Source organism: Ralstonia sp. GX3-BWBA (assembly GCF_003290055.1).
Taxonomy (GTDB): Bacteria; Pseudomonadota; Gammaproteobacteria; order Burkholderiales; family Burkholderiaceae; genus Ralstonia; species Ralstonia holmesii.
The window spans coordinates 57,672-114,905 of record NZ_QMKS01000006.1 but is presented as its reverse complement, the minus strand read 5'-3'; the positions used below and the strand labels follow the sequence as shown (position 1 = coordinate 114,905).

The following is a 57,234-nucleotide window of genomic DNA, read 5'->3' as shown; positions in this document are numbered from 1 at the left end:
TTGGGTCTCATAGCGTCAGGCAGATCGCGTTGGTTCACTTCTGACCCTCGCTCTTCTGCAGGCGCAGAAGCAGCAACTTGGACGCGGCCAGCACGATGAACGTGATGACGAACAGGATCAAGCCCAGCTCCATGAGCGCCGCGGTATGCAGGCCCTGCCCCGCTTCCGCAAACTCATTGGCCAGCGCCGACGTGATGCTGTTACCCGGCGAGAACAACGACGGATCGGACAGCAGGTTGGTGTTGCCGATCACGAACGTCACGGCCATGGTCTCGCCGATGGCGCGCCCCAGGCCCAGCATCACACCGCCGATCACACCCGCCTTGGTGTAAGGCAGCACCACGTTCCACATGACTTCCCACGTCGTGCAGCCCACGCCGTAGGCGGATTCCTTAAGCAGCGTCGGCGTGATTTCGAACACATCGCGCATCACCGCCGAGATGTACGGAATGATCATGATCGCCAGGATCACCCCGGCGCAGAGCAGGCCGATGCCGATCGGCGCACCCTGGAACAGCGCCCCGATGACCGGAATCTTGCCGACGGTCGCCGCCAGCGGTTTTTGAAAGTATTCGCCGAAGATCGGGGCAAACACGAGCAGGCCCCACATGCCGTACACGATGGACGGCACTGCAGCAAGCAGCTCGATGGCGGTACCCAGCGGTCGGCGCAGCCAGGCCGGCGACAGCTCGGTCAAGAACAGGGCAATGCCGAAGCTCACAGGCACGGCAATGATGAGCGCGATCAGCGACGTGACCAGGGTGCCGTAGACGGGCACCAGCGCGCCATAGATGTCGGAGGGCGGATCCCATTCCGAATTCCACAGGAACGACAGGCCAAATTTCTGAATCGTGGGCCAGGAGCTGATGATGAGCGAGATGATGATGCCGCCCAGCAATAACAGCGTAACGATTGCGGCAAGGCGGGTCAGACCGCCGAACACCAGGTCGCCAAAGCGGCTGGGTGCTCGCACACGGGAAGCGCCAGAGGAATCAGAGAGCGTGGCCATGAGGGAAACCGGTCAGCCGTGAAAGAAGCATTTGAAATGGTGCGGGCGGCCGATTCTTACCGCCCCCCGCACCTTGTGCTGCACCTACTTACAAGCCCTTATGCAGCAGGCAACCATCAGTGGTTGTACACAACCTTGCCCGATGCATCCTTCACGCTCGACTTCCACGTTGCGCGGATCTGGTTCTTCACAGCGTCCGGCAGCGGCACGTAGTCCAGGCCTTTGGCGGCATCGTCACCACCCTTGTAGGCCCAGTCGAAGAACTTCATGACTTCAGCGCCCTGCTCCGGCTTCGCTTGCGTCTTGTGCAGCAGAATGAACGTTGCACCGGCGATCGGCCATGCGTCCTTGCCCGGCTCGTCCGTCAGGATCTGGTAGTACGACTTGCTCCACTCGGCGCCGGCAGCCGCGGCCTTGAAGGCTTCAGCGGTCGGTTGCACGGTGGCGCCCGACTTGTTCTGCAGGTTCACGTACGTCATCTTGTTCTGCTTGGCGTAGGCATACTCAACGTAGCCAACCGCACCACCCAGACGCTGCACGAAAGCGGCCACGCCTTCGTTGCCCTTGCCACCCGTACCAGTCGGCCAGTTCACGGTCGTGCCTTCGCCCACCTTGCTCTTCCACTCGGTGTTCACCTTCGACAGGTAGTTCGTGAAGATGAACGAGGTGCCCGAACCGTCAGCACGGCGCACCACCAGGATGTCTTGGTCCGGCAGCTTGGCCTTCGGATTCAGCTTGGCGATGGCCGGATCATTCCACTTCTTGATCTTGCCCAGATAGATGTCACCCAGCAATTGGCCGTTCAGCGTCAGCTCGCCCGGCTTCACGCCCGGCAGGTTGATCACGGGCACCACGCCACCAATCACGGTCGGGAACTGGATCAGGCCATCCTTGTTCAACTCCTCGTCCTTCAGCGGCATGTCCGATGCACCGAAGTCGACAGTCTTGGCGGTGATCTGCTTGATGCCGCCCGACGAGCCGATACCTTGGTAGTTCACCTTGGTTTGGGTCGCCTTGTTGTAGTCGGCCGCCCACTTGTTGTAGACGGGTGCCGGGAACGTTGCGCCTGCGCCAGTGATGTCAACAGCAAATGCGGCACCAGCGAAAGCCAATGCAGCCACGCCAGCGATTGCGGATTTGACCAGTTTCATGAGTTCTCCAGAGGAGCGGTTGAGCAATGACAGATTTTTGACATCCGAACTTTAGGCGGCTTGAATGACAGTTATGTGACAACACGAAAACTTCTCATAACTGACCTGCAAGGCATGAAAGTCGACTCACGCGCATAAAAAAAGCGGCCCGGAGGCCGCTTTTTGACATATTTACTTGGTCTGGCAGCAACTTACTGCAACGTTGCAGCAAGACGCTCCGCATGTTGGTTGGCCAGCTCTGCATCCTGCGCTTCCACCATCACGCGGACGACCGGCTCCGTACCCGACGGGCGGATCAGCACACGTCCCTTGCCATCAAGCTCGGCCTCGCTGGTCTTCAGCGCGGCCTGCAGGCCCGCGTGCGATTTCCAGTCGAAGCCCTTTTCGACCCGCACGTTGATGAGCTTTTGCGGGAACAGGCGCACGCCATCCAGCATTTGATCCAGCGTCTGGCCACTGCGACGCAATGCCGCAAGCACCTGGAGCGCCGAGATGATGCCGTCGCCCGTGCTGTGCTTGTCCAGGCAGAGCAAGTGGCCCGACCCTTCGCCGCCCAGCAGCCAACCATTCTTCTTCAGCTCTTCCAGCACGTAGCGGTCGCCCACCTTGGCGCGCACGAACTCGACGCCCTGCGCCTTGAGCGCCAGCTCCACGGCGAGATTGGTCATAAGTGTGCCGACCGCACCCGGCACCGTCTGGCCCGCCGCACGGCGCGCCTGCACCATCACATAGAGCAGTTCGTCGCCGTTGTAGAGGCGGCCATTGCGGTCCACCACCTGCAAGCGGTCAGCATCGCCGTCGAAGGCCAGGCCAATGTCGGCCCCGTGCTCGCGCGTGGCTTCGACCAACTTGCCCGGTGCCGTCGCGCCGTAGCCGTCGTTGATGTTGCGGCCATTCGGCTGGTTGCCGATCGACACGACATCCGCACCCAATTCATGGAAGACGTGCGGAGCGATGTGATAAGCCGCGCCATGCGCGCTGTCCAGCACGACTTTCATGCCAAACAGGTTCAGGTCGCTCGGGAACGTGCTCTTGCAGAACTCGATGTAGCGGCCAGCGGCATCCTCGATACGACGGGCACGGCCCAGCGCGTCTGAGGCCGCGCACACCATCGGCTTTTCCAGCTCCGCCTCGATTTGCAGCTCGGTTTCGTCTGGCAGCTTGTCGCCGGTGGCGGAAAAAAACTTAATGCCGTTGTCGTAATACGGATTATGTGATGCAGAAATCACCACTCCCGCCGACAGCCGCAGCGCACGCGTGAGATACGCCACGCCAGGCGTAGGCAGCGGCCCGCTCATCAAGACATCAACGCCGGCTGCGGTAAAGCCGGCTTCCAGCGCGGCTTCCAGCATGTAGCCCGACAGGCGCGTGTCCTTGCCGATCAGCACAGTGGGACGGCCGTGGCCATGTGCTTCGCTGCCAAGGGCCAGCACACGGCCCGCCGCGTAGCCAAGGCGCAGCACAAAATCCGGCGTGATCGGGCTTTCACCGACACGTCCACGGATGCCGTCGGTGCCGAAATACTTCCTGGACATTGGGATCTCTCCTGGAGAATTCTTTCTTTGTTTGTAAGGCGCCGGCCGTCACCGGGCAATCCTCTGTTCGCTTGATCCCCAGCCGCGCGAGGCTGGGCGGCTGTCAGGCCAGTGGCGGATTTACGCGTTCATGACGCATGGCCCACCAGAGCTGAATCGATTCCACCGTTGGTTGTACGTCGTGCACACGCACGATGAACGCGCCCCGCTCTGCGGCCAGCAGCGCCGCCGCCACGCTGGCGGTCACGCGCTCGGCCGGCGGTTTGCCGCCCAGCACAGCGCCAAGCGTCGATTTGCGCGATAAACCGACGAACAGCGGCAAACCGATCCGATTGAACTCCCCCAAGCGATTGAGCATGGTGAGATTGTGATCCGGCGTTTTGCCAAAACCAAATCCCGGATCGAGCGAAATACGCTCGGCCGCCACGCCAGCAGCCATGAGCGCCTCCGTTTGCGAACGCAGGAAGGCCTCAACCTCGCCCATCAGGTCCGCATAGCTGGGCGCTTCCTGCATCGTTTCGGGATCACGCTGCATGTGCATGACGCACAGGCCCCCGTTGCCCTTGGCCACTGCCTCAATCGCGCCAGGCCGGCGAAAGCCCCAGATGTCGTTGATCAGATCGGCACCTGCATCCAGCGTGGCTCGCATCACCTCGGGCTTGTAAGTATCGATGGACAACGGCTTGCCACATTCGCGCAGCGCCTCGACGATGGGCATCACGCGGTCCAGCTCGGCCTGCAGGCTCAGCGGCTCGGCACCCGGACGGCTCGATTCGCCACCGATGTCGATCATGTCCACGCCTTCGGCGATCAGTTTCTCTGCATGGCGCAAAGCTGCATCGCGCGTGGCGTGCTGCCCGCCATCGGAGAACGAATCGGGCGTGACATTGAGAATGCCCATGACCAGCGGACGCCGATCGCGTGCATAACGGAAACGTCCGCACTGGAAGTGCGTTGTGGTGGGAATGGAAGCGGACAAGATAGATTGATGGAAATGCTGCGCAGGACCGGAATGCTACGCCAGGCACGCCAGAAAGCGCCAACAAAAAAAAAGCCGGTGCGCTTGCACCGGCTCTTCTGCGTCGCTGCCAGAGCGACAAATCAACACGTCATCATCAGGCCGTGGCAGGCACGTTGCCCGGGGTTACACCAGCCGGCGTGCCACCACCCGGCGGGGTGCTGCCACCACCGGTCGAGCCGTAGCGCGGCGGGCGCGGCGGCTTGCCGTCCATGATGTCGTTGACCTGATCAGCGTCGATGGTTTCCCACTCGAGCAGCGCGGCGGTCATGGCTTCAACTTTCTCGCGATTCGCTTCCAGCAGCCCCTTGGCCAGGGCGTACTGTTCGTCCACGATACGGCGAATTTCCGAATCCACCTTCTGCTGCGTCGCCTCGGACACCGTCTTCGACGCCATGCGGCCGAAGAAGCCATCCTGTTCCGTATCGACGTAGACCATGGTGCCAAGCGCGTCGCTCATACCATAGCGCGTCACCATATCGCGGGCCATCTTAGTGGCACGCTCAAAGTCGTTCGAAGCGCCGGTGCTCATCGCACCCAGGAACACCTCTTCTGCAGCACGGCCACCGAACAGAATCGCGACCTCTTCGAGCATCGTATCTTTGTAGGCGTAGTGCTTGTCGTGCTCCGGCAGTTGCCACGTCAGACCGCCAGCCCAGCCGCGCGGCATGATCGTCACCTTGTGCACCGGATCAGCCTTCGGCAGCAGCTTGGCCACCACTGCATGGCCCGACTCGTGGTACGCCGTAGCGCGGCGCTCCTCTTCGCGGATCACAGCCGACTTGCGCTCCGGACCCATGTAGATCTTGTCCTTCGCATCTTCGAAGTCCTGCATGTCCACCACGCGCTTGTTACGGCGCGCAGCAAACAGCGCAGCTTCGTTAACCAGGTTGGCCAGATCAGCGCCAGAGAAGCCCGGCGTGCCACGTGCCAGCACCGATGCATCAACGTCGTTGCCGATCGGCACCTTTCGCATGTGCACCTTGAGAATCTGCTCGCGGCCGCGGATGTCGGGCAGCCCCACGTAGACCTGGCGGTCGAAACGGCCCGGGCGCAACAGCGCCTTGTCGAGCACGTCGGCACGGTTGGTCGCCGCGATCACGATGACGCCCGAGTTGGCCTCGAAGCCGTCCATCTCGACCAGCATCTGGTTCAGGGTCTGCTCGCGCTCGTCGTTGCCGCCGCCCATGCCGGCGCCACGATGACGGCCGACCGCATCGATTTCATCGATGAACACGATGCAGGGTGCCTGCTTTTTGGCGTTTTCGAACATGTCGCGCACGCGAGCTGCGCCCACGCCGACGAACATTTCAACGAAGTCCGAACCGGAGATGCTGAAGAACGGCACCTTGGCTTCGCCGGCAATGGCGCGAGCCAGCAGCGTCTTACCGGTACCCGGAGGGCCCACCAGCAGTACGCCACGCGGGATGCGCCCGCCCAACTTTTGGAATTTCTGCGGGTCTTTCAGGAAGTCGACCAGCTCGACGACTTCCTCCTTCGACTCGTCACAGCCTGCCACGTCAGCAAACGTGACGCTGTTGTTGTTCTCATCGATCAGTCGCGCCCGCGACTTGCCGAACGAGAAGGCGCCGCCTTTCCCGCCGCCCTGCATCTGCCGCATCATGTAGAACCAGAACACGATAATCAGCAACGTCGGGCCGAGGTAGTAAAGCGCGGTGAGAAGCACACCTTGCTCTTCTTCCGCCTTGCCGGTCACCTGCACGCCGTACTTCATCAGGTCGCCCACCATCCAGATGTCGCCCGGCGAGATGATGGAATACTTGTTGCCCTCGTTGGGCGTGACCAACAATGTACGGCCCTGGACCTCGACACGCTTGACTTTGCCGGCCTTCGCGTCGTCCATGAATTGCGAGTACGTCACACCCTCTTGGGTGCGCGGCTTGTCGAACTGCTTGAAGACGGTGAACAGCACCAAGGCAATCACCAGCCAGATGGCCGCCTTCTGAAACCAGTTGTTATTCAAGGCGAGACTCCTTTAGAAATGCCTTGACGGGATGCTTGGCATTGTAATGCACGGACACCGCCGCGGGTTGATTGCCCGCAAGACCGACGGCCCACCGTGCCAGCCGGGGGCCCCTTCCTGAGTATCGTCCGTCAGCCGGGATGCTTGAGTTGGCGGCCCAACAAGAATGTTTCGGACGATTTGTCGCGGGAGGCTTTAGGCTTGCGCGGCGCCACGATCTTGAAATGGCGCTTGAACATCTCGACGATCTGACTATAGCCGCTGCCGTGAAAACATTTGATCAGCAGCGCGCCCTCAGGTTTCAGGTGCGCCATGGCAAATTCCACAGCCAGCTCGGCGATGTGCTCCATGCGCGCGGCGTCTGCCGACGCCACACCTGAGAGATTGGGGGCCATATCGGACAAAACAAGGTCCACTTTGCCCCCGCCGGTGGCTTCCAGCACGATTTCCTCCAGTTGCCGGAAAACTCCATCCTCGCGGAAGTCGCCCTGGATGAAGGTGACGTCGGCGATGGCTTCCATCGGCAGGATGTCGATCGCGACGATTGCCCCATCGATACGGCCGTCCTTGGCGCGCGGTGAGGCGGCCAGCTTGTTGCGCACGTACTGACTCCAACTGCCCGGCGCGGCGCCCAGGTCAACGATGACCTGGCCCGGCTTGATCAGCTTGTCTTGCTCGTCGATCTCTTTGAGCTTGTAGGCGGCACGTGCGCGATAGCCTTCGCGCTGCGCCAGCTTTACGTACGGATCGTTGATATGGTCGTGCAGCCACGACTGGTTGAACTTGTTCTTTGCCATCGAATTGGTTGCAATTTCGCCCGAATGTAGCGCCAAACATGGCAGCCGGGACTGGTTTTGGCGGATAATACGCGCCGTTTGTCTCTTTGCGCGATCCCGCCCTTATTTATGCCCGCCCTTATCCTCACCCCTGCCCAACGATCGGAACTGCGCTCCGAAGCGCACGCGTTGAACCCGGTCGTCATCATCGGTGCGGAGGGCCTGACCAAGCCCGTTCTGGCCGAAATCGACCGCTCGCTGGCGGCCCACGGGCTGATCAAGATTCGTGTCTTCGGCGATGACCGCGAAGCACGCATTGAGCTTTATGACACCATCTGCGCCCGCCTTCAGGCCGCCCCGGTACAGCACATCGGCAAGCTGCTGGTGATCTGGCGCGAAGGCCCGGCTTACCTGAAGGAAAACCAGCCGCGCGACCTCAAGCCGCCACGCAAGACTACCGTTGGTGCCGGTCCGCGCTCGGTCACCGTGCGCAAGCCGAACCCGAACAGCGCACGCCGCCCGAAGCCCGTCCGCCTGAGCGTGCTCGGCAACGAGCGCGTCACGGCCGGTGGCAACGTCAAGCGCGCCAAGCCGCGTCAAACCAGCCAGAAAAAGAAGGCGCTGTCCTGATCCAATTCGGGGCTGCACACAAAACGACCGGCTTCTCAGCCGGTCTTTTTTTGGCCTTCAGGCGGCTTGCCGAACATCGGCTGCCTTCCAGATCAGCGCCAACCCCAACAGGCTCTGCAGCAGATAGAACACGCTCGATACACCGTGCAGCATGCCGAACTGTGCTCGGTAAGGCGAATCTCCCACCGCCATGCCGAGCGCATCGGCCTGTTCGCGAAGTGAAGCCATGAACGGCTGGAGCCCGAAATAGCCCACCAGCACGCACAGCAGCATCGCCAGCACAAGCCAGCGCAGCCGGCGATACGCGGCCTGACCGCGACGCACCAGCGCCGTGGCAGCGAGCAAAAGCAGACACCCTGTCGCCAGGCCGATCCACGCCTCCGCATGAAACAACCGGCCGGCAATCGAGCCGGCCAACTGGCGATCGTCAAGCATCGCAAACAGCGTCGGAGCGACGATGTAACCGATGGTCCAGAGCGAACCGCACCATACCGTGGCAAGCAACTGGAAGAAGCGCTGCGGCATGGCGTTGCCTCGGATCGGGTTAGAGGTACTTGACGGCCAGGACTTCGTACTCGCGTTCGCCGCCCGGGGCAACCACGGTGGCGACGTCGCCTTCGAACTTGCCGATCAACGCACGGGCGATCGGCGAGCTGATCGAGATCTTGCCGGTTTCCAGATCGGCTTCGTCATCGCCGACGATCTGGTACGTGACGGGCTTGCCCGAATCCAAATCTTCCAGGTCAATGGTTGCGCCAAAAACGATGCGACCGTCGGCATCCAGCGAAGCCGGATCGATGATCTGCGCGGCGGACAGCTTGCCTTCGATTTCCTGGATACGGCCTTCGATGAAGCCCTGGCGCTCCTTGGCGGCATCATAGTCGGCGTTTTCGGACAGATCGCCCTGGGCACGCGCCTCGGCGATAGCGTTGACGACGGCCGGACGCTCCTTGGTCTTCAGACGTTGGAGTTCGTCTTTCAGCATCTCGGCACCGCGCTTGGTAATCGGAATGGTGCTCATCGTAAGTATTTCGGAATCACAAAAAAATCAGCCGCTGCGAAGCGGGAGGGCGCGTAGCGCACACCCGCCTGACGGCGGCTGTCGTTGTTTTGACACGGACGCTCTAGTTTAGGCGAACCGTCCGGAGGCGGCAACTGCCCCCTCTCCGTGCGGTCGCCGCGACGCTATGCCGCGTCGCGGGCCCTGACGATGGGCTTACTTACAGGGTCGCGTGCAGGCCCTGCAGGTCATACACGTCGAGGTGCTGCATGTGCTTCAGACCTTCCACCGCGGCACGAGCACCGGCAATGGTCGTGTAGTAGGTCACACGCTGAGCCAATGCTGCCTGGCGGATGGAACGCGAGTCAGCAATCGCAGCGCGCGTCTCGTCGACGGTCGTGAAGACGAGTGCGATCTCGCTGTTCTTGATCATGTCGACAATGTGCGGACGGCCGTCCTTCACCTTGTTCACCACGCGCACCGGAATGCCGGCGGCCTCAATGGCCGAGGCCGTACCGCGCGTTGCCACGATCGGGTAGCCCAGCGTATGCAGCGCACGGGCCACTTCCACGGCTTGCGGCTTGTCGCTGTCCTTGACCGTCATCAGCACGGTGCCCTTCTCGGGCAGGCGCGAACCGGCGGCCAGCTGGCTCTTGAAGAGCGCCTCGCCAAAGGTCTTGCCAACGCCCATCACTTCGCCGGTGGAGCGCATTTCCGGTCCAAGCACCGGGTCGACCCCCGGGAACTTGTTGAACGGGAACACAGCCTCCTTGACGCTGTAGTACGCCGGCACGACTTCCTTCTCGATGCCTTGCGAATCCAGCGACTGACCTGCCATGCAGCGAGCCGCAACCTTGGCCAACGAGACACCGGTCGCCTTCGAAACATACGGCACCGTACGCGAAGCGCGCGGGTTCACTTCCAGCACGTAGACGATGTCCTCGCCGTCCCTCTGCTGGATCGCGAACTGCACGTTCATCAGACCAACCACGTTCAGCGCCTTGGCCATCGCAGCAGTCTGGCGCTTGAGTTCATCAACGGTGGCTTGCGACAGCGAATACGGCGGCAGAGAGCAAGCCGAGTCGCCCGAGTGCACGCCGGCCTGCTCGATGTGCTCCATCACGCCGCCGATGAACACGCGCTTGCCGTCAGACAGACAATCCACGTCGCATTCGATGGCGTCGTTCAGGAAGCGATCGAGCAGCACGGGGCTGTCGTTCGATACCTTCACAGCCTCGCGCATGTAGCGCTCGAGGTCGCGCGGCTCATGCACGATTTCCATCGCGCGACCGCCCAGCACGTACGACGGACGCACCACCAGCGGGTAGCCGATTTCTTCGGCCAGCTTCAGTGCTTCGTCTTCCGCACGTGCGGTGCGGTTGGGCGGCTGACGCAGACCCAGCTCGTGCAGCAGCTTCTGGAAGCGCTCACGGTCTTCGGCCGCATCGATCATGTCCGGGGACGTGCCGATGATGGGCACGCCATTGGCTTCCAGATCCAGCGCGAGCTTCAGCGGCGTCTGTCCGCCGTATTGCACGATCACGCCGACCGGCTTCTCCTTGTCGACGATCTCGAGCACGTCTTCCAGCGTGACCGGCTCGAAGTACAGGCGGTCGGAGGTGTCGTAATCGGTCGATACGGTTTCCGGGTTGCAGTTGACCATGATGGTCTCGTACCCGTCTTCGCGCAGCGCCAGCGCAGCGTGCACGCAGCAGTAGTCGAACTCGATGCCTTGGCCGATCCGGTTCGGGCCACCGCCCAGAACCATGATCTTCTTGTTGCTGGTCGGCTCGGCTTCGCACTCGCCGTGCTCGGCCTCATAGGTCGAGTACAGATACGCGGTGTTGGTGGCGAATTCGGCAGCGCAGGTGTCCACGCGCTTGTAGACCGGACGGACCTTCTCGGCGATACGCTTCTCACGCACGGCCTTGGAAGTCGTCTTCATCAGCTTGGCAAGGCGGCGGTCGGAGAAGCCCTTCTGCTTGAGCAGACGCAGCTCGGCAGCCGACAGGCTATCCAGCGTGCGGGCCTTGACCAGCGCTTCGGTCTTGACGATGTCTTCGATCTGCGCGAGGAACCACGGGTCAACGGCGGTCTCGGAGTAGACCTCGTCGATCGACAGGCCCAGGCGGAATGCATCGCCCAGGTACCAGATGCGGTCCGGACCGGCTTCGCCGATCTCTTCGATGATCTCGTCGCGGTCGGTGGACTTTTCGTCCAGGCCATCCACGCCGACTTCCAGGCCGCGCAGCGCCTTCTGGAACGATTCCTGGAAGGTACGGCCCATGGCCATCACCTCGCCCACGGACTTCATCTGCGTGGTCAGGTGGCTGTCGGCCTGCGGGAATTTCTCGAACGCGAAACGCGGCACCTTGGTGACCACGTAGTCGATCGACGGCTCGAACGACGCCGGGGTCGCGCCACCGGTAATCTCGTTCTTCAACTCGTCCAGCGTGTAACCCACGGCCAGCTTGGCAGCAACCTTGGCGATCGGGAAACCGGTCGCCTTCGAAGCCAGCGCCGACGAACGCGACACACGCGGGTTCATCTCGATCACGATCATCCGACCGTCCTGCGGATTGATCGAGAACTGCACGTTCGAGCCGCCGGTATCCACGCCGATCTCGCGCAGCACGGCCAGCGAGGCGTTACGCAGGATCTGGTATTCCTTATCCGTCAGCGTCTGTGCCGGGGCCACGGTGATGGAGTCACCGGTGTGGATGCCCATCGGGTCCAGGTTTTCGATCGAGCAGACGATGATGCAGTTGTCGGCCTTGTCGCGCACGACTTCCATCTCGTATTCCTTCCAGCCGAGCAGCGATTCTTCGATCAGCAGCTCGTTGGTCGGCGAGAGGTCGAGACCGCGCTTGCAGATCTCTTCGAATTCTTCGCGGTTGTAGGCGATGCCGCCGCCCGTGCCGCCCAGCGTGAACGACGGACGGATCACGATCGGGTAGCCGCTCGTGCCGGTTTCCTTGGCGATTTGCGACTGCACGGCCACGGCTTCATCCATCGAATGCGCAATGCCCGACTTGGCCGAGCCCAGACCGATCTTGGTCATCGCGTCTTTGAACTTCTGACGGTCTTCAGCCTTGTCGATCGCCTCGGGCGATGCGCCGATCAGCTCGACGTTGTACTTCTTCAGCACGCCATGGCGATGCAGGTCCAGCGCGCAGTTCAGCGCGGTCTGGCCGCCCATGGTCGGCAGGATCGCATCCGGACGCTCCTTGGCAATGATGCGCTCGACCACTTCCCAGGTGATCGGCTCGATGTAGGTCACATCGGCCGTGTTCGGGTCGGTCATGATCGTGGCCGGGTTGCTGTTGACCAGGACCACCTTGAAGCCTTCTTCACGGAGCGCCTTGCAAGCCTGCGCGCCGGAGTAATCGAATTCACACGCCTGGCCGATGATGATCGGACCCGCGCCGATGATCAGGATGGTTTTGATATCTGTACGTTTTGGCATAACCCGCTCGATTCGATTAATTCAGTGTGGCCGTCGCCAGCTTGGCGGAAAAGCCGATAAACATGGCGCCGACGCCGCTGCTCATACCCGCAGACAAACGTCGTCGCGCGCGGAACGCCGCGGCCAGCCGCGCGCCCACGAAGATGATGGTGGTCAGGTACAGGAAGCTGCAGATCTGGCAGACCAGCCCAAGCACGACGAACGACACCACCGGCAGCGCGTAATGCGGATCGACGAACTGGATGAAGAACGAGATGAAGAACAAGATCGCCTTCGGGTTCAGCAGGCTGATGACCAGCGCTTTCTTGAACGGATGCGATTCGTCGGCCGGAGCCGCGCTTTGTTCGACAGACCCGCCGGCCTTGCGCGCGCGCCAATTGCGCACCGCGCCACGCAGCATCTGCAGGCCGATCCACGCCAGATACGCCGCACCAACGTACTTCACGACGTAGAACAGCGCCGGACTCGCCTTCAACAGCGAAGCCACGCCTGCTGCCGACAACACCATCAGGATGGCATCGCCCAGAAACACGCCACACGCGCCCTGGTAGCCCGCGCGCACACCGCGGCGGGCCGCCACCGACAGCACGTACATCGAGTTCGGCCCCGGCAGCAGCACGATGAAGATCGTGCCGAGCAGGAAGGTCCAGAACTCGGTGATGCCGAAGTGGGCGAGCATGAAAGCGTTCATGGCGATGCGATCTCGTTTGCTTTACTGCTTGGCTGCGTCCATCGCCGCGGTGAAGCGGTCAAACAGATACGCGATGTCGTGCGGACCGGGCGACGCTTCCGGGTGACCTTGGAAGCAGAACGCCGGACGGTCGGTCAGCTCGAAGCCCTGCAGCGTGCCGTCGAACAGCGAAACGTGCGTCACGCGCGCGTTGGCTGGCAGCGACTCCGGGTCCACTGCAAAGCCGTGGTTCTGCGAGGTGATGACCACGCGGCCATCCTGCAGATCCTTGACGGGGTGATTGGCGCCGTGGTGGCCGGTCTTCATCTTGAGCGTCTTGGCGCCCACGGCCAGACCCATGATCTGGTGACCCAGACAGATGCCGAAAGTCGGGAGGCGACGCTCCAGGAACTCCTTGGCGGCAGCGATAGCGTAGTCGCACGGCTCCGGATCGCCCGGGCCGTTGGAGAGGAACACGCCGTCCGGGTTATGCGCCAGCACGTCGGCCGCGCTGGTTTGCGCAGGCACCACCGTCACGCGGCAGCCGCGCTCGGCCAGCATGCGCAGGATGTTGAACTTGACACCGAAGTCATACGCGACCACGTGATACTTCGGGGCTTCCTGCTTGCCGTAGCCGCTGCCCAGCGCCCATTCGGTCTGGGTCCACTCGTACGGCTCGGTCACGGACACGACCTTCGCCAGATCCATGCCCGACAGGCCCGGGAACGAACGCGCGAGGTCGATGGCCTTCTGCACGTTGTCTTCGCCGGCGAGAATGCAACCATTCTGGGCGCCCTTCTCGCGCAGGATCCGGGTCAACTTGCGGGTATCGATTCCGGCAATGGCGACGACCTTCTCACCCTTGAGGTAATGCGAGAGCGAGTGCTCCTTGCGGAAGTTGGATGCGAGGATCGGCAGATCCTTGATGATGAGGCCGGCGGCATGGACTTTCGTAGCTTCGACGTCCTCACGGTTCACGCCAACGTTACCGATATGCGGATACGTGAGCGTGACGATCTGGCGCGAGTAGCTCGGATCGGTAAGGATTTCCTGATAGCCGGTGATGGCGGTGTTGAACACCACTTCGCCGATCGTATGACCGGCCGCACCGATGGAATAGCCACGAAAGACCGTGCCGTCTGCAAGCGCGAGGATGGCGGGCGGGAAAGACGGCAACACGGGTAGCTCCTGCTGGATTCACCCTGTGCCGACCTGATCACCTTGGCGCCGAAGCGGAATTCCGGCTGGGCGGAATCCGGGCCGTTTGCGCGCCGAGAATCGGAAACTGGGCAGAACTCACCAGAAATCACCGAGAAACGAGGCAGACGGGGCGGTAGGCGGGAGGTAGGAAGCGGTTGGCGCTAGGGTGATGGGTTTCTGAACTCAAACCCAACAAGTATACCCGGGCGCCGCAAAAAACTCAATGAAAGGAAGGACTTAACGTCGAGTGCCGCCCGAATTGTGACCTCCCGCCATGCCCTTACACCCAGCTCCACACTGGCGAGAACGTCACGTTCGGAGTGCCCTACTCACCTCGCATGGCAGCCTGCACCTGAGCCAGTGCCGTGGGGTCTTCGATGGTGGTCAGATCGCCGGGGTCCCGCCCTTCCGCTACGGCCTGCATCGCGCGGCGCAGCAGTTTTCCGGAGCGCGTTTTCGGCAGCGCCCCGACAAAGAACACGCGCGAGGGCCGTGCCACCGCACCGAGTTGCACCTCGACCGTACGCATCAACTCGCCCTCCAGAGCCAAGCGCCCTGCCGGCTCGGCAATGCGCGAAGCATCGCGCACGATGGCAAACCCCATCGCCACCTGCCCTTTGAGTTGATCGGCCACGCCCACTACCGCCACTTCGGCGATAGCGGGATGCGACGAGAGGCTCTCTTCGATCTCGCGTGTGCCGAGGCGGTGGCCCGCCACGTTGATGACATCGTCGGTGCGGCCCAGGATGGTCACGTAGCCCTCCTCGTCACGCACGCCCCAGTCGAAGCTCGAATAGATGTGCCGGCCAGGAAAGGCGGACCAGTAGGTCTGCAGGAAACGGGCATCGTCGCCCCAGACGGTGGTCATGCAGCCCGGCGGCAGCGGCGCGGCGACGGCGAGAAGCCCTTTCTCGCCCGGTGCGCATGGCTCTCCGGTCGCCTCATCCAAAATGTCGAGCTTGTAGCCGTAGACCGGGAAGCCCGGCGAGCCGAGCTTTTGCTCGGAAGGCTCGACCCCTTGCGGAATGGCCAACATCGGCCAGCCGGTCTCGGTCTGCCAGTAGTTGTCGACGATGGGCTTGTGCAACGCCTCGCCGATCCAGCTGGCGGTGGGCTCGTCCAGCGGCTCGCCAGCAAGGAACAGGCGCCGCAGACTCGACAGATCATGTCGCTGCAGTAGCGCCGGATCCTGCTTCTTGAGCACGCGAATGGCAGTGGGCGCGGTGAACATCACATTCACGCGGTATTGCTCGACGATGCGCCACCAGACCGCGCCGTCGGGGCGGATTGGCGTGCCTTCGTACATGACCGTCGTCAGGCCCGCGAGCAGCGGCGCATAAACGATGTAGCTGTGTCCCACCACCCAGCCGACATCCGATGCTGTAAACATCGTGTCGCCGGGCTGCGTACCAAAAATGAGCGGCATCGACGCCGCCAGTGCCACCGCATAGCCGCCGGTGTCGCGCTGGACGCCTTTCGGTTTGCCAGTCGTACCCGAGGTGTAGAGGATGTACGAGGGCTCGCTCGACTCCATCCATTCGCACGGCACATCGGCATTCGCGTGCTCTGCCGCGAGCGTTGCGTAATCAGCGTCGCGCGGGTTGTGCCGCATGGGCGCGAGTTTGCGATCGACGAGCAACACGCGCTCAGGCTTGTGCGCGGCCAAGTCAATCGCCGCGTCAAGCAACGGTTTGTATTCGACCACCTTGCCCGCTCGCGAGCCTGCATCCGCACTGACGATCACGCGCGGCGTGGCGTCGTCGATGCGCGTGGCGAGACTGTTGGATGCGAAGCCACCGAACACCACCGAATGGATCGCGCCGATGCGCGCACAGGCCAGCATGGCAAACGCGGCTTCGGGAATCATCGGCAGGTAAATCAGCACGCGATCGCCACGTTTGACACCCAGCGCCTGCAGGCTCGCCGCCATGCGGTTGACTTCGCGATGGAGCTGGCGATACGTGTACGTGGTCTCCAGGCCGGTTTCGGTGGAGATATACACCAGCGCCGCTTGCTCGCCACGCGTGGCGAGATGCCGGTCGACGGCGTTGTGGCAGAGGTTGGTGCGTCCGCCCACGAACCACTTGGCGAACGGCAAGCGCGAATCGTCGAGGACTGCCGAATACGGCGTTTGCCACTCGATGCGCTGGGCCTGCTCGCCCCAAAAGCCAGCGGGGTCGTCAATGGAGCGCTGATACAGCGCGCGATACGCGGCGGACATGGGCATGACGTTGTCTCCTGGCCATCGTGTGCGATGGCTCGATCTTGATTGTGCTCGGATGCACCTACTTTGCGGTCGCCAACTTACGCAGGTCTTACCGCCGCCCCAAAACAAAACGGCGCCCCGCAGGACGCCGTTTCTCTCGCCAGACTCAGCGCTTCTTGCGCTTGGCCGAACTCGATGAGCTTGCCACCGGTTTAGCCTTGACCACCGGCTTGCCGGCCACCTTCGCAGTCGGCACGCGCGTGGTTGCCGCCGTGGCGCGCGATGTCGTAGCCGAGACGCGCATCACGCGCACGTGGCCGCCGCGACTGCCACCGCGCGCTTGCGGCAGCATCAGCACGACGCTGTGACCCTTGGGGATGGCGTCGCCAGGCAACTGGTTCCACGCACGAATCTGGGCAACAGACACGCCGTAGCGCCGCGACAGACCCGCAACCGTGTCGCGCTTGCCCGCGCGCACCACCACCTTTCTGAGATCCGGCATGTCGGGTTCGACCGCCATGGTGGCGTTCTCAGCCAATTCGGGGCTGATGTCGGGTGCGTTTTCCTGGGCGCCGTCGGCACGCGGTACGACCACGGTGGAGCCGGCCTTCAAGCGCATGCCTTTCGGAATGCGGTTGATCTCGCGAATGGTATCGGGATCAACCTTCAGCCGCGCCGCCAACGCCTCCACGCGCTCACGGTTGCCGACCGTCACGGCCGTCCAGCTGGAAAGGCCACCGCGATACGTGTTCAGGTTGTACTGGAACGTTTCGGCGTTGTCGTACGGCAGCAGGATCTGGGGGTTGGACGCACCAAGGATCACCGGCCGGTTGAACGATGGGTTGAGCGCCTTGAACTCATCCATCGGCAGGTTGGCCAGCTTGGCGGCCAGCGTCACATCAATATCGCGTGACGTTGTGACGGTGACGAAGTATGGATGATTGGGAATCTCAGGCAGCGTGACGCCGTAGCGCTCCGGGTTGGCGATGATGTTCTTCACCGCCTGGAGTTTGGGCACGTACATGCGCGTCTCGGCCGGCATGTTCAGGTTGACGTAATCGGTCGACAGGCCGGCTGCCTGGTTGCGCGCAATCGCCCGCGCAACGGCACCTTCGCCCCAGTTGTAGGCAGCCAGCGCGAGTTGCCAGTCGCCAAACTGGTCGTGCAGCTTGGAAAGATAGTCAAGCGCAGCATCGGTCGAGGCAAGCACATCGCGCCGCTCGTCCTGGAAGACGTTCTGCTTGAGGTTGTAGGTCCTGCCAGTGCTCGGGATGAACTGCCACATTCCCGCGGCCTTGGCGCTCGATACAGCCTGCGGGTTGAACGCACTTTCCACGAAGGGCAGCAGGGCGAGCTCGGTGGGCATGTTGCGCCGCTCCAGCTCTTCGACGATGTGATACAGGTAGCGGTTGGAGCGATCCACCATACGGCGGAAGGCGTCGGGGCGCTGCGCATACCAGTCGGTACGATCGTCCACTGCCGAGCTTTGCAGGTCGGGCATGGAGAAACCCTGGCGAATGCGCGCCCAGAGATCCTTGGCCGGCCCTTTCAGGGCCCCCACGGGCTGCTGATCGACATTGACGACCGGCGCAGCGGCTTGGCCGGTGCCGGTGGAGGCGCTGGTGCTGGCTGTGTCGGCGCTCGGCCCGGGGGCCGTTGCACAGGCCGCAAGGAGCAGACTGAGCACAGTTGCCGCAAGAAGTCGCACGGATCGCATCAAGTTCTATGAGGTTAGGGCTAAAAATTGCCCCAGATAGTAAGAAACGCATCCGACCGCGTCAACCCGCGTTCACCCGGCGGGGTGCCTGCTGGATACATCACATCTGGCCGCGTCATCGCCGCGCGCCGAGCATTCTCAACGGAAATCGTTCTTCCACTGGCGCAACGCGGCGAATACAGTAACCGGATCGTCGGCGTCGATTCCGGCATGGCGTGCCACGGCATGCGTCACATTGCCGTCATCCGATCGCATGAAGGGATTGGTCGCCCGCTCGTGGCCAATGGTAGTGGGTACAGTCGAGCGGCCCTCGGCCCGCAACGCCGTTACCTCATCCTCCCAGGCTGCCAAGTCGGCGTTGCCAGGTTCGACTGCACGCGCAAAGCGCACATTCGATGCAGTGTATTCATGCGCGCAGTAGACACGCGTATCGGGCGCCAGCGCCGCCAGCTTGGCCAGCGACGCGCGCATCTGCGCAGGCGTACCCTCAAAAAGCCGGCCGCAACCGGTGGCGAAGAGTGTATCGCCACAAAACAGGCTCGCCGATGCGGCATTACCCTGAAGGTGCCCCACATAGGCGACGTGACCGCTGGTATGACCCGGCACATCGATCACCCGGAATGTTGCGGCCGGCTGCGTGAGCGTAACGACATCGCCTTCACGCACGGCCTGCGTGCGGCCCGGGATCGATTCACCCGCTGGGCCGATGACCGGCAGCGGCACACCCTCGGGATTCTCCGGATACGCGGCGAGCAGTTCGCGCACCCCGCCGACGTGATCGCCATGATGATGTGTGATTACAATGGCACCGAGCGTAAGCCCGCGCTCCTTCAGGAAGCGCAGCACCGGTTGCGCGTCGCCCGGGTCGACGACAGCAGCCACACGGCCATCGTGTAGTGCCCAAATATAATTGTCGGTAAACGCAGCGATCGCCTCCACCTCAAGCGCTACACCACGCGGCACACCACCCTGGACCATGTCCGACTCCTCTAACGATCGTCGCATTATAGATTGGCACCACTGGCTCGCTTCACCGCCCGGGCAATACGTCCTGCGCTGGGAACAGGCCCAGTTCGATCGCACGGTGGCCGACATGTTCGGCTATCACGCGCTGCAGCTCGGCCACCCTGGTTTTGGGGCGCTGCGCGAGAACCGCATCCCGCTGATCGCGCGTGTGGTGGACGACATCGACCCGACGGCCCCCACTGAAACGCTCGACCCGATGGACGGCGACCCCGCCGAATCCGCCGATGCGGCCGACGGGGAGCCCGACACCAGCACACCACAGCGCCAGGCCACACCCCGCGTGATCTGCCGCTATGACGAACTGCCCTTCGCTTCGCAGAGCATCGACCTCGTCGCGCTGCCCCACGTGCTGGAGTTCACGGATGACCCGCATGAAGTGCTGCGCGAAGTGGCGCGCGTGCTGATGCCTGAGGGGCGTCTGGTCATCACCGGCTTCAACCCACTGAGTTTGTGGGGCATGCGCCAGGGCATGCGCCGCCTGGGCACGGAATCGTTCCTGCCTGCGCAGAGCCAGATGATTGCGTTCACGCGCCTGAAAGACTGGCTCAAGCTGCTCGGATTTGATATCGTGCGCGGCCGTTTCGGCTGCTACTGTCCGCCCAATCGCTCGGACAAATGGCTGCAGCGCACCGCCTTCATGGAGAAGGCCGGCGACCGCTGGTGGCCGATCTTCGGCGCGGTTTACATGCTGCAAGCTGTCAAGCGCGTGCGCACCATGCGCCTGGTCGGTCCGGCATGGAAGACGCGTAAGTCGCCGTCACTGGTGCCGGCCGGTACGCCGGTCGCGACGCCTTCGGGCTCGCATTCGACCAAGGCGCCGTCGGCCACAGCGCGTGACGGCAAATCGGGCGCCTGATCGCGCCCGTTCCACTCACTGATCACCCATCGTTTTCTCAATGCAGGAAGTCACCGTCTATTCCGATGGCGCATGCAAGGGCAACCCCGGCCTTGGCGGCTGGGGCACCGTGCTCGTCTCGGGCAGCCATGAAAAAGAACTCTTCGGCGGCGAAGCGCTGACCACCAACAACCGTATGGAGCTGATGGCAGTGATCGAGGCGTTCCGCGCGCTCAAGCGGCCATGCCGGGTGCAGGTGTACACCGATTCGCAGTACGTGCAGAAAGGCATCAGCGAATGGTTGGCCGGCTGGAAGGCGCGCGGCTGGAAGACGGCTGACAAGAAGCCGGTCAAGAACGACGACCTCTGGCGCACGCTCGACGAACTCGTCGTCGGACATGACGTGAGCTGGCATTGGGTCAAGGGCCATGCCGGCCACCCCGGCAACGAGCGCGCCGATGCGCTGGCCAACAAGGGCGTCGAGATGGCGCGCCAGGCAAGCGCCTGACGCGGCCGAACGCTCGCTCACTTGCCCGCGCAGCGCTGCGTCGGGATCTGCGGCGCATTCGCAGCGGTGGTCGTGATGTACTGCGGCTTGCCATCCTGCGCATAGATCAATCGCAACGGGCCGCGCTTGGAAAGACCATCGTCGATATCGGCCTGCAACAGGCCGGTCTGCGCCCATAAGTCACCGCCGATGCTGCGCTTCTGCATCATGACGGGGCGATTTGCGCCCGGCTCCCAGTTGGCCTGGCGCTCTGGCACGTAGCGGTTGGGCAGCGTGCCGTAAGCGTAGAGCTGATTCAACGCGTCGGCGAGGTAACGCCCAGCTTGCTCATTGAAAATCGGCAGATCCTGGTTTCCGAGTTCGCTGCGGATACGCTGCGTCTCCGCCGTGCAGCTTGGCGCAACATTCTCGGCCGCGCGGGCGTAGGACACGCCGATCGCCACGGCTGCGGCGGCAAGCCACGTCAATGCACGATACAGACGGCGCGGACGGGTGGTCGGAATCACGGACATCGGTTCGGTATGCATGCGAGCTTCTCCGGTGAAATAACGTGGTTGTGAATCAGGACAGGAACAACTTGCGTTCGGCCTGACGACGCTTCGTCAGCCCCTTGAGCGGCTTGCCGCCTGCCTTGTCCCACAGCAGGAATTGGTTGGCCGCGCCGGCGTAGTCGCCGGCGTTGAGCTTGCGCAGCAGCGTTGACGAGCGCAGCCGCCCTGCTCCCAGGTTGAAGACGAAGGACGCCAGCGCGTCGAACTGACCCTGCGTGATCGACACGCGCACGGCTTTGGCAATGCCTTGTTCGGTGTCAGCAAGGTCTTTGCGCAGCAGCGCTTCCGCCTGCTGCTGCGAGATCGGACCGTTGAAGGTCTCGCCGGGGCGAATCAGGTGGCCGTAACCGATGGTCGGCTTGCCGACCGCATCCAGATACGTCGACAGACGCAGCCCTTCCGATTCCTTGATCAGCGCGAGGCCTCGCTCGCCGGTGGTGCGCGGGTTGTGCTCAGTGCTCATCGCTCTTCTCCTGGGGCGTGGTGGGGGTGTCGGGGCCATCGGAACCGCCGGCATTCGGCTGCACGGGCCTTGGCACCAGCCGATTCGTGTATTCGTCGATCAGCCGCATCACGGCTTCTGGCGGCTGCAGCGCCGTGAATTTCATCTCGATGTCGATGTGCTCGCTGTCGCGGCCCGTATCCCGTTTGGAATGCGGTGCAAGCGAGACGTAGAACCGGCCAACGCCGCCCGCGGCTGCACCGTGTAAAGGCAGGGCCTCGGCGATGTCGCTGCGCACGGTCATGTTCACCGTCATCTCATCGAGCGCGATGCCGCGCGGCATCGCCAGCGAGACCAGCGGCAGCGCAAGCCGGTGCTGGCTGTCGAGCGCAAGCTCCACCTCGCGGGCGACCAGCGTGCCGCTCTCGTCGGCATCAAAAAACTGGTCGAGCAGCGCGGTGTATTGCTGCGCAAGCATCTGGTTGGCAGAAGCGGCGGCGTGCTGCATGCCGCGCGTGATGTCGTCGAGCGTCAGGCCATTCAAGCCCGGATGACCGTGGCTGTTGCTGCCACCACCGGTGCCGCCGCCCGGCGGCGACGAACCTGGTGGCGACGGCGGAGGCGCATCGGACACAGTCTCTGGAAACGGCGCGGCATCGGAAGGCCCAGCGGGCTGCGCTGCCACAGGTGGCGCTGATGGCGCGCTGGCGGACGGCGCTGGTGGTGTTGCGGGCGCTGACGACGCACGGTCATCATCACGCCCGCGGCGGCTGAAGAGATTGAACATGGTGTCGGGTCGGTCGGATCGATCAGATCAATAGGCGGCGCGCGACAGGCGCGCACCGATCAGGACACCGGCCGTGGGGAGGCCGGCCGGCGTCCATCGCCGTGGCGGCTTACGGATTTGCCGGTGCCGGGGCCGGCGCGTTGCCGCCAGCGGGCGCCTTTTCGCCGATCATCGTGCCGTCGGTCGGCGTGGCGGGCAGCGGCTTGACGTCGTTCTCCTTGCCCTTGACCACGACCGGCTTGGTTGCCGCGTCAGTCAAAAACTCCATCACGCGCATGAGCGCTTCCGGCGGGTTCTGACGCTTGACCTGGGTGTGGAAGGAGTACTTGGCGCGCGTGTCGGTGCTACGGGTCTGCTCCGACTTATGCGAGGCGCGGCCCGAGACCGAGACGCTGAACGGGCCCCAGCCGAGTTTGGCCTGGAACGACCCTTCCGCCTCGGTGCTGGACGAGGATTTCTCCGACTGTGAAATCTCCAGCTCGAAATCGATCGTGCCTTCCTCGATGGCGATCACCGGATGCACGACCGCACACAGCAACGGAATGCGCATCGTCTTCTGGATCGTGCCCTGCGACACCCCCTTCTCGTCGACGATGGTTTCGTCGTAGTCAAATTGCACCGCAACGGCTTTGCCGTTCTGAATACACACCTGCAGCAGAAAATCCGCATAGGATTTTGCCGCTGAGGTTTGCGCCGCGATCATCGCCTGCAGCGGCGCAGAGATCATCTTGTCGATCGGCAGCGCATTGATAACCGACCCGATAAGTCCGTTGTCCATTTAAAACTCCTCACATTGAATTATTTGGACGCACAGGTTTGTGCGCCCGAATCCAAAGTAAGAGTTTTTCCTGCGGGGTTCGATGCCGCGAAAGTCCCAGCCAAGGCCACGGAACAGCGGCCCAGTACGTATCGACAGGCCGCCCGTGACTTTCGGCACTGAACTTCTGTTTCAATGCATCCGGATCGATCCCGCCCTACAAAATAATCGGTTTCTCTGAAAATAATTAACTGAAGTACGAGGGGTCGATGAATATTCTGGTAATCGATAGCTTGCCGCTTTTTGCGGCAGGTGTGTCCAATGTATTGAATGCACTCGACGCGCAGGGTGTGTTTATCGATACACACTACGCCGTGCAAATCGGGCCGGCTTGCCGGCAAGCCGAACCCAGAGCCGTCGTGATGGAATGGAGCGCACAGGACGACGACGCACGGCAACGCCTGTCGGAGTTGAAAGCGGTGCTGCCGGAAGTGCCTGTGCTACTGACGGTGCAAGCTGTCGGCCGGCACGTGGTGGGCGACGCGCTGCGCTTCGGCGCGGCCGGCGTGGTCGACCGGCAAGCCACGGCCGACGTTCTGCTCGAAGCCCTGCAACGCATTACCTCGGGCGCAGTCTACTTGCCGCCCATCAGCAATCTCTCACCCGACGACCCGCGCCAAAGCCCGGGAGAAAGTCCGGCTGAACTCTGGCGCCGGCTCACGCCGCGGCAGCATGAGGTGCTGCAACTGCTTGCAGAAGGCAAGTCCAACAAGCAGATATGTCGCGTGCTCAACGTGGCTGAAGGCACCATCAAGAACCATCTGTACGCGCTGTTCCGGCAGATTGGCGTCAACAATCGGACCGAGGCCGCGCTCTGGCTCTCGCGCTGCAAGGCGAGCCTCGTCCGCCTGCAGATGTGTGCGATGTAGCGCCGCGACGCGCACCTGCCCGTGGCCTCCGCTGCCTTTTCGGACGTCACGGGCCCGGAGGTTCACCGCTGGGCGAAAACACTAACCTGACTGACCACATTGCATTCACGCGACCACGCCATACACTGATTGGAAGGCGGCGCACGGTGCATCGCCGTTTTTTCATGGAGGCCGCCCATGGAAATCATCGAGTTCCACACCAGCCCGCCACGCTATTGCGCCGCGGATCTCACTCTCACCTGCACCGCAAGCGTCGACGGCATCCCGGCCTGCTATGCGGTGACGGCTGAAGCGCTCGAAGAACATTTCGGCGCCCGCTCGTGGCGGCAGGAAGATCTGCTGCAAGCCATGGAAAGCCACCGCGGCACCATTGAAGACATGGCGCGCTCGCTGTTCAAGCTGACGGACTCGCACAACATCGTGCTCCGTAGCGGCCATTTCCGCTTCGGCATGTAGCTGCTCAGTGAGCAGCATGACCGACATCCGCGTCTGCGGCGAACAAAAAGAAGGCCAGCGCAAAGCTGGCCTTGAGGAAGCGTACGTGAGCTACTCAGGTTTGCACTCGTGCTTCATCTCGCGTCGCCCGTCTTCGTAGACCACCTCCAGCCGGCACGTAAAGCCCCATAGGCGTACGACGTGCCGCAGCATCTCTTCGTAGTTCGGCCCGAGCGGGCGGCGGTTGCTCTGTAAATGGCGCAGCGTCAATGAGCGATCTCCGCCCACGTCAACGTTGGTCACTTGGATGTTGGGCTCGATGTTCGAGAGATCGTACTGCCCTGCCAACAACTCGCGGATCTTGCGATAGCCATCGTCGTCGTGGATGGCGGTGACGCGCAGCTTGGCGTCACGATCGTCATCGAGCACGGAGAACAGCTTCAACTCGCGGATCACACGCGGCGAGAGGAACTGCAGCAGGAAGCTCTCGTCCTTGAAGTTGCGCATGGCGAAGTCGAGTGTCTTCTGCCAATCGCTGCCTGCAATCTCGGGCGCCCAGCGGTAATCCTCTTCTTCCGGCGATTCGCAAATGCGCCGGATGTCCTGGAACATCAGAAAGCCCAGGGTGTACGGGTTCAAGCCGCTGTAGTACGGGCTATTAAACGGCGGCTGATAGATCACGTTGGTATGCGCCTGCAGCAGCTCAAGCATGAACGCATCGTTGACGAGCTTCTCGTCGTACAGCTTGTGCAGGATGGTGTAGTGCCAGAAGGTGGCCCAGCCTTCGTTCATCACCTTGGTCTGCCGCTGCGGATAGAAGTACTGCGCAATCTTGCGCACGATACGCACGATTTCTCGTTGCCACGGCTGCAACTTGGGCGCGTTCTTCTCGATGAAGTACAGCAGGTTCTCTTCCGGCTCGGGCGGAAACTGCGGATCAGGCTCCGGCACGTCGTCAGCGGTTGCCAGCGCGCGTGCCCGGTGCGTGGGCAGCGTACGCCACAGGTCGTTCACCTGTGCTTCAAGGTATTTCTCGCGCTCCGCCTGGCGGGCCTGCTCTTCGTTGATCGACAGCTTCTTGGGCCGTCGATAACGATCGACACCGTAGTTCTGCAACGCGTGGCAGGAGTCGAGCAGCAGTTCCACCTCCTGCTCGCCGTAGCGCTGTTCGCATTCAGCCACGTAGTTCTTGGCGAAGAGCAGGTAATCGACGATGGCGTCCGCGTTCGTCCACGTCCGGAACAGGTAATTGCCCTTGAAGAAGGAGTTGTGGCCGTAGCAGGCATGCGCGATGGTCAGCGCCTGCATCGGCATCGTGTTCTCCTCCATCAGATATGCGATGCAGGGGTTCGAGTTGATGACGATCTCGTACGCCAACCCCATGAGGCCGCGCTGGTAGCCGCGCTCCGATGCAAGGAAGTGCTTGCCGTATGACCAATGGTTGTAGCCCAGCGGCAGGCCGGACGACGCGTAGGCATCGAGCATCTGCTCGGCGGTGATGATCTCGATCTGGTTCGGATAGGTGTCCAGGCCGAAATCTGCGGCAATCTGGGCGATGCTTTGGTCGTAACGCCTGATCAGCTCGAAGGTCCATTCCGAGCCCGTAGATAGGTAGGCCATGCTCGTTCCCGTTGGTCCATCACACAGGGTCACAGGTGGCGTGCTCGCCATGGCACACGCTGCCACTGCGCGGCGGCAGTGCCCGGCTGGCGGCAACTCCTGCAGCCCGATCAGCGATCAGGCGGCGCGCTTCTGAAACAGCTCGTGCAACACCGGATAGATCTCGTCCGCCTTGAGAATGCGCTGCATCGCGAAGTTCTCGTGCCCAGCCTTCAACGTAAGATACTCCTCCCACAGGTTCTGCGGCTCCGTGGAGACCACCTCAACATAGGCGTAGTACTGCGTCAGCGGCAGGATCGACTCGCGCAGGATCTTGGCGCACAGCTCTGAGTCCCCTGCCCAGTTGTCGCCATCCGAAGCCTGCGCGCAATAGATGTTCCATTGGCTTGGCGAATAACGCTCCTGAATCACTTCCGCCATCAGTTTGAGTGCACTCGACACAACAGTGCCACCCGACTCGCGTGAGTGGAAGAAATCCTCCTCATCCACCTCCTTAGCCACGGTGTGGTGGCGGATGAAGACGACGTCGATGCGTTCGTAGTTCCGCTTCAGGAACAGATAAAGCAGCATGAAGAAACGCTTGGCCAAGTCCTTGCGCGATTCGTCCATCGAGCCGGATACGTCCATCACGCAGAACATCACCGCCTGCGCCTGCGGACGCTTGCGCAGCACGCGGTTGTTGTAGCGCAGGTCGAGCTTTTCAATGAACGGCACGCGATCCAGGCACGAGCGCAGATGTCGCATCTCCTTCATCAGCTCTTGCGCGCGCACGCTGTAAGGGCCGTCGTTTTCCAGCTCCTCGTTGTACTCGCCTTCCAGCTCATGCAGACGGCGCTGATACGGGCTGGACAATGCAATGCGGCGACCGAGCGAGCTGCGCATCGTCCGCAGAATCGACAGGTTGGACGGCGTGCCATCGAGCGAAAAACCCGCACGCACCTTGCGCACCTCCGCGATCTTGGCCAGGCTGCGCTTGGCAAGATCGGGCAACGCCATGTCTTCGAAAAAGAAGTTGAGAAAGTCCTCGCGCGAGAGCGTGAAGATGAAATCGTCTTCGCCCTCGCCCGAGTCGCTGGCCTGCGAACCGGAGCCGCCGCTGCCCTGCTGCGGGCGGTCGAAGCTGTCGCCGCGAATGAACTCTTTGTTGCCCGGGTGAACGCCTTCTCGGCGCCCGCCCGAGCCGTGGTGGAACATGGGCTCGGAGATGTCCTTGACGGGAATGGACACCTGCCCGCTCTGCTCGATGTCCATGATCTTGCGACCCGTCACCGCCTTGGCCACTGCACGGCGGATCTGGTCTCGGTAACGCTTGATGAAGCGTTGCTTGTTGACGGTGCTTTTGCCGCCACCGTTCTCCCGCCGATCAATGATCGTGCCCATGTGACTGCCCTCGATTGGAAGTTCGCTGGGTGTCCTTGCCCTCTCCTTATCTCCTTAAGATGACTTCCTGACGCGCAGATACCACTCCACCAGCAAGCGCACCTGCTTCTGGGTATAGCCCTTCTCCACCATGCGGTTGACGAAGTTCTCGTGCTTCTCCTTGTCATCATGCGACGACTTGGCATTGAACGAGATCACGGGCAGCAGATCCTCCGTGGTCGAGAACATCCGCTTCTCGATCACCGCGCGCAGCTTCTCGTAGCTGGTCCAGACGGGATTCTTTCCGCCATTCTTGGCCCGCGCCCGCAGCACGAAATTGACGATCTCATTGCGGAAATCCTTCGGGTTGGAAATGCCCGCCGGTTTTTCCACCTTCTCCAGCTCATCATTCAACGCGCTGCGATCGAGAATCTCGCCAGTGTTCGGATCGCGATATTCCTGATCCTGAATCCACAGGTCGGCAAACACCACGTAGCGGTCGAAGATGTTCTGCCCGTACTCCGAATAGGACTCCAGATACGAGGTCTGAATCTCCTTGCCGATGAACTCCACGTATGGCGACGTGAGATATTCCTTGATATAGGACATCAGCTTGGATTCCGTCTCCGGCGGGAACTGCTCGCGCTCGATCTGCTGTTCGAGCACATACAGCAAGTGCACCGGATTGGCCGCCACCTCCGTCCCATCGAAGTTGAACACCTTCGAGAGCACCTTGAAGGCAAAGCGCGTCGACAACCCCGTCATGCCCTCGTCGATGCCGGCAAAGTCGCGGTACTCCTGATACGACTTGGCTTTCGGGTCGACATCTTTCAGGCTCTCGCCGTCATACACGCGCATCTTCGAGAAGATGTTGGAATTCTCGGGCTCCTTGATGCGTGTGAGCACCGCGAACTGGGCCATCATCTTCAACGTGTTCGGCGCGCACGGCGCTGCGGCCAGCGAGCTGTTGCGCAGCAGCTTGTCGTAGATCTTCACCTCGTCTGACACGCGCAGGCAATACGGCACCTTGACGATGTAGATGCGATCAAGGAACGCCTCGTTGTTGCGATCGGACTTGAAGCTCTGCCACTCCGCCTCGTTCGAGTGCGCCAGGATGACGCCATCGAACGGGATCGCGCCAAAGCCCTCCGTGCCCTTGTAGTTGCCTTCCTGCGTGGCCGTCAGCAGCGGATGCAGCACCTTGATCGGCGCCTTGAACATCTCAACGAACTCAAGCAAACCCCGATTGGCCAGGCACAGCCCGCCCGAATACGAATACGCATCCGGATCGTCTTGCGGATAGTCCTCCAGCTTGCGGATGTCGACCTTGCCCACCAGAGACGAAATGTCCTGATTGTTTTCGTCGCCCGGCTCCGTCTTGGAAATCGCAATCTGCGACAGCACCGACGGATGCAGCTTCACCACGCGGAAGCGCGTGATGTCACCGTTGAACTCATGCAGCCGCTTGACCGCCCAAGGGGAGGCAATCGTGTTCAGATAGCGCCTCGGGATGCCGTAATCCTCCTCCAGAATCTTGCCGTCTTCGTCAGGCGAGAACAGCCCGAGCGGGGACTCGTGAATGGGCGAGCCCTGGAGCGCGTAGATGGGAATCTGCTCCATCAGCGCCTTCAACTTCTCGGCAAGCGAGGATTTGCCGCCGCCCGGAGGCCCGAGCAGATAAAGGATCTGTTTGCGCTCTTCAAGACCTTGCGCGGCATGTTTGAAGAAGGAGACGATCTGCTCGATCGTGTCCTCCATGCCGTAGAACTCCCGGAAGGCCGGATAGATCTTGATGACCTTGTTGAAGAACAATCGTGACAGCCGAGGATCGTGGTGAGTGTCCACCAGTTCCGGCTGACCGATCGCGGTGAGCATGCGCTCGGCGGCAGTCGCATAGGCGGTCGAGTCTTTTTTGCAGATATCCAGATACTCCTGGATGCTGTACTCGTCCTCTTTGCGAGCTTCAAAACGCGTTGCGTAGTGGCGGAAAATATCCATATCTCCCCCGTAGATTTCTTCCCTACTCCACACCAACAAGCGAGAGCCAGGCTAGTTCTTGCGTGCGTTGCTGATTCCACTGTAGACGAATCACCGATGATCACAAGAACGGTTGATAGCCTGGAACGGTGCACAACCGTTGCAATTGCGTTAGCGCTCGACAGCATGAAGTGCTAAACGGACCTTGCACGATGCACCAACATACGTGCACCACAACGATCAGCTATCCCGAGCACAGCAGAAAGCGTACCCATGCCACCTGCCCGCGCTCGCAGGTTGGTACGTAACCGATCGGCGCGAGTTCCCGCGCCCACGCTGAATCCGGGAGGGGGATATCCCTGCGTTTTCCTGTCTCGCCAACTGTGGTATCGCGCATAGCGCGCACCAGCGACGCGACGCTTGTAGCGGCAGCCTTTCTCCCTGGGACGCAACAAAGCATTGTGCAAAGCATGGGGCGAAATACGTTTTATCGCCCGGCATGCACTCGCAGCTCGAGGGGAAACGACTGAAACGGATCGACCGAAAGTGTCTCTTTTTCGCGCCAGATGGAAGCTTGGCCGGAGGCGACGAAGAGGCGGCCTGAAAAGCCCGCACGGAGAGCGCGGACAAAGAAAAAGGCCCTCGGCGTTTGCCTGAGGGCCTTTTAAGCGATTTCTCGCTAGTTTGGTGGGTGGTACAGGGATTGAACCTGTGACCCCTGCCGTGTGAAGGCAGTGCTCTACCGCTGAGCTAACCACCCGAATGCGGTGAAAACGAGATTATGAAGAAAAGGCGCTGCCGTGTAAATACCCTGCCCGCACATTTTTTTGATCAGGCAGCCGGCGGCGCTGATTCCGCAGCGTCGCGCGCCCAGACGGTCTTGCCGCCGCTGGCCTTGTCGATCTCCTTGAGCACGCCGGCATGCGCTTCGGCTTCGGCTTCGGTCGCCAGCAGCACCGGCAATTGCAGCGCGCTCAGGTCGACGGCGACAGCTTCGGCCGATGCGCCTTCGCCCGACTCCAGCATGTCGATCACCAGCGCGTTCTGGCCGCGTGTCATGGCCAGGTAGACCTCGGCCAGCAGTTCCGCATCCAGCAATGCACCGTGCAGCGTACGGTGCGCGTTGCTCACGCCCAGACGGTCGCACAGCGCATCCAGGGAGTTGCGCTTGCCCGGGAACATCTGGCGCGCCTCGCGCAGCGTGTCGATGTGGCCCGACAGGTGTTCACGGAATGCCGGCAGGCCGAGGCGCTGGAATTCCATATCCAGGAAGCCCAAGTCAAACGCCGCGTTGTGAATGATCGCCTCGGCGCCCTGCACATAGTCGCGGATTTCGTTGACGATCTCGGCGAACTTCGGCTTGTCGGCCACGAACTCGTTGGTGATGCCGTGCACGGCCATCGCGCCCGCGTCGATCTCACGCTCGGGGTTGATGTAGAAATGCAGGTTGCGGCCGGTCAGGCGGCGGTTGACCATCTCCACGCAGCCGATTTCGATCACGCGGTCGCCGGTGGCGGCATTCAGGCCGGTGGTTTCGGTATCGAGAATGATCTGTCGCATCGCGCGCTCCCCTACTTTGACTGGATTACTTGAAGACGACGGTCTTGTGGCCGTTGAGCAGGATGCGGTGTTCGGCATGCCACTTCACGGCGCGGGCCAGCGCCACGCATTCCACGTCGCGGCCGACGGCGGTGAGTTGCTCGGGGTCCATGCTGTGGTCCACGCGCTCGATTTCCTGCTCGATGATCGGGCCTTCATCCAGGTCGGCCGTCACGTAGTGGGCCGTTGCGCCGATCAGCTTCACACCGCGCTCATGCGCCTGGTAATACGGCTTCGCGCCCTTGAAGCTCGGCAGGAACGAGTGGTGGATGTTGATGGCGCGTCCTTCCAGCTTGCGGCACAGATCGTCGGAAAGGATCTGCATATAGCGCGCGAGCACGACCAGGTCGATCTGCTGCTCTTGCGCGATCTCCCAGATGCGGGCTTCCTGCTGCGCCTTCTGAGCGTCCGTCGCCTGCAGCAACGGCAGGTGCATGAACGGCACGTCGTACGACGCGGCCAGTTGGTAGAAATCGCGGTGGTTCGAGACGATGGCCGCAATCTCGATCGGCAGTTGGCCGGCGCGCGCACGGAACAGCAGGTCGTTCAGGCAGTGGCCGATCTTCGAGACCAGGATCATCACGCGCGGCTTGACTGCAGCGTCGAACATGCCCCACTGCATGGAGAAACGTTCGCCGATGGGTGCAAAGCAGTCACGCAGCACGGCAAGGTCCAGCGGCTGGCCCTGCGGAACAAAATGCACGCGCATGAAGAAACGGCCCGTGAATTCGTCGCCAAACTGGTCCGAATCGAGAATGTTGCAGCCCTGCTCGAAAAGCAGGCCCGACACGGCGTGGACGATGCCCGGCTGGTCCGGGCACGACAGGGTAAGAATGAAACCGGAGTGACTCATGAAGCGTTTTATGTATTGTTGTCGGACGCAAACCGCTGCGGCGCATGTGGCAAACCCAGGCGCGCCAGGGCATCAAGGGTAACGAGCGTGGCGTCGACCGTCATCGCGAAGTCCGCCATGATATCAAGCGCCGCGTCGGGGCTGGCGCGCAGGTGGCCGGCTACCTCGCCGTCCTGATTCGCGGGGACGAAGCTGGCCGGCAGCGTCAGGTCGAAGGCGAAAAGTGTTTCGCACTGGATACCCTCGGGCACTTCGCGCAGCACATCCTGCGTGCCGCGCGGCACCAGACGGGCTGCCAGCTCGGCGCCGATGCCCGCCTCTTCCCAGCATTCCTTTTCCAGCGCACCGCGCGCATCGAAGCCGTGGCCGATGCCGCCGGCGACGAGGTTGTCCCACATGCCGGGATCGATCGGCTTGGTCTGGGCGCGGCGGGCCAGCCAGAGCGCCGCGCCGGCCCCATCAGCACCGTCGATCAGGCCGTTCATGTGCGCAGCGTAGGTTCGGATGCCGAAGAAGCGTGCGGCGGCGCGTTCGATCAGCGCCAGCGTGGGCGTGCCCCAACCGGTGTTGACGGCGAAACGCTCGTCGCGCCAGCCGCGCACGTGGCCGTCTTCCGCCAGGCGCATGATGACTTCAGCCAGCGCCGCGGTACGGTCGGCCTCGGTAGCGAGCGTCTCCCGCAAATCGACCCGCTGCGCCAGTACATCGAACCACTGCGGCCAGCGCGCAAGCTGCGAAGCGCGCTCGCGGCTCAGCCAGCCGACACGTTGTCCGGCAACAATCCAAGGAACGAGCGCATCAGCGTCGAACGCCTGCCGGGCGGCCAGGCCGTCTCGTATGCGCTGTATACGCGGGTCGGTCATTTCTGCGCCCCATCATGTCGGGCGTGCATTGTGCTTTCCGTGCAGCACGGGTCGCGCGATAATGCGCCGTTAATACAAGCCGTCATCAGACTGGAGAAACAAGGATGGATGAAATCGACGAGCTGTCGGATCTGCCGACCCCGCGCTTTATCTGGGGCTTCGCCATTGCCGTCACACCGTCCGGCGAAGTGTCGCACGATGAATTCGAATATCTGACGCACACCCGCACACCGCGCTTCACCTGCCGCGTGGTCGAACTCGAAGACGCACCGGCCGAGCCGGAAGACGAAGGTGACATCGACGGTCGCATCGTCCACTTCGACAACCCGAAGCGGATGTTCTACATCACAGACTTGGGCCTGGCGTTGATGAACTTCACGCTGTTCGACAAGGTGGATAACAAGTCCAAGCTGAAGGACGCCTGCGACCAAGCCATCGCCGACTGGCTCACCCGCCGCGAATTCCTCGACTCCGAACCGGACGACGACGAGGATTGATCGTTTGATCGCCTAGCCCTGACCTCCGGCGCTGCCATCCTCGGCAAAACGCAGGTCGGTCAGGCGCACATCGGCGTAGGAACGCCCGGCATCGAGCAAGGCCGAAACCTGCGCCTTCACCCGCTCTTTCTGAGCGCGCAGCGCACGCGGCGGCACGGTCGAATCCTGACCGGTGTGGTGCAGATACAGCATCTTGTAGGTGAGTTGGCTCACCATCCACTGCCGCAGCACGCGGCGCCGGCCGGCATGGTCGGCCTCCAACCCATCGATCTGACCAAGCAATACGGAAAACGCCCGCGCCAGGCTTGCAGGCTCCATTGCCTCACCAGCGATGCAGCGTTCGGCCAGGGCGCGCGCTTCTGCGGATGACATGGCGTCGTCCATTTCAACGAAGCGATCTGTCGCCGGGTCCGGGCGCGGCGGCACAGGCCTGCTTGCCAGTCGAGCAGACACCCCGGACAGCGCTTCCTGGGCACGGCGGATGGACGCTTCCAGCGATTCCGCACTGCCCGGGACGATGCCAATGGTGGTCGGCATGTCGCTGGATTCTTCGTCGCGTTTTTTGACGTCCATCGCTCCCTCCGGTGATCGCCCTCGGCCATGGTGCCTGGCGGGCGAAGCGGAATTGTAGAACGCGACGCACATTTCGCGACAAATAACGCAGATGTTCCTTATTGCCAAGGCAGCGCAAACGGTAACGTGGCGTCACAACACCACGGTGCACTGTTGGCGGCGACCCACGCGGCGCGGCCTCGCCACGGGTAAAATGTCGGATTGCGCTGCCAGCGCATGCACTCAATTGCTGACCGCCACCGTGCGGCAAGGAAATCGCCTTGATCAAGTGGATTATCGTGGCCCTCTATCTGGGCTCCATTCTGTACGTGCACTTTCGCGGCAAGGTGCGCCTGAAATTCTGGCGCCAGATGTTCGATCATTCGGCCGTGGTCGCGCCGGTCAACTGCTTCATGTACGCGTTTTCGGGCGTGCCGCAGACGCCGTATGTGCCTGTCGAGCGTTTTCCGGATCTGGAAAAGCTGCAGGCCGCGTGGCCGCAGATTCGCGACGAAGGTCTGGCGCTCGTCAACCTGCGCAAAATCAAGGCTGCCGAGAAGAATGACGACGCCGGTTTCAACTCGTTCTTCAAGAATGGCTGGAAGCGCTTCTACCTGAAGTGGTATGAGGCACATCACCCCTCAGCCGAACAGCTCTGCCCGCAGACCGTCGCACTGCTGCGCGATCTGCCCAGCGTGAAGGCGGCGATGTTTGCCGAGCTGCCGCCGGGCGGCAAGCTGAATCCGCACCGTGACCCGTTTGCCGGCTCGCTGCGCTATCACCTGGGACTGTCCACGCCCAACGACGACCGATGCTTCATCGAAGTCGATGGCGAGCGCCATAGCTGGCGCGACGGCCAGGGCGTCGTCTTTGACGAGACCTATCTGCACTGGGCCGAAAACGCCTCCGACAAGGATCGTCTGATTCTTTTCTGCGATATCGAACGCCCGATGAAATTCGGCTGGGCGCAGCGCATCAACAAATGGCTGGGCCGCAAGGTCATGACCGCCGCCAGCTCGCCCAACGATGAGGGCGACCAGACCGGCGGCATCAACAAACTGTTCCGCTACGTGTGGGTGATGGGCCAGTACCGCCGCCGCTTCAAGGCATGGAACCGCAAGGTCTACTACGTGGTGAAGTTCGGCCTGATCATTGGCGTGGCAGCGTTGATCATTTGGATCTGACGGCCAACCCTCCACGCCTCCTGCATCGCACAAAGAACCGGCCTGAAGCGCCGGTTTTTTGTTGCGCGTGAAAAAGCTACCTGCATTGCGGTCGGCTTGCGTTTTTACAAAGCAGTGAAGCAAAAGCGCCACATGGGGCACAAATCTCGCCTAATGTCAGGAATTGAGCGCTCCGGCGCTTATGCGATATGGCGGGCACGCCGCTTGCTCCACCTTGGTCGACACCCTTGCTCAGCGCATGGGACCGAGTCAGAGCCGGGATGCGCGTGTGCCTGTGTCCCTCGTCAACAACAAAGACAGTGAGATCAATCGCCATGAAAAAGAACCTCATCAGCCGCCAGACCATCGTCACCCGCGCCGCCGCGCTTGCTGCTGTCGCACTGCTCGGTACCCAGATCGCGGCCTGTACCACCACCAGCCCCAATGCCCAGGGCTCCGACGTGATGTCGTCCACCAACAAGCACGCCACCACCAACTCGCAGGCCGATTCAGTGCTCTCGCGCCTGTACACCACGGCCAACGGCTCGCGCGAGCTGGTCGGACGCGCCAAGGGCGTGCTCGTGTTCCCGTCGGTGCTGAACGCCGGCTTTGTGGTGGGCGGCCAATACGGCGAAGGCGTGCTGCGCACCGGCGGCGGGCGTCCGCTGGGCTACTACAACATCGCCTCTGCGTCCGTCGGCTTCCAGGCTGGCGCGCAGTCGCGTGCGCTCATCATCCTGTTCATGACGGATGAGGCGCTGCAGAAATTCCAGGCTAGCCAAGGCTGGACGGCCGGCGTGGATGCCACCGTGGCACTGGCAAAGATCGGCGCGAACGGCGCGGTCGATACCAACACCGCACAGCAACCAATCATCGGCTTCAACCTGACCAACGCGGGCCTGATGGCCGGCGCGTCGATCGAAGGTACGAAGATCACGAAGCAGAACAACTGATCAGCGCTTCGCTCTCCAGCCATACCGCCGTCTCGTACGGCGGTTTTTTCTTGCACGGAACCCGCATGAAGCGTTGCGGCAATGTTGCAGCCCTAGGGAAATCCGGAGGGGGCGGGATGGGGCTTCTCGGCTAGCATCGTCCGGCCGATGTTGCGGTGCGTGCTGCCGTATTGGCATACGACAAAACAATCACCCAGAAAGAAAAGGGGGAGACATGACAGGTCGCAACGCTGCCGTGCGCAGCGCCATTGCATGCGCGTGGCTGTGTGGGTTGTTGCTGGCGTCCGGCCAGACGATGGCCGAACCGGGCATCACCGACACCAAGATCGTCATCGGCCAGACTGCTGGCTTCACGGGCCCCGCGGGCGAGCAAGTCCAAGAGATGACGCAGGGCGCCAAGCTTTACCTCGATGCGGTGAACCGTGCGGGCGGTGTCAATGGACGCAAGATCGAGCTGATCTCGGAAGACGACGGCTTTGATGCCGCCGCCTCCAAGAAACACGCGCACACGCTGCTGGTCGATAAACAGGTCTTTGCCCTGTTCCTGCCGCGCGGCACGCCGAATACCGAGGCGATCATGACTGAAGCCCGGCCGGTGGGCGCGCCGGTGGTGGCGCCTTCAACCGGCGCTTCAACGTTCTTCGATCAGCCTGACCCGCTGCTTTTTGTGGTGCGCGCGAAATACCAGGCGGAGATTGCCGAGCTGGTGCATTACTTCGACACGCTGGGCTTGCGCCGCCTGGCGCTCGTCAACGTGAACGACACCTTCGGCAAAGACACCGAAATCGGATTCAACAACGCCACGAAAAAACTGCCCGCCGACGCGCACAGCATCTTCACCGTCGACCGCCTGAAACCGGACATCGCCAAGGCGACGGCAGATGTCGGCAAGTTCGCGCCGCAAGCGGTGATCCTGGCCTGCCCGGGCACGACGGCGCGCGCCATGATCGAGGCGCTCAACAAGCAAGGCACGGTGACGCAGATTGCAGCGCTGTCCAACAACGCCGGTCTGGCGTTTGCGAAATCGCTCGGGACGCTGGGGCGCGGTGTGGTGGTCTCGCAGGTGATGCCGTCGCCAGTGCGTTCAACTTCGTTGCTGGGCCGGGAGCTGGCGTCCAGCGCGAAGTCTGCCGGCGTGGCGCCGTCGTACGCCATGATGGAAGGCTACGCAGCCGCGCGCGTGCTGGTCGAAGGGCTCAAGCGCGCGGGCAAGTCGCCCACGCGGGCCAGCTTTGTCTCGGGGCTGGAATCAGCCGGCACGATCGACCTGGGCGGATTGGAGGTCCGCTACGGCCCGAACCTGCGCAAGGGATCGAATTATGTCGAGCTGACGGTCATCGGGCCGAACGGCACCTTCGTCAAATAGAGGCGCGCTGCGGCGCAGCCTGCCTCGGCAGTCGTTGCACCGCAGGAAATAGCGGTTGCCAGCGCAAAACGCATGAGTACATAAGAAAATACTATTTGGAATCCGCATAGTGCGTCTACCAGAATGCACGAACTACATGCATGACTGGGATCAAACAGGCGGATGGAACTCCGACAACTCGAAGCGTTTGCCGCGGTCATGTCGACCGGCAGCGTCACCGCGGCGGGCAAGCTGCTGGGGCGCTCGCAACCCGCCATCAGCCGGCTCATCCAGGATCTGGAAGCTGAAATCGGCTATGCCCTGTTCACACGCGCGGGGCCGCGCGTCTCGCCGACGGAGCAGGGTTTCCTACTGTACGAAGACGTCGAGCATACGCTGATCAGCTTACGTCAGATCCGCACCCGTGCCGAAGAAATCGCGCGCGGCGAGGCACGCCCGCTGCGCTTGGCAGCGACGTCTGCATTGGCAGCCGGCTTGCTGCCTGCAGCCTTGGCCGATGAGCCGGAACTCGCGCAGCACATCCAGATTCGCAGCGCCTCGCCCGAGCAGGTTGTGCACGCCGTGCTCACCGGCGCTGCCGACCTTGGCCTCAGCAGCCTGCCGCTGGAGCATCGTGGCGTCACCGTGCATTGGATCGGCGAAGCCGCGTGCGTGGCTGCCGTGCAGACACACGACCCGCTGGCCGCCGGCAAGCGCGTGACATTGGCCGCTTGCGCGGGACAGCGGATCATCACGATGCACAACCCATATCGATTGCGCCGCCGCCTGGACCAAGCGCTGGCGAAGGCCGGCGTGGAACCGACCTCGCTCATCGAGACGAATGCCTCGCTGAATGCGCTGACCGCCGTGCGTGCGGGCCTGGGCGTTGCGTTGCTGGAGCCGGTGACGGCGTACGGCGTGCCAATCGACGGCGTGACCGTGCGCCCGATCGACGCCGACATCCCCTTCTTCTTTGGCGTGATCACCCCCGAGGCCAAGCGGCCGTCGGCGGCGGTCGTCTCACTGACCGACGCCCTCGCGCGCGCGGCACAGCGTCTGCTCCCGGACTGCAAGCTGCACGATCCGGCGCGCCATGCCAGCATGCTGCAGGTGCTGTATGGCGAATCCATCAACGAAACCGAAGGCGCGTCCGCATGACCGCTGCACAACAAGACAACGCGCCGCTAGTCATCGGGCTCGCAGCGCTGGAAGCCCGTTTGCACCAGGACCTGTCCTGGCTTGAACTCCCCGCGAAAAATTGGACGCTGCCACATACGTTAGAGGGTCAACCTGTGCTGGATGTGGCCGTCATCGGTGGCGGCATGGCCGGCCTGGCGGCGGCGGCGTCGCTCAAACATCTCGGTATCGGCGTGGTGGTGTTCGACCGCTCGCCCGCCGGCTTCGAAGGCCCCTGGGCGACGACGGCGCGCATGGAAACGTTGCGCTCGCCCAAGCAATTGACCGGCCCTGCCCTTGGCCTGCCGGCGCTGACGTTCCGCGCATGGTTTGAAGCGCAGTTCGGCACCGATGCGTGGGAGGTGCTCGACAAGATTCCGCGCCTGCAATGGATGGACTACCTGCGCTGGTACCGCCGCGTGCTTCAGCTGGACGTGCGCAACGATCACCACGTGAAGGCCATCCACCCGCGCGTGGATGGCGCCGTCGAACTGCTGATCGACGCGCCGGGCCAACCGACGCAACGGGTGTTTGCACGGCGCGTGGTGCTGGCCACCGGTCGTGATGGGCTCGGCGGCGCATCCGTGCCGGATTTCGCGCACCGGCTGCCGCGCAGGTGGTGGGCGCATTCGTCTGACGAGATGGACTACGGCACGCTGGCCGGCAAGCGCGTGGGCGTGATCGGCGCCGGCGCGTCCGCCATGGATTCGGCTGCGACGGCGCTGGAGGCCGGCGCTGCCAGCGTCGACATGCTGATCCGCCGCCCCGACCTGCCGCGTGTGAACAAGGGCAAGGGTGCCGGCAGCCCGGGCCTGGTGCACGGACACCTGCATCTGCCTGATGCGTGGAAATGGCGCATCCGCCATTACATCAATGTCGAGCAGGTTCCCCCGCCACGTGGCAGCACGCTGCGCGTGTCGCGGCACCCGAATGCGCGCTTCAATCTCGGCTGCGGCATCCTGGGCGTGGACGAGCACGACGGCGTGCTGCACGTGGCCACGACCAAGGGCGTCTTCCAACTGGACTTCCTGATCTTCTCAACGGGCTTTCGCACCGATTGGGCCTCGCGCCCGGAGTTCAGCGCATTGGCACCGCACATCCGCCAATGGCGCGACCGCTATACGCCGCGCCCCGGCGAGGAAGACGCGGAACTCGCCGATTCGCCCGACCTCGGCCACGCGTTCGAATTTCGCGAGAAGACGCCCGGCACGCTGCCCGGCCTGTCGCGCGTGCATTGCTTCTGCTATCCGGCGTCGGTCACGCACGGCAGCGTCTCAGGCGACATCCCGGCCATCAGCGAAGGCGCGAAGCGCTTGGCGCAGGGCATTGCCGGCTTGCTGTATCAGGAAGACATCGACGCGCACTACGCCGCCATCCAGGCCTATGCCGAGCCGGAAATCTTTGGCGATGAATGGACGCCCGCCCCACCGCCCGGTGTGGAAGCGAATGCCACTTCCAGCCAGGAGGCCGCCCGATGACAGGTTGGCTAATCCGCCGCATCGGCCAGGCGCTGCTCGTCGTGCTGGTGATGACGGTGATCGTCTTCATCGGCCTGCACGCCATCGGCAACCCGGTCGACATCCTGATCGGTCAGGACGTGGACCAGATCGACCGTGCACGCATCATTGCCGAGTTGGGTCTGGACAAGCCGCTGTGGGAGCAGTACCTGACCTTCCTGAACGGCGCGCTGCACGGCAATCTGGGCAAGAGCTTCGTCTACAACGAACCGGCCATCCAGCTGATCCTGCAACGCCTGCCGGCCACACTGGAGCTGGCGTTTTCGGCACTGATCATTGCGGTGGTGATCGGCGTGCCGCTGGGGCTGTTCGCGGGGCTGTATCCGCGCCATCCGGTGTCGCGCCTGCTCATGACGGGCAGCGTGGTGGGCTTTTCGCTGCCGACGTTCTGGGTGGGCCTGATGCTGATCATGGCGTTCAGCGTGAGCCTCGGTTGGCTGCCCGCGAGCGGACGCGGTGAAACGGCGCGCCTGTTCGGCATCGAATGGTCGTGGCTGACGGTGGATGGGCTGCGGCATCTCGTGCTGCCGGCAGTCAACCTGTCGCTGTTCAAGCTCTCGCTGGTGCTGCGACTGACTTCTGCAGGGGTGCGCGAGGTGCTGCCGCTGGACTTCGTGAAGTTCGCGCGTGCCAAGGGCCTGTCGCCGTTGCGCGTGGTGCTGGCGCACGTGCTGCGCAATACGCTGATCCCGCTGGTGACGGTGCTGGGCCTGGAGCTGGGCTCGACCATCGCCTTTGCCGTCGTGACGGAAAGCATCTTCGCGTGGCCCGGCGCGGGCAAGCTGATTCTGGACAGCATCAACGCGCTGGACCGGCCGGTCATCGTGTCCTACCTCATCGTCGTGGTGTGCCTGTTCGTGTCGCTCAACCTGATCGTCGACATCCTGTATCGAATGCTGGACCCGCGCGTGCGTGCGGCTGATAGCGCGGAGGCTGCATGATGAATACGACCTCGCAATCCACGCCGGCGACAACGGTGTCCGCCCCGCGCAGGCAATCGCCCTGGCGGCGCGTGGCGGCGGATTTTCTCGCTTCCAAGGCGGCCATCTTCGGGCTGGTGGTTGTTGTAGTACTGATTCTGGCTGCGCTGGCCGCTCCGTGGATCACGCCGCAGAATCCGTACGACCTGATGCAGCTCGACGTGCTGGACTCGCGCCTGCCACCGGGCTCGCCAGCTGGCACGGGCACGTTCACGTACTGGCTCGGAACAGATGGCCAGGGGCGTGATCTCTACTCCGGCATCCTCTACGGCTTGCGCATCAGCCTGGGCGTGGGGATCGGGTCGGCAGCCGTGGCCGCCGTGATTGGCACGCTGCTCGGGTTGATTGCGGCGTATGCCGGCGGCCGTGTCGACAGCATCATCATGCGCACGGTCGATCTGCTGCTGTCGTTCCCGTCGGTGCTGGTGGCCATGATGATCCTCGCCTATCTCGGCAAGAGCATCACCAATGTCGTGCTGACGCTGGTGCTGCTGGAGTGGGCGTATTACGCGCGTACGGTGCGCGGGCAAGCCCTGGTCGAGCGTCGCCGCGAGTACGTGGAAGCCGCGCGTTCGCTCGCCCTGCCCGGCTGGCGCATCGCGCTCAGGCACATCCTGCCGAACTGCCTGCCGCCGCTGATCGTCGTGGGCACGCTGCAGGTGGCGCGCGCAATCACGCTGGAAGCCACGCTGTCGTTCCTGGGCCTGGGCGTGCCGATTACCGAGCCGTCTCTGGGCCTGCTGATTTCCAACGGATACCAATACATGCTGTCTGGCCAGTACTGGATCAGTTTCTATCCGGGCATCGCGCTGTTGCTGGCGCTGGTGGCCATCAACCTGGTGGGCGACCGCCTGCGCGAAGTGCTGAACCCGAGGGCGCAACGATGACGGCGTCCACCCACGCGACCACACTCGAAGTCCGCAACCTGCGCACGCATTTCTTCACGCGCGAAGGTGTGCTGCCGGCGGTGGACGATGTGTCGTTCTCGCTCGCGCGCGGACGCATCCTGGGGCTGGTGGGCGAGTCGGGCTCGGGCAAGTCCGTCACCGGCTTCTCGATCATGGGCCTGGTCGACCCGCCCGGCCGCGTGGTCGGCGGCGAGATCCTCTACCAGGGCCGCGACCTCACCAAGCTCGCCCCGCGCGAGCTACGCAAGCTGCAAGGCAACCGCATCGCCATGGTCTTCCAAGACCCGATGATGACGCTCAACCCCGTGCTGCGCATCGATGCCCAGATGATCGAGGCCGTGCGCGCGCACAGTGGCATGAGCCATAAGCAAGCCCGTGAGCATGCGCGCGACACGCTCGGCCTGATGGGCATTCCGAGCCCCGAAGAGCGGCTGCGGGCGTATCCGCATCAACTATCGGGCGGCATGCGCCAGCGCGTGGCGATTGCCATTGCGATGCTGCATCGGCCCGACCTGATCATTGCCGACGAGCCGACCACGGCGCTGGACGTGACCATCCAGGCGCAGATCCTGTCGGAAGTGCAGAAGCTCGCACGCATGCACGGCACGGCGCTGATCTGGATCACGCATGACCTGTCTGTCGTTGCCGGTCTGGCCGATGAGGTGGCCGTGATGTACGCCGGCCGCATTGTTGAACACGGGCCAGTCGATGCCGTGCTCGATGCCCCGCTGCACCCCTACACCATGGGCCTGATCGACAGCCTGCCGAGCGAGAACCGCCGCGGCCAACGCCTACGCCAGATTCCCGGGATGACACCGAACCTGCTGTCGCTGCCGGCAGGCTGCGCGTTTGCGGCACGCTGCCCGCGTGCCACCGATGTCTGCAGCGTCCACCCGGAGATCACGCAACCGATCGTTGGCCGCCTCGTGCGCTGTTTCCACCCGGGCGCGCAGCACGCGTCTTCGCGGGAGGTCGCATGAGCACGCCGCTTGTCGAACTCAAGCAGGTCAGCAAACGCTTTGGCGATCGAAAGGTCGGCGCGGGTGATCGCGTCTTGCAACGCTTCGGCCTGGCACATCCGCCGGCAATCGTTCGTGCGGTCGACGGTGTCGACCTCGCGATCCAGCCCGGTGAAGTCGTGGGGCTCGTCGGAGAATCGGGCTGCGGCAAATCCACGCTCGGCCGGATTGCTGCCGGCTTGATGCGGCCATCAAACGGCGAGGTACGCGTTGACGGCAAAGTTGTCGATGCGCTCTCCGCAGACGAAGCCCGCGCGGCCCGTCTGAAGATCCAGATGATCTTCCAGGACCCATACGCCAGCCTCAACCCGCGCCTGCGCGTGGAGGAAATCGTTGGCGAAGCAGCGCGCGTGCATGGCCTGACCGACCGCGCCAACTTTGCCGATTATGTGGCTGCGCAGATGCAGCGTGCGGGCCTGGACCCTGCCCTGCGCGACCGCTACCCGCACCAGTTCAGCGGCGGCCAACGGCAGCGCATCGGCATTGCGCGTGCACTGGCGGTGCAGCCGTCAATGCTGGTCTGCGACGAAGCGGTGGCAGCGCTGGACGTGTCGATCCAGGCGCAGATCCTGAACCTGTTCATGGACCTGCGCGAGCAGCTCAACCTGACCTACCTGTTCATCAGCCACGACCTGGGCGTGGTGGAGCACCTCTCAGACCGCGTGGTGATCATGTACCTCGGCCGCGTGGTGGAATCGGCACCGGCGGAAGAAGTCTTCCGCCACCCAAACCATCCTTACACCCAGACATTGCTGGCGGAGATCCCACGTCTGTCTGCCCGGCACAAGACGTTCACCGCCATTCAGGGCGAGATGCCGAGCCCGCTCCACCCGCCTACCGGCTGCCATTTCCACCCGCGATGCCCGCACGCCATGCCCCGCTGCAAGACTGAAACGCCGACGCTGCGCGGCATTGCGGTCAACCATATCAGCGCCTGTCATTTGAACGACGCGATCTGAACGACATTCAATAAGCCAACGATTCCAAAAATAGGAAAAGGGAACCCACGTGAAACGCCTCCTAGCCTCGTCGCTTGCTGTTGCGCTGTTTGCCGCTGCCGGCGCTGTCGGCGCACAGACGCTGAACATCGCCTTTGCCGATCCGCTGTCGTCGCTCGATCCGCAGTTGAACAACCATGCCGGCGACCGCTCCGTCGACGTGCATTTCTGGGATCTGCTCGTCGAGAACAAGTGGAACAAGCTGCAGCCCGGCCTGGCGCTGTCGTGGAAGACGCTGGACCCGAAGACGTGGGAATTCAAGCTGCGCCCGAACGTGAAATGGCACGACGGCCAGCCCTTCACGGCGGACGACGTCATCTTCTCGTACCAGCGCGCGCGCAGCGTGCCGGGCAGCGTAGCAACGTTCGCGGGCTATCTGCGCACGGTGGAATCGGTCACGGCCAAGGACCCGCTCACGCTCATTATCAAGACGAACATCCCGAACCCCGATCTGCCGCTGAACCTCGCGTCCGTGCACATCGTCAGCAAGCACGTTGGCGACAAGTCGTCGACTGAGGACTACAACGCCGGCCGCGCGGTGGTGGGCACCGGCCCCTACAAGTTTGTCTCGTACGTGCCGGGCGATCGCGTGGTGATGGCGCGCAACGACAATTATTGGGGCGGCAAGCAGCTCTGGGAGAAGGTCAACTACCGCTACATCAACAACGCTGCCGCACGCACAGCCAACCTGCTCTCGGGCGAAGTGGATGTCATCGACAAGGTGTCGGTGTCTGACCTAGCGCGCCTGCGCCAGTCACCCAACGTAAAGGTCTTCGCCTACCCCGGCCTGCGCGTCATGCTGCTGCAGCCGAGCTTCCGCAAAGGCGAGAACCAGTACATCACCGGCAACGACGGCAAGCCGCTGCCGAACAACCCGCTGCTGGATGTGCGCGTGCGCCGCGCGCTGTCGCTGGCGATCGACCGCAAGGCAATCGTCGACCGCATCCTGCAAGGCGCCGCCACCGTCGCCAACCAGTGGATGCCGTCAGACACGTACGGCTACAACCCCGATGTGAAGGACATCGCCTACGACCCCGCGCAAGCCAAGAAGCTGCTGGCCGACGCGGGCTTTCCGCAGGGCTTCAACCTGGTGATGCACGTGCCGAATGACCGCTACCCGCAAGGCCCCGAGACGGCGCAAGCGGTGGCACAGTTCTGGACCCGCATTGGCGTGAAGGCACGCGTGGAGGTGGTGCCCTGGTCGGTCTACTCCGGCCGCGCCAACAAGAATGAATATGCGATGAGCATGCTGGCATGGGGCAACGGCACGGGCGAGGCGAGCTACGCGCTGGTCAACGTGCTGGCCACGGTCGACATTAAGAAGGGCCTGGGTGCGTCCAACTGGGGCCACTACAGCAATGCGCCTGTCGACAACGCGCTGAACGCCTCCACTGAAGAATTCAACGTCGAAAAGCGCGCGGCCATCCTGCGCCACTCGGTCAAGCTGGTGTCGGATGACGTGGGCGTGATGCCGCTGTACCACTACCAGAACGTGTGGGCCGCCAAGAAGGGCCTGAAGGTGACGCCGATGACGAGCGATCGCACGGCTGCCCAAATGGTCACCAAGGACGGCAAGTAAGCGCCATGGGAACGTTCGCGCTCGGCGTCACGCCAGCAGATGACCTGATCGATGTATCGCGCAGCATTGTCGTGACGGGGCTTGCGCCCGGCGCACAGGTCGGCATCGTGGCGCAAACGCGTCGCGGCAATGGCGTGCTGTGGCACAGCCGCGCCGCGTTTGTTGCCGATGCGCAAGGCACCGTCGACCTCACGCGCGATGCGCCCGTCGCGGGCGACTACACCGGCGTCAGCGCGATGGGCATCGTCTGGAGCCAGCGCCCGGAAGACGGCAAGGCGCGCGAGGTCTTTCCGCTGCCCGCGACAGAGCCGCTGACGACCACGCTCACGGCCACGGCCAACGGCGAGTCCGTCCATGCGAGCTTCGTCCAACGGCTGGCCGCGCCGGGTGTGACGCGCCACGATGTGCGTGCACCGGAGAATGAGGACGGCCTGGTCGGCACGCTGTACCTGCCCGACCCATATGCGCACCCGGGCCCGCGCCCGGCCGTGCTGATCCTCAATGGCTCGGGCGGCGGCATCAACGAGCCACGCGCGGCGCTGTATGCCTCGCACGGGTACGCGGCATTCGCGCTGGCGTACTTCAAGGCACCGGGGCTGTCGGACTACATCTCGAACACGCCGCTGGAATACTTCGAGCGCGCGCTAGCCTGGCTGCGCAAGCGCGTGGAACCGCTGCACGACTTCGTTGCCGTGAGCGGCCAGTCGCGCGGAGGGGAACTGGCCTTGCTGCTGGGCGCGACGTTTCCGGAAGCGGTGTCTGCGGTCATCGGCTACGTGCCGGGCGCCGTCGTGCACAGCGGGCAGAATGCCGCCGACCCGGCCGTCGGCCGCGAAGGCCCCACGTGGCTGTATCGCGGGCAGCCGCTGCCGCATCTGTGGGAAGGCAACCGCACCGCGACCTGGGTGCCGTTTGACGAGGGCCCCGCGCCGCATCGGCATGAACGCGCCATCCGCACGGCGCTGCAAGATGCCGATGCGGTGGCGCGCGCGCGTATCCGCATCGAACGCACACGCGGGCCGGTGCTGCTGCTCTCCGCCACGGATGACGGCTCCTGGCCCTCAAGCGATTACTCGCGCATGGTCACCGCCAAGCTGGCCGAGGTGCGCCACCCCTACCCCGTCCAGCACTTCGACTACGAAGGCGCCGGCCACGCCATCGTCTTCCCGTACGTGCCAACCACGCAGCTCGTTTATGCGCACCCGGTGTCGGGCCGCATCAGCACCGGCGGCGGCGAGCCACGCGCCAACGCCCGTGCCGATGCCCAGTCGTGGGCAGCGGTGCGGCGCTTTCTCGCCAGCGCGGTGGCTGCGCGCGGCGCCTCCGTACCCGATTCCCGGAGCCTTTCATCAATGGACTTCACGCCCACACAAGACGTGGTCGACCAGGTTGCTGACCTGGGCGACAGCAGCCCCACGCATGCGCTGCGCCACGCCCGCGAAAAAGTCGCAACGGCCACGCAAGGCAGTTACGAAGCACTGTTCGACGCGACCCTGCCCGGCCTCACGCTCGGCGAACGCCTGCTCGTGGCGCTGTACGCCTGCCGCCTGACAGCCGCGCCGGAACTGGCCGAGCACTACCGCGCGCGCCTCGCGACCACGCCGGTCGACGCAACTGCGCTGCAAGCCGTGGACCACGGCGACATAGACTCGCTGACCGACGCGCGCCTGCACGCCATCCTCACCTTTACGCGCACGCTCGTCGAGCGCCCCATCGAGGGCGACCGCGACGCGCTGTTGCGATTGCCGGCAGCGGGCCTTGCCACGGCCGACGTCGTGACGCTCGCGCAGCTCATTGCCTTCCTGTCGTATCAGACGCGGCTTGTAGCCGGCCTGCGCGCGATGGACGAAGCTGCCGGTAGCGGCAGCGCCACCGCATCCACGGAGACCGCAGCATGACCGAGATCATCCGCGCCCACGGCTTCACCAACGAATCGCTGGAGTGGCAATCGTGGCTCGATGTGGTCGACCTCGACCGCGCCACGCCCGAGCAGATCGCCGTGCTGGAAGAAAGCCACCCGAAGGCAAAGACGTCGGATTACTACCGCTTTCTCGTTCACCAGCCCGAGATCTTGCGTCAGCGCTCGGCGGCGTTCAACGCGATCATGTATGCGCCGGGCGGCCTGTCGCGTGCAGAACGCGAACTCGCGAGCGCCGTGGTGTCGCGCGTGAACGGCTGCGTGTATTGCGCATCTGTCCACGCGCAACGCTTTGAGCAGCTTGCCAAGCGCAACGATGTCATCAAGCAGGTCTTTGAAGATCCGCACATCGCAGGCACGAATGCGCGAGAGCGTGCCATCGTGCTGTTCTCGATCGACCTGACGCTGCGCCCTGGCGATGTGCGTGGCGAAGACCTGAAGCCACTCAAGGACGCTGGCCTGACGGACGCGGAGATCCTCGACCTGATACACGCCGTGGCTATCTTTGCATGGGCGAATCGCCTGATGTTGAACCTGGGCGAACCCGTATTTCCGGACGCAGCCTGAGCGGGGCGGCATCGCTCAAAAGAAAAAGCCGCAGGCGCAAACCTGCGGCTTTTTCTTTGCAGACAGACTAGCGCACGCCGTCCGTCGTCGGTACACACATGCCTTCGGTATAGGAATCGAATTTTCCGGCCCTTGCGCCGTCCGCATAGACGTCGAACTTCGTGGCCAGTCCGCCATCGGTGTAAGGACTGCGCGCCTCCGTGGAGGCGCTGCCATCCGTGTACACATCCCGTGTTGTGGCGCTCGCATGCGTCACGGTTGCACCTAACGCCGCGACAATTGCCGTGACGACGACCCACAGTCTCTTGTCCATTTCACACCTCCTTTCCTGCAGGATGGGTTTCCTGCAACCAACTGATCAAAATAAGCATGCTTACGACGCGGGTCTCACGTTCTGGTTGACGCGGAACAGGTTGCCGGGATCGTATCTGGCCTTGATCGCTGCCAACCTGGCGTAGTTGTCGCGGTAGGTGGCCTGCACCCGCTCCTGCCCCTCGTCCATCATGAAATTCACATAGGCCCCACCTGCCGAATAGGGATGCAGTGCGTCCCAGTACCCCTTGCACCAATCGGTGATGCGCTCGCGCTGGCCAGGGTCGGGGTCAACGCCCACGATGACGGCCGCCCATTTCGAATCGCGGTAGGCGAACGGCGTTTCCTTGCGCCCCATGCGATGCACGGCAGCGTCGATCGGATACAGGTGCATCGTGGAATGCATGGTCGGCAGTTTCGAACCATGTTCCACATGCAGTGCAATGGCCTCTTCCGGCAGGTCGTTGACGAAGTCGGCCCGCCAATACCACTGCAGGCCGGGTGGGTATAACGCATCAAAGGCGGTTTGCAACATCGGATAGGGCATGGCCCCTACGCCGTACAGCGCGGGCTGTTGCGCTCGAACTGGCGCGAATGCCGCTTCCGCCGCTGCAGGGTCGCCCGTGTAGCACCACACAACGCCGCACATCTTCTGCAGATGCAGCGCGGGCGGGAACGGTGGTGCTGGCGGCACCGTAAGAAAAGCGAAGAAGCCGTTGAGTTCGGGCGGTGCCTTCGGCAGGAAGTCGCGATACCAGCGCAGAACGTCGGCGGCTTTATCAAGCGGCCACAGCGTGGGACCCGCAACCACGTTGCTCACCGCATGCAGGCGGAACTCGAATGAGGTTACGACACCGAAGTTGCCGCCGCCGCCACGCACCGCCCAAAACAGATCGTCATTGGCATGCGCATTGGCAGTGACGAAGCTGCCGTCGGCCAGCACGATATCGACCGACAGCAGATTGTCGATCGTCAGGCCAAAGCGCCGTGCCAGATGACCGATCCCTCCCCCCAGGGTTAGCCCACCAACCCCGGTGGTGCTGATGATGCCTGCCGGCGTTGCGAGACCGAATGCGTGCGTCGCATGATCGACGTCTCCCCATGTGCAGCCGCCTTCAGCGCGCACCGTGTGGGCGACAGGATCGATACGAATGCCGCGCAGACGGGCCAGATCGATCACCAAACCGTCGTCACACACGCCCAGACCGCCGCCATTGTGAGCGCCACCGCGCACGGCCAGCAGCAAGCCGTTGTTGCGCGCGAAGTTGACTGACGCAATCACGTCGGCTACGTCTGAACACTGCGCGATGAAGCGCGGCCGCTTGTCGATCATCGCGTTGTAGACACGGCGTGCCGCGTCGTAATGCGGATCGTCCGGTTCGACGAGCGCCCCCCGCAATTGCGCACGGAAGGCCTGCACCGTAGTGTCTTCGAGCATGTTGATCTCCTAGGCAAGCGTGACCGGACCGATCTGGCTGTGTCCGCAGAGCGGAAAATCAGGCGCGGGGAATGGTGATGGAAGTCTAGAAGTGGGACTTCGTCCGTTCCATCCGCTGCCTTGATCATTTTTGTGTGGTGGTCGGTCTGCCCCGGGATAGTCAATACTGACTATTTGTTTTGCCCCATCTTCGGCCTTCAATAAAACGCAATGGCGGCATGGCCCGTCGATGCGTCAGGAGGGAAGACAAATGCCGCTGTTTCTCATCGAACGCCAGTTTGCGGAGCAATTGGAGATCGGCGCCGCAAGCGTTGCGAACATCCAGCACATCAATGCAGATGTTGGTGTGAACTGGGTCTTCTCTTTCCTCTCGGCCGACCGCAAGAAAACCTATTGTCTTTACGAAGCCCCAAGCGCGGATGCCATCCGACAGGCGGCACACCTGGCAAGCCTGCCTGCTGACGTCGTGATCGAGGTGACCCAAGTGCGTCCGGAGAGCTTCGTGTGACGCTCTGCAACCATGCATTGCGCTCGCTGCCACCGATTGTGCCGACCCGACGCGAGGTTTTGCGACGGCTGCGGCATGCCGCTACCGGCTGAATCTGCAGCGCTAAGCGACAGCACCCGCAACACCGCCAGTGCGCCAGCGATGGCGCACTTCGTTGGCCGCGAGCGTGAGCTTGAGGTACTGGGCCGCCTGCTGGCGCGAGCGCAAGACGGCAGGGGCGGCATCGCGGCGTTGGCGGGGGAACCCGGCATCGGCAAAACGAGCACCGCCGAAATTGTTGCCCAACAGGCCGAGCAACACGGCATGCAAGTGCTCTGGGGCCGCTGTAACGAGGAGCCCGGCGCACCACCCTACTGGCCTTGGCAACAACTGGTGCGGAGCTGGATTGCCTCGCACGACGAAGACAGCGTCCACCAAGCATTGGCCTGCGGGGTAGCTCCGCTCGCGGAAATCGTGCCCGACCTTGCCGATCGGCTGCCCGATCCGGTGCGTGATCGCGCAGTTGCCACGCCAGGTACCGAAGTCGCGCAGGCGCGCTTCCGGCTGTTCGACGCCGTAAACACCTTCTGGCAGCGCGCGGCACAACAACATCCGCTGCTGCTCATCCTCGACAACCTGCACTGGGCCGACGCGTCGTCCCTGCGCCTGCTCGAATTTCTTGCCCCCGACCTGTGCAGCAATCGCATTCTGCTCCTCGTGACGTACCGTGATGTCGAGCTATCGAGACAGCACCCGCTGTCGGCCACGCTGGGCGAACTGGCGCGCCAACCACGCTTCGAACGGTTGCGCCTGAGGGGGCTGACCCATGCGGAAACAGCGCACATGATGGAACTGGCTGGTGATACGACCGTCGCCCCCGCACTGGTCGATGCGGTCCATTCGCAAACGGAAGGCAACCCCTTGTTCGTGGGTGAAATGACCCGTCTGCTGGCGCAGGAAAATTCGTCCGCCAGCACGGGCTACGTACTGCGCATTCCGGAGGGCATCAAGGAGGTCATCGGGCGCCGCTTGAGTCGCCTGTCCACGAACGCGAATAAGGTGCTTACCGCAGCGGCGGTCATCGGCCGCGCATTCGAATTCCGTCTGCTGACCGCGCTGGCCGGCGATGTCGACGAAGAGATCTGCAGCGCAGCCATCGACGAAGCGCTGCAGGCTCGTGTAGTCGAGGCCTTGCGCGACCCCGGCCACTATCACTTTGCCCACGCATTGTTTCGCGAGACCCTCTACGACGAGATTCCCATCCCCCGGCGCAGCCGGCTCCATCTGAAGCTGGCGCGTGCCATCGAGATGATCCACGGCGACGACCCCGAGCCGCATCTGCCTGCGCTGGCCTATCACCACTGGGCCGCCCTGCCCGGAGGGGACGCCGCACTCGCGGTGGATTACGCGCAACGTGCGGCACGGCGTGCCGACCGCCAGCTCGCGCACGAAGAATCGGCACGCTACTGTCAGATGGCACTGCAGGCCATGGACGCTGGCAGTGGCCTGGCGCGCGAGACACGCTGCGGCCTGCTCAATGCGCTAGGTGCCGCGCACAGCCATGCCGGTGATTGGCTCCAGGCCATGCAGACGTTCAAGGAGGCGGCTCGCTTGAGCGCGGAGTACGGCAACGCAAGGGAACTTGCTCACGCCGCGCTTGGCTTCGAAACCGCGAGTTGGGCGCCAGGACTGCCCGGCGGCCCCGCAGCCGAACTCCTGCGCGAGGCCCTCGCAGCCCAGGGCAGCGATGAGCCCGTGATGAGCGCCCGCCTGTTGAGCGCCCTGGCGCGCGCTCTCATCTTCAGCGGCGAGGAGGCACAAGCAAACCGGGTGCATGAGCAGGCCATCGCAGTGGCACGCCGGGCCGGAGACCCCGCAACACTGGCCGACACGCTGGTTGCGACGGTGTCGCTGCGATGGCAGCAGGAGCACATTGTCGAGCGCATCGCCGCCTCGGATGAAGCCTACGAACTGGCCCGGCAGGCCGGCGACCGTACGCTGATGTGTGCAACACGTGCGTGGCGCTTCTTCGATGACTTTGAACTCGGCGACATGGCAGCCTGGCGAGCAAATCTTGAGGAATACGAGCGCGGTGGAGAGACGCTGCGCCAGCCCTTCATCCATTACACCGCCAGCATGTCGCGCGCCATGCATGCGCTGTTCGAAGGGCGCTTTGCCGATGCAGAGCGCTTGATCCCCAACGCTTACGAGATCGCGCGGCGCATGCCCGGCATGGATGCCGCCGGCGTCTACGGTGTCCAGATGTTCATGCTGCGCCGCGAACAGGGCCGGCTGCACGAGGTGGCGCCTCTGGTCGAGCATTTCGTTGAGCACACCAGCGCGATGAACATCTGGCAGCCGGGCATCGCCTTGATGCACGCAGAGCTTGGTCAGTTGGAGGCAGCACGCAAGACGTTTGACACGCTGGCCAACGCCGACTTCCTCACGATCGCGCGCGATGGTGTCTGGGTAGCCAATCTCACGTATCTGGCCATCGTGTGTCATGCGCTTGGCGACGCCGCCAGGGCGGCGACGCTGTACCAACTACTCGCCCCGTTCAGTAGGCGCAACCTGGTGTTCGGCACCGCGATCGCCTCATTCGGCGCAGCCGACGCAATCCTGGGCGCATTGGCCACAACGATGGGCAACTGGCAGCAAGCGCAGCAACACTTTCAGGCCGCCCTGGAGATGAACGAACGCCAAGGTGCAAGGCCGGCCCTCGCGCGCACGCGGCTGGACTTTGCGCAGATGCTCTTACGCCGCGGCGAGCCGAGCGATCTCGATCGCGCCGATGCCTTGTTGAGCGCCGCAGAAGACGAAGCGGCAACGCTCGGGATGGCCAGCTTGCTGGCGCGCATCGAGTCCGCCAGAGCGTCGGTCAAGACTGCTCCGGTCGAGCACTATCCTGCGGGGTTGAGCCGACGCGAGGCCCAGGTGCTCCGCCTGGTTGCGCAGGGCAAGGGCAACCGCCAGATTGCCCTTGAGCTGTTCGTCAGCCCCAACACTGTCGCAAACCACGTCAGCAGCATCCTGAGCAAGACACACAGCGCCAATCGGGCGGAGGCGGCAGCGTTTGCCATCCGCCATGCGCTGCTGTGAGTCCAACACCGCTGCAGAAGATTGTCAGACGATGGGCAACTGCCTCACCGGTTTGCCCGTCAACTGCGCCACGGCGTGGGCTACTGCCGGCGCAATCGGCGGCACACCCACCTCGCCCATACCGCTGGGTTCTGCCGTGCTCGGCACGATGTGCGTTTCAATGACGGGCGCCTCGGCCATCTTGAGCGCCGGGTAGTCCGGGAAGTTCGACTGCACGACCTGGCCGTCCTTGATGTCGATCCGGCCATATAGCGCCGCCGTCAGTCCAAAGATGACCGCGCTTTCCATCTGCTGTGCAACGATGCCCGGGTTGACCACCGTGCCGCAATCGACCGCGCAGACGACGCGATGCACGCGCGGCTTGCCGTCCTTCATCGACACCTCGACCACCTGCGCGACCACGGAGCCGAAGCTCGGATGCAGCGCAATGCCGCGCGCGCGCGGGGCACCGTCGGCCGCCGGGGCGAGCGGTTGCCCCCAGCCGGCTGCCTGTGCGACTGTATCCAGCACCTTCAGCTCACGCGGATGGGCCTTCAGCAAATCACGCCGCATCGCCAGCGGGTCAAGCTTGGCAGCGGCCGCCACGTCGTTGAGAAAGCCCTCCATGAAGAACCCGTTATACGAGTGGCCAACGCTGCGCCAGAACCCCACGGGAATCGGCAGATCGACTGCCAGGTGCGCGACGTGCTCGTGCTCGATTTCGTACGGCAAGTCGAACAAGCCTTCAGCGGTGTAGCGGTCGATACCCGCCGACGGCGCACCGAAGAGACGATCAAGCTCGCCCGCCAGAATCGATTGGCCGGCGCTGCGCGACGCGATCGCTGTGACCTTGCCGTTCTCGACACGCGCCTTGAGCCGGGCGATGGCTTGCGGGCGATAGAAGTCGTGGCGAACGTCCTCTTCGCGCGACCAGATGACCTGCACGGGCTTGCCATCGGTCTTGGTGGCGATGGTGACGGCTTGGCCGATGAAATCCGATTCCAACCGCCGCCCGAAGCCGCCGCCGATGAGCGGGATGTCGATATGCACCTTGTCGCCGCTCACACCTGCCGCTCGTGCCGCCACCAGTTGCGCCAGCGTGGCGACCTGCGTGGGCGCCCAGAGATGCACGCCGTCCTGCGTGACTTGCGCGGTGCAGTTGATCGGCTCCATCGTGGTATGCGCAAGATACGGCGCGGTGTATTCGGCCTCGACGAGGGTGGCTCCATCGGCCTTGTCGAAGGCTTTCAGGCCATCGCCCATGGATCGATACGTGAAGCCACCCTTGTCGCTGTCGAGCGCGCTGACGAGCTGCTGCCGAATGCCTGCCGAATCGAGCTTGGCATGCGGGCCGTTGTCCCACACGGGCTCGATCGTTGCCAGCGCCTGACGCGCCTGCCAGTAATGATCAGCCACCACCGCCACGCCGGGTGCGCCGCCGGCAGTGCCCTCAAACGGCACCACGTAACGCACGCCCGGCATGCCAAGCGCCGCTTTCGATTGAAACGTCTTGAGCTTGCCGCCAAACACGGGGCACATCACGACGGCGGCATACAGCATGCCGGGCAGGCGCGTGTCGATGGAGAAGCGCGCGCTGCCATCCGTCTTCGCAGCAAGATCGTTGCGCGGCGCCGGCTTGCCGATCAACTGGTATTGCGAAGCCGGCTTGAGCGTGACGTTGGACGGCGCCGAAATACCACGCGCCGACTTGGCCATCTCGCCAAACGTGGATTGCTTGCCGCCGGGGCCAATCAACTGGCCGTCGCGGATGCTGACCTCCGCGGCCGACACGTTCCATTCGCGCGCTGCGGCTTGCACCAGTGCTGCACGCGCTGTGGCGGCAGCCTCGCGCACGGGCTGCCAGCCATCGGCGGTGCTGCTGCTACCGCCGGTAATGATGAGACCGATCTCGCGCGCACTCTTGGCCATGATCCAGTGCAGTGCGCGGGCCCAGGTCTTGTCGGCGCTATCAGGATGCAGCGGCAGCGAGCTGTCGCCCATGGCGACGACGTTGCCGTAGATGCGCTCCACGGGCGAGCTTTCGATGCTCACGCGCGAGAGCGGAATGTCCAGCTCTTCCGCCGCCAGCATCGACAGCGCGGTGTGGATGCCCTGCCCCATCTCCACACGCGGCATGGCGAGCACGACGTTGCCTTCGGGCGTGATCTTGATCCAGCCGTTCAGCGCAATCTCACCGTTGTGTTCGGGGAAGATGCTCGCGTCGCCCACGCGGCTGCGCGGTGGCATCACGCCCCAACCCACCACCAGTGCGCCTCCAATGCCAAGCGCGCCGAGCAGGAAACGGCGGCGTCCGCTACGCGGTTTCGTTGATTTCGCGTTCATGCGCGGCCCTCCCGCAACGCCTTGGCGGCGCGCTTGATGGCAGCGCGCATGCGCGGATACGTGCCGCAGCGGCAGATGTTGGTCATGGCTGCATCGATGTCGGCATCGCTCGGATCGGGGTGTTGGGCCAGCAAGTCCGCCGCGGCCATCAGCATGCCGGATTGGCAGTAACCGCACTGGGGCACCTGTTCGTCTATCCAGGCTTGTTGCAGTGCGTGGCGTTTGCCCTCGCCGCCGGCAAGTCCCTCGATGGTGGTGATGTGCTTGCCGGCCACAGCCGCCACAGGCAGCACGCAGGACCGCACGGCCGCGCCGTCCACGTGCACCGTGCATGCGCCGCACGCCGCAATGCCGCAGCCGAACTTCGTACCGGTCAGATTCAAATGATCACGCAGCACCCACAGCAGGGGCGTGGCCGGGTCGCAATCAACGCTGACCGGTTTGTGGTTGACGTCCAAATCCATGGGGCGGTGGTCTCCTTGGCTCTTGTGATTTTTTTGCTAGCCAAGCGTACGTTCAAACGGCTGATGTCAGCAATAGTGGTCCACCTCGACATGGCAACCGCCCGGAATGCAAAAAGGCCCGAGCACTTGCGCGCTCGGGCCTTGGATTCCTGGCGGAGAGAGGGGGATTCGAACCCCCGATAGGTTATTAACCTATACACGCTTTCCAGGCGTGCGACTTAAACCGCTCATCCATCTCTCCGAAGCCCGCGATTGTAGCACACCGTACGGGCTCGCCAAGGTCCGCTCAAACAAAAGGCCCGGTCTCCCGACAAGGCCTTTTGTACCCCACCGCCGACACGTCTTGCGCGGTCGGCATCCCCTCGCGTAACTCAATGCAGCGTGGCTTGCGTCTCGCTCGTCAGCAGGGTCTGCGTAATCTGATCGCGAATCGACTGCGCTTTCAGCAGCAGGCGCAGGGCAATATCGGCACCGCGGCTATTGGCTACGTGCTCGATAAACGCCGTGCGTGCGCGCTCATTCAATGTGGCAACGTGCGCGGCTTCTGACCACACCCGCCACGCGGCGGGCTGACCGGCAAACTGCTCGCGGCGGCGGAGCAGGTCCGAGTCGATGGCAGCGGCAATTTCGACGTCTTGAATGGTGCGATTCATGATGGCCCCCTTGCTGTCTGTGCTGTTGTTGCGCTCTTCGTGTGGCGCCCTGTGCCGGGCGCGCAGCCTGAATACGCAACGTCCATGCCAACACCACTGAGCCGGTCAATGCGCGCTTTTTGCATGCACGCATTGTCGTTTTGATCTGTTTGAAACACCCTGTTGATGCGGCTTCGCGGGCAGCATCCCTCCATTGGTGGGGTGCGGACTCCTCATATGAAAACGGCTGCATCAGGCCCCTCGTTACGCGGAACGTTACGTAACGCCGGTAGCGTTCCGAGGCCCAACACACGCGCCACACCGCCGTACAGCGCCATCTGCGGGTGTCGTGCCGTGGGCATGCTTGGTGCTTTATCCGTGCGCCCAAGCCCGCTGGCGCGCGAT

Annotated in this window: 50 protein-coding genes and 2 tRNA genes; 20 read left to right on the top strand and 32 right to left on the bottom strand. The window is 63.2% G+C overall.

Going from position 1 to position 57,234, the window contains the following annotated elements; genetic code table 11:
- Positions 1–34: 34 nt before the first annotated feature.
- The 6 genes from pstC to DOD19_RS05535 all read right to left on the bottom strand — a co-directional run bounded on the left by pstC (position 35) and on the right by DOD19_RS05535 (position 7,494).
- Positions 35–1,009: a phosphate ABC transporter permease PstC gene (gene pstC / locus DOD19_RS05560; protein ID WP_112184478.1), complete on the bottom strand. Its 975-nt coding sequence runs from the start codon at positions 1,007–1,009 to the stop codon at positions 35–37.
- A gap of 116 nt (positions 1,010–1,125) precedes the next feature.
- Positions 1,126–2,160 (bottom strand): phosphate ABC transporter substrate-binding protein PstS, encoded by a 1,035-nt coding sequence (pstS, locus tag DOD19_RS05555; protein ID WP_024975438.1) that lies wholly within the window; start codon positions 2,158–2,160, stop codon positions 1,126–1,128.
- A gap of 191 nt (positions 2,161–2,351) precedes the next feature.
- The gene (gene glmM / locus DOD19_RS05550) at positions 2,352–3,695 is read right to left on the bottom strand and encodes a phosphoglucosamine mutase (RefSeq protein WP_024975437.1); all 1,344 of its coding nucleotides are present in this window, start codon (positions 3,693–3,695) and stop codon (positions 2,352–2,354) included.
- Positions 3,696–3,798: 103 nt separating this feature from the next.
- Positions 3,799–4,662: a dihydropteroate synthase gene (gene folP, locus DOD19_RS05545; RefSeq protein ID WP_152543669.1), complete on the bottom strand. Its 864-nt coding sequence runs from the start codon at positions 4,660–4,662 to the stop codon at positions 3,799–3,801.
- A gap of 148 nt (positions 4,663–4,810) precedes the next feature.
- Complete coding sequence (ftsH, locus tag DOD19_RS05540; protein ID WP_024975435.1) at positions 4,811–6,697, bottom strand: ATP-dependent zinc metalloprotease FtsH; 1,887 nt, start codon at positions 6,695–6,697, stop codon at positions 4,811–4,813.
- A gap of 131 nt (positions 6,698–6,828) precedes the next feature.
- Positions 6,829–7,494, bottom strand: a complete 666-nt coding sequence (locus tag DOD19_RS05535) for an RlmE family RNA methyltransferase (RefSeq protein WP_112184476.1) — start codon at positions 7,492–7,494, stop codon at positions 6,829–6,831.
- A gap of 108 nt (positions 7,495–7,602) precedes the next feature.
- Between DOD19_RS05535 and DOD19_RS05530 the strand changes: the two genes are divergently transcribed.
- The gene (locus DOD19_RS05530; RefSeq protein ID WP_024975433.1) at positions 7,603–8,103 is read left to right on the top strand and encodes a YhbY family RNA-binding protein; all 501 of its coding nucleotides are present in this window, start codon (positions 7,603–7,605) and stop codon (positions 8,101–8,103) included.
- A gap of 57 nt (positions 8,104–8,160) precedes the next feature.
- On the opposite strand, the gene DOD19_RS05525 is transcribed toward DOD19_RS05530, so the two are convergent.
- From DOD19_RS05525 to gloB, 8 genes are all read right to left on the bottom strand, one after another.
- A complete protein-coding gene (locus tag DOD19_RS05525; RefSeq protein ID WP_112184474.1) occupies positions 8,161–8,628 on the bottom strand; it encodes a DUF4149 domain-containing protein in 468 nt (155 codons plus the stop codon).
- 19 nt (positions 8,629–8,647) lie between these two features.
- Positions 8,648–9,124, bottom strand: coding sequence for a transcription elongation factor GreA (greA, locus tag DOD19_RS05520; protein WP_024975432.1), 477 nt, complete (start codon positions 9,122–9,124; stop codon positions 8,648–8,650).
- A gap of 199 nt (positions 9,125–9,323) precedes the next feature.
- Positions 9,324–12,569, bottom strand: coding sequence for a carbamoyl-phosphate synthase large subunit (gene carB, locus DOD19_RS05515; protein ID WP_024975431.1), 3,246 nt, complete (start codon positions 12,567–12,569; stop codon positions 9,324–9,326).
- Positions 12,570–12,585: 16 nt separating this feature from the next.
- A complete protein-coding gene (gene leuE, locus DOD19_RS05510; RefSeq protein ID WP_024975430.1) occupies positions 12,586–13,260 on the bottom strand; it encodes a leucine efflux protein LeuE in 675 nt (224 codons plus the stop codon).
- Positions 13,261–13,281: 21 nt separating this feature from the next.
- Positions 13,282–14,418, bottom strand: coding sequence for a glutamine-hydrolyzing carbamoyl-phosphate synthase small subunit (gene carA, locus DOD19_RS05505; RefSeq protein ID WP_024975429.1), 1,137 nt, complete (start codon positions 14,416–14,418; stop codon positions 13,282–13,284).
- Between the two features lie 346 nt (positions 14,419–14,764).
- The gene (gene prpE / locus DOD19_RS05500) at positions 14,765–16,666 is read right to left on the bottom strand and encodes a propionate--CoA ligase (RefSeq protein ID WP_112184472.1); all 1,902 of its coding nucleotides are present in this window, start codon (positions 16,664–16,666) and stop codon (positions 14,765–14,767) included.
- A 145-nt stretch (positions 16,667–16,811) separates the two neighbouring features.
- Positions 16,812–18,362 (bottom strand): transglycosylase SLT domain-containing protein, encoded by a 1,551-nt coding sequence (locus tag DOD19_RS05495; RefSeq protein ID WP_024975427.1) that lies wholly within the window; start codon positions 18,360–18,362, stop codon positions 16,812–16,814.
- 138 nt (positions 18,363–18,500) lie between these two features.
- A complete protein-coding gene (gene gloB / locus DOD19_RS05490; protein ID WP_112184470.1) occupies positions 18,501–19,340 on the bottom strand; it encodes a hydroxyacylglutathione hydrolase in 840 nt (279 codons plus the stop codon).
- Here gloB and DOD19_RS05485 point away from each other — a divergent pair.
- Together DOD19_RS05485 and rnhA are read left to right on the top strand one after the other, a co-directional pair.
- Positions 19,339–20,244 carry a class I SAM-dependent methyltransferase gene (locus DOD19_RS05485; protein WP_200869022.1) on the top strand — a complete coding sequence of 302 codons (906 nt, stop codon included), beginning with the start codon at positions 19,339–19,341 and terminating at the stop codon, positions 20,242–20,244. The two genes, gloB and DOD19_RS05485, sit on opposite strands and share 2 nt — an antisense overlap.
- Before the next feature lie 40 nt (positions 20,245–20,284).
- Positions 20,285–20,731, top strand: a complete 447-nt coding sequence (gene rnhA, locus DOD19_RS05480; protein ID WP_024975424.1) for a ribonuclease HI — start codon at positions 20,285–20,287, stop codon at positions 20,729–20,731.
- A gap of 17 nt (positions 20,732–20,748) precedes the next feature.
- Here rnhA and DOD19_RS05475 read toward each other — a convergent pair whose 3' ends face one another.
- The 4 genes from DOD19_RS05475 to DOD19_RS05460 all read right to left on the bottom strand — a co-directional run bounded on the left by DOD19_RS05475 (position 20,749) and on the right by DOD19_RS05460 (position 23,289).
- Positions 20,749–21,258 carry a hypothetical protein gene (locus tag DOD19_RS05475; protein WP_112184468.1) on the bottom strand — a complete coding sequence of 170 codons (510 nt, stop codon included), beginning with the start codon at positions 21,256–21,258 and terminating at the stop codon, positions 20,749–20,751.
- A 34-nt stretch (positions 21,259–21,292) separates the two neighbouring features.
- Positions 21,293–21,745, bottom strand: coding sequence for a lysozyme (locus DOD19_RS05470; protein ID WP_012762196.1), 453 nt, complete (start codon positions 21,743–21,745; stop codon positions 21,293–21,295).
- The gene (locus DOD19_RS05465; RefSeq protein ID WP_239497967.1) at positions 21,735–22,358 is read right to left on the bottom strand and encodes a DUF2589 domain-containing protein; all 624 of its coding nucleotides are present in this window, start codon (positions 22,356–22,358) and stop codon (positions 21,735–21,737) included. Before DOD19_RS05465 ends, DOD19_RS05470 begins: the two co-directional genes overlap by 11 nt.
- 262 nt (positions 22,359–22,620) lie before the next feature.
- On the bottom strand, positions 22,621–23,289 hold the full coding sequence (locus DOD19_RS05460; RefSeq protein WP_024975421.1) for a DUF2589 domain-containing protein: 669 nt from the start codon (positions 23,287–23,289) through the stop codon (positions 22,621–22,623).
- Between the two features lie 248 nt (positions 23,290–23,537).
- On the opposite strand from DOD19_RS05460, the gene DOD19_RS05455 reads away from it, so the two are divergent.
- Positions 23,538–24,197, top strand: coding sequence for a response regulator transcription factor (locus tag DOD19_RS05455; protein WP_024975420.1), 660 nt, complete (start codon positions 23,538–23,540; stop codon positions 24,195–24,197).
- Between the two features lie 177 nt (positions 24,198–24,374).
- Complete coding sequence (locus tag DOD19_RS05450) at positions 24,375–24,653, top strand: DUF1488 domain-containing protein (protein WP_024975419.1); 279 nt, start codon at positions 24,375–24,377, stop codon at positions 24,651–24,653.
- A gap of 90 nt (positions 24,654–24,743) precedes the next feature.
- On the opposite strand, the gene DOD19_RS05445 is transcribed toward DOD19_RS05450, so the two are convergent.
- The 7 genes from DOD19_RS05445 to DOD19_RS05415 form a co-directional block, all read right to left on the bottom strand.
- Complete coding sequence (locus tag DOD19_RS05445; protein WP_024975418.1) at positions 24,744–26,252, bottom strand: SpoVR family protein; 1,509 nt, start codon at positions 26,250–26,252, stop codon at positions 24,744–24,746.
- A gap of 117 nt (positions 26,253–26,369) precedes the next feature.
- A complete protein-coding gene (locus DOD19_RS05440) occupies positions 26,370–27,632 on the bottom strand; it encodes a YeaH/YhbH family protein (protein ID WP_024975417.1) in 1,263 nt (420 codons plus the stop codon).
- Between the two features lie 54 nt (positions 27,633–27,686).
- Entirely contained in the window at positions 27,687–29,609 is a 1,923-nt protein-coding gene (locus DOD19_RS05435) for a PrkA family serine protein kinase (protein ID WP_024975416.1), read from the bottom strand.
- A 664-nt stretch (positions 29,610–30,273) separates the two neighbouring features.
- Positions 30,274–30,348 (bottom strand) — tRNA-Val (locus tag DOD19_RS05430).
- A gap of 71 nt (positions 30,349–30,419) precedes the next feature.
- Positions 30,420–31,148, bottom strand: coding sequence for a DNA polymerase III subunit epsilon (dnaQ, locus tag DOD19_RS05425; RefSeq protein ID WP_112184464.1), 729 nt, complete (start codon positions 31,146–31,148; stop codon positions 30,420–30,422).
- Positions 31,149–31,173: 25 nt separating this feature from the next.
- Positions 31,174–32,040 (bottom strand): formyltetrahydrofolate deformylase, encoded by an 867-nt coding sequence (gene purU, locus DOD19_RS05420; protein WP_024975414.1) that lies wholly within the window; start codon positions 32,038–32,040, stop codon positions 31,174–31,176.
- Between the two features lie 8 nt (positions 32,041–32,048).
- Positions 32,049–32,903, bottom strand: coding sequence for a DUF4743 domain-containing protein (locus DOD19_RS05415; RefSeq protein WP_112184462.1), 855 nt, complete (start codon positions 32,901–32,903; stop codon positions 32,049–32,051).
- 104 nt (positions 32,904–33,007) lie between these two features.
- On the opposite strand from DOD19_RS05415, the gene DOD19_RS05410 reads away from it, so the two are divergent.
- Positions 33,008–33,400 (top strand): hypothetical protein, encoded by a 393-nt coding sequence (locus tag DOD19_RS05410; protein WP_024975412.1) that lies wholly within the window; start codon positions 33,008–33,010, stop codon positions 33,398–33,400.
- Positions 33,401–33,412: 12 nt separating this feature from the next.
- Here the strand turns inward: DOD19_RS05410 and DOD19_RS05405 are convergent, their stop codons facing one another.
- Complete coding sequence (locus DOD19_RS05405) at positions 33,413–33,973, bottom strand: hypothetical protein (protein ID WP_112184460.1); 561 nt, start codon at positions 33,971–33,973, stop codon at positions 33,413–33,415.
- Between the two features lie 260 nt (positions 33,974–34,233).
- On the opposite strand from DOD19_RS05405, the gene lpxO reads away from it, so the two are divergent.
- The 12 genes from lpxO to DOD19_RS05345 all read left to right on the top strand — a co-directional run bounded on the left by lpxO (position 34,234) and on the right by DOD19_RS05345 (position 48,075).
- Entirely contained in the window at positions 34,234–35,136 is a 903-nt protein-coding gene (lpxO, locus tag DOD19_RS05400; protein ID WP_024975410.1) for a lipid A hydroxylase LpxO, read from the top strand.
- A gap of 314 nt (positions 35,137–35,450) precedes the next feature.
- Positions 35,451–36,068, top strand: a complete 618-nt coding sequence (locus DOD19_RS05395) for a YSC84-related protein (protein WP_024975409.1) — start codon at positions 35,451–35,453, stop codon at positions 36,066–36,068.
- Positions 36,069–36,282: 214 nt separating this feature from the next.
- Positions 36,283–37,434, top strand: a complete 1,152-nt coding sequence (locus DOD19_RS05390; protein ID WP_112184459.1) for an ABC transporter substrate-binding protein — start codon at positions 36,283–36,285, stop codon at positions 37,432–37,434.
- Positions 37,435–37,596: 162 nt separating this feature from the next.
- Positions 37,597–38,571 (top strand): LysR family transcriptional regulator, encoded by a 975-nt coding sequence (locus DOD19_RS05385; RefSeq protein ID WP_112184457.1) that lies wholly within the window; start codon positions 37,597–37,599, stop codon positions 38,569–38,571.
- Positions 38,568–40,067: an NAD(P)/FAD-dependent oxidoreductase gene (locus tag DOD19_RS05380; protein ID WP_112184455.1), complete on the top strand. Its 1,500-nt coding sequence runs from the start codon at positions 38,568–38,570 to the stop codon at positions 40,065–40,067. Before DOD19_RS05385 ends, DOD19_RS05380 begins: the two co-directional genes overlap by 4 nt.
- The gene (locus tag DOD19_RS05375; RefSeq protein WP_112184453.1) at positions 40,064–41,047 is read left to right on the top strand and encodes an ABC transporter permease; all 984 of its coding nucleotides are present in this window, start codon (positions 40,064–40,066) and stop codon (positions 41,045–41,047) included. Before DOD19_RS05380 ends, DOD19_RS05375 begins: the two co-directional genes overlap by 4 nt.
- Complete coding sequence (locus DOD19_RS05370) at positions 41,047–41,973, top strand: ABC transporter permease (protein WP_204360037.1); 927 nt, start codon at positions 41,047–41,049, stop codon at positions 41,971–41,973. Before DOD19_RS05375 ends, DOD19_RS05370 begins: the two co-directional genes overlap by 1 nt.
- Positions 41,970–42,974 carry an ABC transporter ATP-binding protein gene (locus tag DOD19_RS05365; RefSeq protein ID WP_112184449.1) on the top strand — a complete coding sequence of 335 codons (1,005 nt, stop codon included), beginning with the start codon at positions 41,970–41,972 and terminating at the stop codon, positions 42,972–42,974. Before DOD19_RS05370 ends, DOD19_RS05365 begins: the two co-directional genes overlap by 4 nt.
- Entirely contained in the window at positions 42,971–43,972 is a 1,002-nt protein-coding gene (locus DOD19_RS05360; RefSeq protein WP_112184447.1) for an oligopeptide/dipeptide ABC transporter ATP-binding protein, read from the top strand. The genes DOD19_RS05365 and DOD19_RS05360 overlap by 4 nt, the downstream gene beginning before the upstream one ends.
- A gap of 49 nt (positions 43,973–44,021) precedes the next feature.
- Complete coding sequence (locus tag DOD19_RS05355) at positions 44,022–45,590, top strand: ABC transporter substrate-binding protein (RefSeq protein WP_112184445.1); 1,569 nt, start codon at positions 44,022–44,024, stop codon at positions 45,588–45,590.
- Between the two features lie 5 nt (positions 45,591–45,595).
- Positions 45,596–47,488, top strand: a complete 1,893-nt coding sequence (locus DOD19_RS05350) for an acyl-CoA thioester hydrolase/BAAT C-terminal domain-containing protein (protein WP_112184443.1) — start codon at positions 45,596–45,598, stop codon at positions 47,486–47,488.
- Positions 47,485–48,075, top strand: a complete 591-nt coding sequence (locus DOD19_RS05345; protein WP_024975399.1) for a peroxidase-related enzyme — start codon at positions 47,485–47,487, stop codon at positions 48,073–48,075. The genes DOD19_RS05350 and DOD19_RS05345 overlap by 4 nt, the downstream gene beginning before the upstream one ends.
- 67 nt (positions 48,076–48,142) lie before the next feature.
- On the opposite strand, the gene DOD19_RS05340 is transcribed toward DOD19_RS05345, so the two are convergent.
- Both DOD19_RS05340 and DOD19_RS05335 read right to left on the bottom strand, forming a co-directional pair.
- Entirely contained in the window at positions 48,143–48,388 is a 246-nt protein-coding gene (locus tag DOD19_RS05340) for a hypothetical protein (protein WP_112184441.1), read from the bottom strand.
- A gap of 60 nt (positions 48,389–48,448) precedes the next feature.
- The gene (locus DOD19_RS05335) at positions 48,449–49,825 is read right to left on the bottom strand and encodes an FAD-binding oxidoreductase (protein WP_112184439.1); all 1,377 of its coding nucleotides are present in this window, start codon (positions 49,823–49,825) and stop codon (positions 48,449–48,451) included.
- Between the two features lie 250 nt (positions 49,826–50,075).
- Here DOD19_RS05335 and DOD19_RS05330 point away from each other — a divergent pair, with 250 nt between their 5' ends.
- Both DOD19_RS05330 and DOD19_RS05325 read left to right on the top strand, forming a co-directional pair.
- Positions 50,076–50,333: a DUF4242 domain-containing protein gene (locus DOD19_RS05330; protein ID WP_024975397.1), complete on the top strand. Its 258-nt coding sequence runs from the start codon at positions 50,076–50,078 to the stop codon at positions 50,331–50,333.
- A 75-nt stretch (positions 50,334–50,408) separates the two neighbouring features.
- Complete coding sequence (locus DOD19_RS05325) at positions 50,409–53,411, top strand: AAA family ATPase (RefSeq protein ID WP_162634348.1); 3,003 nt, start codon at positions 50,409–50,411, stop codon at positions 53,409–53,411.
- A gap of 24 nt (positions 53,412–53,435) precedes the next feature.
- On the opposite strand, the gene DOD19_RS05320 is transcribed toward DOD19_RS05325, so the two are convergent.
- The 4 genes from DOD19_RS05320 to DOD19_RS05305 all read right to left on the bottom strand — a co-directional run bounded on the left by DOD19_RS05320 (position 53,436) and on the right by DOD19_RS05305 (position 56,850).
- Positions 53,436–55,733: a xanthine dehydrogenase family protein molybdopterin-binding subunit gene (locus DOD19_RS05320; protein ID WP_112184435.1), complete on the bottom strand. Its 2,298-nt coding sequence runs from the start codon at positions 55,731–55,733 to the stop codon at positions 53,436–53,438.
- Positions 55,730–56,197: a (2Fe-2S)-binding protein gene (locus tag DOD19_RS05315; RefSeq protein WP_024975394.1), complete on the bottom strand. Its 468-nt coding sequence runs from the start codon at positions 56,195–56,197 to the stop codon at positions 55,730–55,732. The genes DOD19_RS05320 and DOD19_RS05315 overlap by 4 nt, the downstream gene beginning before the upstream one ends.
- A 150-nt stretch (positions 56,198–56,347) precedes the next feature.
- Positions 56,348–56,438 (bottom strand) — tRNA-Ser (locus DOD19_RS05310).
- Between the two features lie 130 nt (positions 56,439–56,568).
- Positions 56,569–56,850, bottom strand: a complete 282-nt coding sequence (locus tag DOD19_RS05305; protein WP_024975393.1) for a hypothetical protein — start codon at positions 56,848–56,850, stop codon at positions 56,569–56,571.
- Positions 56,851–57,234 lie beyond the last annotated feature (384 nt).

What these genes read in the sequence shown, in the direction of transcription:
- DOD19_RS05405 (WP_112184460.1), bottom strand. Translation starts at nt 33,973, where the DNA reads ATGGACGTCAAAAAACGCGACGAAGAATCCAGCGACATGCCGACCACC.
- DOD19_RS05340 (WP_112184441.1), bottom strand. Translation starts at nt 48,388, where the DNA reads ATGGACAAGAGACTGTGGGTCGTCGTCACGGCAATTGTCGCGGCGTTA.
- prpE (WP_112184472.1), bottom strand. Translation starts at nt 16,666, where the DNA reads ATGCCCATGTCCGCCGCGTATCGCGCGCTGTATCAGCGCTCCATTGAC.
- purU (WP_024975414.1), bottom strand. Translation starts at nt 32,040, where the DNA reads ATGAGTCACTCCGGTTTCATTCTTACCCTGTCGTGCCCGGACCAGCCG.
- DOD19_RS05370 (WP_204360037.1), top strand. Translation starts at nt 41,047, where the DNA reads ATGAATACGACCTCGCAATCCACGCCGGCGACAACGGTGTCCGCCCCG.
- DOD19_RS05335 (WP_112184439.1), bottom strand. Translation starts at nt 49,825, where the DNA reads ATGCTCGAAGACACTACGGTGCAGGCCTTCCGTGCGCAATTGCGGGGG.
- DOD19_RS05530 (WP_024975433.1), top strand. Translation starts at nt 7,603, where the DNA reads ATGCCCGCCCTTATCCTCACCCCTGCCCAACGATCGGAACTGCGCTCC.
- DOD19_RS05385 (WP_112184457.1), top strand. Translation starts at nt 37,597, where the DNA reads ATGGAACTCCGACAACTCGAAGCGTTTGCCGCGGTCATGTCGACCGGC.
- DOD19_RS05445 (WP_024975418.1), bottom strand. Translation starts at nt 26,252, where the DNA reads ATGGCCTACCTATCTACGGGCTCGGAATGGACCTTCGAGCTGATCAGG.
- DOD19_RS05535 (WP_112184476.1), bottom strand. Translation starts at nt 7,494, where the DNA reads ATGGCAAAGAACAAGTTCAACCAGTCGTGGCTGCACGACCATATCAAC.
- DOD19_RS05455 (WP_024975420.1), top strand. Translation starts at nt 23,538, where the DNA reads ATGAATATTCTGGTAATCGATAGCTTGCCGCTTTTTGCGGCAGGTGTG.
- greA (WP_024975432.1), bottom strand. Translation starts at nt 9,124, where the DNA reads ATGAGCACCATTCCGATTACCAAGCGCGGTGCCGAGATGCTGAAAGAC.
- DOD19_RS05525 (WP_112184474.1), bottom strand. Translation starts at nt 8,628, where the DNA reads ATGCCGCAGCGCTTCTTCCAGTTGCTTGCCACGGTATGGTGCGGTTCG.
- DOD19_RS05460 (WP_024975421.1), bottom strand. Translation starts at nt 23,289, where the DNA reads ATGGACAACGGACTTATCGGGTCGGTTATCAATGCGCTGCCGATCGAC.
- glmM (WP_024975437.1), bottom strand. Translation starts at nt 3,695, where the DNA reads ATGTCCAGGAAGTATTTCGGCACCGACGGCATCCGTGGACGTGTCGGT.
- DOD19_RS05470 (WP_012762196.1), bottom strand. Translation starts at nt 21,745, where the DNA reads ATGAGCACTGAGCACAACCCGCGCACCACCGGCGAGCGAGGCCTCGCG.
- rnhA (WP_024975424.1), top strand. Translation starts at nt 20,285, where the DNA reads ATGCAGGAAGTCACCGTCTATTCCGATGGCGCATGCAAGGGCAACCCC.
- DOD19_RS05390 (WP_112184459.1), top strand. Translation starts at nt 36,283, where the DNA reads ATGACAGGTCGCAACGCTGCCGTGCGCAGCGCCATTGCATGCGCGTGG.
- DOD19_RS05330 (WP_024975397.1), top strand. Translation starts at nt 50,076, where the DNA reads ATGCCGCTGTTTCTCATCGAACGCCAGTTTGCGGAGCAATTGGAGATC.
- DOD19_RS05320 (WP_112184435.1), bottom strand. Translation starts at nt 55,733, where the DNA reads ATGAACGCGAAATCAACGAAACCGCGTAGCGGACGCCGCCGTTTCCTG.
- DOD19_RS05305 (WP_024975393.1), bottom strand. Translation starts at nt 56,850, where the DNA reads ATGAATCGCACCATTCAAGACGTCGAAATTGCCGCTGCCATCGACTCG.
- DOD19_RS05375 (WP_112184453.1), top strand. Translation starts at nt 40,064, where the DNA reads ATGACAGGTTGGCTAATCCGCCGCATCGGCCAGGCGCTGCTCGTCGTG.
- DOD19_RS05485 (WP_200869022.1), top strand. Translation starts at nt 19,339, where the DNA reads ATGTCCGACTCCTCTAACGATCGTCGCATTATAGATTGGCACCACTGG.
- DOD19_RS05345 (WP_024975399.1), top strand. Translation starts at nt 47,485, where the DNA reads ATGACCGAGATCATCCGCGCCCACGGCTTCACCAACGAATCGCTGGAG.
- DOD19_RS05440 (WP_024975417.1), bottom strand. Translation starts at nt 27,632, where the DNA reads ATGGGCACGATCATTGATCGGCGGGAGAACGGTGGCGGCAAAAGCACC.
- DOD19_RS05415 (WP_112184462.1), bottom strand. Translation starts at nt 32,903, where the DNA reads ATGACCGACCCGCGTATACAGCGCATACGAGACGGCCTGGCCGCCCGG.
- DOD19_RS05325 (WP_162634348.1), top strand. Translation starts at nt 50,409, where the DNA reads ATGCCGCTACCGGCTGAATCTGCAGCGCTAAGCGACAGCACCCGCAAC.
- DOD19_RS05315 (WP_024975394.1), bottom strand. Translation starts at nt 56,197, where the DNA reads ATGGATTTGGACGTCAACCACAAACCGGTCAGCGTTGATTGCGACCCG.
- leuE (WP_024975430.1), bottom strand. Translation starts at nt 13,260, where the DNA reads ATGAACGCTTTCATGCTCGCCCACTTCGGCATCACCGAGTTCTGGACC.
- DOD19_RS05350 (WP_112184443.1), top strand. Translation starts at nt 45,596, where the DNA reads ATGGGAACGTTCGCGCTCGGCGTCACGCCAGCAGATGACCTGATCGAT.
- carB (WP_024975431.1), bottom strand. Translation starts at nt 12,569, where the DNA reads ATGCCAAAACGTACAGATATCAAAACCATCCTGATCATCGGCGCGGGT.
- dnaQ (WP_112184464.1), bottom strand. Translation starts at nt 31,148, where the DNA reads ATGCGACAGATCATTCTCGATACCGAAACCACCGGCCTGAATGCCGCC.
- DOD19_RS05380 (WP_112184455.1), top strand. Translation starts at nt 38,568, where the DNA reads ATGACCGCTGCACAACAAGACAACGCGCCGCTAGTCATCGGGCTCGCA.
- DOD19_RS05450 (WP_024975419.1), top strand. Translation starts at nt 24,375, where the DNA reads ATGGAAATCATCGAGTTCCACACCAGCCCGCCACGCTATTGCGCCGCG.
- pstC (WP_112184478.1), bottom strand. Translation starts at nt 1,009, where the DNA reads ATGGCCACGCTCTCTGATTCCTCTGGCGCTTCCCGTGTGCGAGCACCC.
- pstS (WP_024975438.1), bottom strand. Translation starts at nt 2,160, where the DNA reads ATGAAACTGGTCAAATCCGCAATCGCTGGCGTGGCTGCATTGGCTTTC.
- DOD19_RS05395 (WP_024975409.1), top strand. Translation starts at nt 35,451, where the DNA reads ATGAAAAAGAACCTCATCAGCCGCCAGACCATCGTCACCCGCGCCGCC.
- gloB (WP_112184470.1), bottom strand. Translation starts at nt 19,340, where the DNA reads ATGGTCCAGGGTGGTGTGCCGCGTGGTGTAGCGCTTGAGGTGGAGGCG.
- DOD19_RS05475 (WP_112184468.1), bottom strand. Translation starts at nt 21,258, where the DNA reads ATGCATACCGAACCGATGTCCGTGATTCCGACCACCCGTCCGCGCCGT.
- DOD19_RS05365 (WP_112184449.1), top strand. Translation starts at nt 41,970, where the DNA reads ATGACGGCGTCCACCCACGCGACCACACTCGAAGTCCGCAACCTGCGC.
- DOD19_RS05410 (WP_024975412.1), top strand. Translation starts at nt 33,008, where the DNA reads ATGGATGAAATCGACGAGCTGTCGGATCTGCCGACCCCGCGCTTTATC.
- DOD19_RS05435 (WP_024975416.1), bottom strand. Translation starts at nt 29,609, where the DNA reads ATGGATATTTTCCGCCACTACGCAACGCGTTTTGAAGCTCGCAAAGAG.
- DOD19_RS05495 (WP_024975427.1), bottom strand. Translation starts at nt 18,362, where the DNA reads ATGCGATCCGTGCGACTTCTTGCGGCAACTGTGCTCAGTCTGCTCCTT.
- DOD19_RS05360 (WP_112184447.1), top strand. Translation starts at nt 42,971, where the DNA reads ATGAGCACGCCGCTTGTCGAACTCAAGCAGGTCAGCAAACGCTTTGGC.